At 71.5% G+C, this 55,953-nt stretch carries 55 protein-coding genes (1 of these 55 cut by a window edge); 16 read left to right on the plus strand and 39 right to left on the minus strand.

All coding sequences use genetic code 11. From position 1 onward, the window contains the following. Window positions 1–205: 205 nt before the first annotated feature. The 6 genes from folE to dacB form a co-directional block, all read right to left on the minus strand. Complete coding sequence (folE, locus tag J7E88_RS27955) at window positions 206–811, minus strand: GTP cyclohydrolase I FolE (RefSeq protein WP_215185918.1); 606 nt, start codon at window positions 809–811, stop codon at window positions 206–208. Between the two features lie 111 nt (window positions 812–922). After that, the gene (gene ftsH, locus J7E88_RS27960) at window positions 923–2,956 is read right to left on the minus strand and encodes an ATP-dependent zinc metalloprotease FtsH (RefSeq protein WP_215185920.1); all 2,034 of its coding nucleotides are present in this window, start codon (window positions 2,954–2,956) and stop codon (window positions 923–925) included. A gap of 188 nt (window positions 2,957–3,144) precedes the next feature. After that, entirely contained in the window at window positions 3,145–3,684 is a 540-nt protein-coding gene (gene hpt, locus J7E88_RS27965) for a hypoxanthine phosphoribosyltransferase (protein WP_215186042.1), read from the minus strand. A gap of 40 nt (window positions 3,685–3,724) precedes the next feature. Beyond that, window positions 3,725–4,768, minus strand: a complete 1,044-nt coding sequence (tilS, locus tag J7E88_RS27970) for a tRNA lysidine(34) synthetase TilS (RefSeq protein WP_215185922.1) — start codon at window positions 4,766–4,768, stop codon at window positions 3,725–3,727. Window positions 4,769–4,978: 210 nt separating this feature from the next. Continuing rightward, window positions 4,979–6,133, minus strand: a complete 1,155-nt coding sequence (locus tag J7E88_RS27975; protein ID WP_215185923.1) for a zinc-dependent metalloprotease — start codon at window positions 6,131–6,133, stop codon at window positions 4,979–4,981. 88 nt (window positions 6,134–6,221) lie between these two features. Beyond that, complete coding sequence (gene dacB / locus J7E88_RS27980) at window positions 6,222–7,625, minus strand: D-alanyl-D-alanine carboxypeptidase/D-alanyl-D-alanine-endopeptidase (protein ID WP_215186044.1); 1,404 nt, start codon at window positions 7,623–7,625, stop codon at window positions 6,222–6,224. 100 nt (window positions 7,626–7,725) lie between these two features. On the opposite strand from dacB, the gene J7E88_RS27985 reads away from it, so the two are divergent. Both J7E88_RS27985 and J7E88_RS27990 read left to right on the plus strand, forming a co-directional pair. Then, on the plus strand, window positions 7,726–8,220 hold the full coding sequence (locus tag J7E88_RS27985; protein ID WP_017949744.1) for an inorganic diphosphatase: 495 nt from the start codon (window positions 7,726–7,728) through the stop codon (window positions 8,218–8,220). A 141-nt stretch (window positions 8,221–8,361) separates the two neighbouring features. After that, window positions 8,362–10,029: a threonine/serine exporter ThrE family protein gene (locus tag J7E88_RS27990; RefSeq protein ID WP_215185926.1), complete on the plus strand. Its 1,668-nt coding sequence runs from the start codon at window positions 8,362–8,364 to the stop codon at window positions 10,027–10,029. 130 nt (window positions 10,030–10,159) lie between these two features. On the opposite strand, the gene J7E88_RS27995 is transcribed toward J7E88_RS27990, so the two are convergent. Next, entirely contained in the window at window positions 10,160–10,849 is a 690-nt protein-coding gene (locus tag J7E88_RS27995) for a DedA family protein (protein ID WP_215185928.1), read from the minus strand. 884 nt (window positions 10,850–11,733) lie between these two features. Next, complete coding sequence (locus J7E88_RS28000) at window positions 11,734–12,492, minus strand: MerR family transcriptional regulator (RefSeq protein WP_215185930.1); 759 nt, start codon at window positions 12,490–12,492, stop codon at window positions 11,734–11,736. A gap of 85 nt (window positions 12,493–12,577) precedes the next feature. Between J7E88_RS28000 and J7E88_RS28005 the strand changes: the two genes are divergently transcribed. After that, on the plus strand, window positions 12,578–13,996 hold the full coding sequence (locus J7E88_RS28005) for a glutamate decarboxylase (RefSeq protein ID WP_215185931.1): 1,419 nt from the start codon (window positions 12,578–12,580) through the stop codon (window positions 13,994–13,996). A 3-nt stretch (window positions 13,997–13,999) separates the two neighbouring features. Here the strand turns inward: J7E88_RS28005 and J7E88_RS28010 are convergent, their stop codons facing one another. From J7E88_RS28010 to J7E88_RS28025, 4 genes are all read right to left on the minus strand, one after another. Further along, entirely contained in the window at window positions 14,000–14,641 is a 642-nt protein-coding gene (locus J7E88_RS28010) for a PadR family transcriptional regulator (RefSeq protein WP_215185933.1), read from the minus strand. Between the two features lie 46 nt (window positions 14,642–14,687). Continuing rightward, entirely contained in the window at window positions 14,688–15,233 is a 546-nt protein-coding gene (locus J7E88_RS28015) for a DinB family protein (RefSeq protein WP_215185935.1), read from the minus strand. Between the two features lie 139 nt (window positions 15,234–15,372). Then, window positions 15,373–16,830 (minus strand): aldehyde dehydrogenase family protein, encoded by a 1,458-nt coding sequence (locus J7E88_RS28020; RefSeq protein ID WP_215185937.1) that lies wholly within the window; start codon window positions 16,828–16,830, stop codon window positions 15,373–15,375. A gap of 91 nt (window positions 16,831–16,921) precedes the next feature. Further along, on the minus strand, window positions 16,922–17,824 hold the full coding sequence (locus tag J7E88_RS28025; protein ID WP_215185939.1) for a helix-turn-helix transcriptional regulator: 903 nt from the start codon (window positions 17,822–17,824) through the stop codon (window positions 16,922–16,924). A gap of 333 nt (window positions 17,825–18,157) precedes the next feature. Between J7E88_RS28025 and J7E88_RS28030 the strand changes: the two genes are divergently transcribed. Continuing rightward, window positions 18,158–18,652: an ATP-binding protein gene (locus J7E88_RS28030; RefSeq protein ID WP_215185941.1), complete on the plus strand. Its 495-nt coding sequence runs from the start codon at window positions 18,158–18,160 to the stop codon at window positions 18,650–18,652. A 58-nt stretch (window positions 18,653–18,710) separates the two neighbouring features. Here the strand turns inward: J7E88_RS28030 and J7E88_RS28035 are convergent, their stop codons facing one another. The 5 genes from J7E88_RS28035 to rpmG all read right to left on the minus strand — a co-directional run bounded on the left by J7E88_RS28035 (window position 18,711) and on the right by rpmG (window position 20,919). Then, complete coding sequence (locus J7E88_RS28035) at window positions 18,711–18,947, minus strand: DUF397 domain-containing protein (RefSeq protein ID WP_215185943.1); 237 nt, start codon at window positions 18,945–18,947, stop codon at window positions 18,711–18,713. Between the two features lie 169 nt (window positions 18,948–19,116). Beyond that, window positions 19,117–19,359, minus strand: coding sequence for a 30S ribosomal protein S18 (rpsR, locus tag J7E88_RS28040; protein ID WP_215185945.1), 243 nt, complete (start codon window positions 19,357–19,359; stop codon window positions 19,117–19,119). Between the two features lie 2 nt (window positions 19,360–19,361). Beyond that, window positions 19,362–20,495: a GTP-binding protein gene (locus J7E88_RS28045; RefSeq protein WP_215185947.1), complete on the minus strand. Its 1,134-nt coding sequence runs from the start codon at window positions 20,493–20,495 to the stop codon at window positions 19,362–19,364. Then, window positions 20,495–20,749, minus strand: a complete 255-nt coding sequence (locus J7E88_RS28050) for a type B 50S ribosomal protein L31 (RefSeq protein ID WP_215185949.1) — start codon at window positions 20,747–20,749, stop codon at window positions 20,495–20,497. Before J7E88_RS28050 ends, J7E88_RS28045 begins: the two co-directional genes overlap by 1 nt. Window positions 20,750–20,754: 5 nt before the next feature. Further along, window positions 20,755–20,919, minus strand: coding sequence for a 50S ribosomal protein L33 (gene rpmG / locus J7E88_RS28055; protein ID WP_030361075.1), 165 nt, complete (start codon window positions 20,917–20,919; stop codon window positions 20,755–20,757). Between the two features lie 61 nt (window positions 20,920–20,980). On the opposite strand from rpmG, the gene rpmB reads away from it, so the two are divergent. The 7 genes from rpmB (at window position 20,981) to J7E88_RS28090 (ending at window position 25,640) form a co-directional block, all read left to right on the plus strand. Then, entirely contained in the window at window positions 20,981–21,217 is a 237-nt protein-coding gene (rpmB, locus tag J7E88_RS28060) for a 50S ribosomal protein L28 (RefSeq protein ID WP_215185951.1), read from the plus strand. Then, window positions 21,217–21,522, plus strand: coding sequence for a 30S ribosomal protein S14 (gene rpsN / locus J7E88_RS28065; protein ID WP_215185953.1), 306 nt, complete (start codon window positions 21,217–21,219; stop codon window positions 21,520–21,522). Before rpmB ends, rpsN begins: the two co-directional genes overlap by 1 nt. Window positions 21,523–21,590: 68 nt before the next feature. Then, complete coding sequence (locus J7E88_RS28070) at window positions 21,591–22,070, plus strand: hypothetical protein (RefSeq protein WP_215185955.1); 480 nt, start codon at window positions 21,591–21,593, stop codon at window positions 22,068–22,070. A gap of 127 nt (window positions 22,071–22,197) precedes the next feature. Then, window positions 22,198–22,383 carry a hypothetical protein gene (locus tag J7E88_RS28075; protein ID WP_215185957.1) on the plus strand — a complete coding sequence of 62 codons (186 nt, stop codon included), beginning with the start codon at window positions 22,198–22,200 and terminating at the stop codon, window positions 22,381–22,383. A 100-nt stretch (window positions 22,384–22,483) separates the two neighbouring features. Further along, window positions 22,484–23,257 carry a (Fe-S)-binding protein gene (locus tag J7E88_RS28080; RefSeq protein ID WP_215185959.1) on the plus strand — a complete coding sequence of 258 codons (774 nt, stop codon included), beginning with the start codon at window positions 22,484–22,486 and terminating at the stop codon, window positions 23,255–23,257. Beyond that, window positions 23,254–24,990, plus strand: coding sequence for a LutB/LldF family L-lactate oxidation iron-sulfur protein (locus tag J7E88_RS28085; RefSeq protein WP_251023315.1), 1,737 nt, complete (start codon window positions 23,254–23,256; stop codon window positions 24,988–24,990). The genes J7E88_RS28080 and J7E88_RS28085 overlap by 4 nt, the downstream gene beginning before the upstream one ends. Beyond that, the gene (locus J7E88_RS28090; RefSeq protein WP_215185961.1) at window positions 24,987–25,640 is read left to right on the plus strand and encodes an LUD domain-containing protein; all 654 of its coding nucleotides are present in this window, start codon (window positions 24,987–24,989) and stop codon (window positions 25,638–25,640) included. The genes J7E88_RS28085 and J7E88_RS28090 overlap by 4 nt, the downstream gene beginning before the upstream one ends. 58 nt (window positions 25,641–25,698) lie before the next feature. Here the strand turns inward: J7E88_RS28090 and J7E88_RS28095 are convergent, their stop codons facing one another. Both J7E88_RS28095 and J7E88_RS28100 read right to left on the minus strand, forming a co-directional pair. Further along, window positions 25,699–26,817, minus strand: a complete 1,119-nt coding sequence (locus tag J7E88_RS28095; protein WP_308307635.1) for a DUF2786 domain-containing protein — start codon at window positions 26,815–26,817, stop codon at window positions 25,699–25,701. A gap of 465 nt (window positions 26,818–27,282) precedes the next feature. Further along, the gene (locus J7E88_RS28100; protein WP_308307636.1) at window positions 27,283–27,984 is read right to left on the minus strand and encodes a lipoprotein; all 702 of its coding nucleotides are present in this window, start codon (window positions 27,982–27,984) and stop codon (window positions 27,283–27,285) included. 102 nt (window positions 27,985–28,086) lie between these two features. On the opposite strand from J7E88_RS28100, the gene J7E88_RS28105 reads away from it, so the two are divergent. Both J7E88_RS28105 and J7E88_RS28110 read left to right on the plus strand, forming a co-directional pair. After that, a complete protein-coding gene (locus J7E88_RS28105) occupies window positions 28,087–28,647 on the plus strand; it encodes a sugar O-acetyltransferase (protein WP_215185965.1) in 561 nt (186 codons plus the stop codon). A gap of 123 nt (window positions 28,648–28,770) precedes the next feature. After that, window positions 28,771–30,432, plus strand: a complete 1,662-nt coding sequence (locus tag J7E88_RS28110; RefSeq protein WP_215185966.1) for a bifunctional 3'-5' exonuclease/DNA polymerase — start codon at window positions 28,771–28,773, stop codon at window positions 30,430–30,432. 230 nt (window positions 30,433–30,662) lie between these two features. Here the strand turns inward: J7E88_RS28110 and J7E88_RS28115 are convergent, their stop codons facing one another. Further along, on the minus strand, window positions 30,663–31,571 hold the full coding sequence (locus tag J7E88_RS28115; protein ID WP_215185968.1) for a zinc-binding dehydrogenase: 909 nt from the start codon (window positions 31,569–31,571) through the stop codon (window positions 30,663–30,665). Between the two features lie 283 nt (window positions 31,572–31,854). On the opposite strand from J7E88_RS28115, the gene J7E88_RS28120 reads away from it, so the two are divergent. Beyond that, window positions 31,855–32,562: a ScbR family autoregulator-binding transcription factor gene (locus tag J7E88_RS28120; RefSeq protein ID WP_215185970.1), complete on the plus strand. Its 708-nt coding sequence runs from the start codon at window positions 31,855–31,857 to the stop codon at window positions 32,560–32,562. 117 nt (window positions 32,563–32,679) lie between these two features. On the opposite strand, the gene J7E88_RS28125 is transcribed toward J7E88_RS28120, so the two are convergent. Together J7E88_RS28125 and J7E88_RS28130 are read right to left on the minus strand one after the other, a co-directional pair. After that, the gene (locus J7E88_RS28125) at window positions 32,680–33,444 is read right to left on the minus strand and encodes an SDR family oxidoreductase (RefSeq protein WP_215185972.1); all 765 of its coding nucleotides are present in this window, start codon (window positions 33,442–33,444) and stop codon (window positions 32,680–32,682) included. A 102-nt stretch (window positions 33,445–33,546) separates the two neighbouring features. Further along, window positions 33,547–34,272, minus strand: a complete 726-nt coding sequence (locus J7E88_RS28130) for a ScbR family autoregulator-binding transcription factor (RefSeq protein WP_215185974.1) — start codon at window positions 34,270–34,272, stop codon at window positions 33,547–33,549. A gap of 146 nt (window positions 34,273–34,418) precedes the next feature. Between J7E88_RS28130 and J7E88_RS28135 the strand changes: the two genes are divergently transcribed. Then, window positions 34,419–35,408 (plus strand): ScbA/BarX family gamma-butyrolactone biosynthesis protein, encoded by a 990-nt coding sequence (locus tag J7E88_RS28135; protein WP_215185976.1) that lies wholly within the window; start codon window positions 34,419–34,421, stop codon window positions 35,406–35,408. Between the two features lie 151 nt (window positions 35,409–35,559). On the opposite strand, the gene J7E88_RS28140 is transcribed toward J7E88_RS28135, so the two are convergent. From J7E88_RS28140 to wrbA, 10 genes are all read right to left on the minus strand, one after another. Next, complete coding sequence (locus tag J7E88_RS28140; RefSeq protein ID WP_215185978.1) at window positions 35,560–36,948, minus strand: aldehyde dehydrogenase family protein; 1,389 nt, start codon at window positions 36,946–36,948, stop codon at window positions 35,560–35,562. Next, a complete protein-coding gene (locus J7E88_RS28145; RefSeq protein ID WP_215185980.1) occupies window positions 36,948–38,045 on the minus strand; it encodes a phenazine antibiotic biosynthesis protein in 1,098 nt (365 codons plus the stop codon). The genes J7E88_RS28140 and J7E88_RS28145 overlap by 1 nt, the downstream gene beginning before the upstream one ends. Window positions 38,046–38,182: 137 nt before the next feature. Next, window positions 38,183–38,941 carry a DsbA family protein gene (locus J7E88_RS28150; protein WP_215185982.1) on the minus strand — a complete coding sequence of 253 codons (759 nt, stop codon included), beginning with the start codon at window positions 38,939–38,941 and terminating at the stop codon, window positions 38,183–38,185. Between the two features lie 246 nt (window positions 38,942–39,187). Beyond that, the gene (locus tag J7E88_RS28155) at window positions 39,188–40,276 is read right to left on the minus strand and encodes an LLM class flavin-dependent oxidoreductase (RefSeq protein ID WP_215185984.1); all 1,089 of its coding nucleotides are present in this window, start codon (window positions 40,274–40,276) and stop codon (window positions 39,188–39,190) included. 199 nt (window positions 40,277–40,475) lie between these two features. After that, window positions 40,476–41,660: a chorismate synthase gene (aroC, locus tag J7E88_RS28160; RefSeq protein ID WP_215185986.1), complete on the minus strand. Its 1,185-nt coding sequence runs from the start codon at window positions 41,658–41,660 to the stop codon at window positions 40,476–40,478. Window positions 41,661–41,662: 2 nt separating this feature from the next. Further along, window positions 41,663–42,877: a 3-hydroxybenzoate 6-monooxygenase gene (locus J7E88_RS28165; protein WP_215185988.1), complete on the minus strand. Its 1,215-nt coding sequence runs from the start codon at window positions 42,875–42,877 to the stop codon at window positions 41,663–41,665. A 152-nt stretch (window positions 42,878–43,029) separates the two neighbouring features. Then, a complete protein-coding gene (gene aroA, locus J7E88_RS28170) occupies window positions 43,030–44,298 on the minus strand; it encodes a 3-phosphoshikimate 1-carboxyvinyltransferase (protein WP_215185990.1) in 1,269 nt (422 codons plus the stop codon). Next, complete coding sequence (locus tag J7E88_RS28175) at window positions 44,298–45,041, minus strand: SDR family NAD(P)-dependent oxidoreductase (RefSeq protein WP_215185992.1); 744 nt, start codon at window positions 45,039–45,041, stop codon at window positions 44,298–44,300. The genes aroA and J7E88_RS28175 overlap by 1 nt, the downstream gene beginning before the upstream one ends. Before the next feature lie 287 nt (window positions 45,042–45,328). Further along, window positions 45,329–46,414 carry a DUF6081 family protein gene (locus J7E88_RS28180; protein WP_215185994.1) on the minus strand — a complete coding sequence of 362 codons (1,086 nt, stop codon included), beginning with the start codon at window positions 46,412–46,414 and terminating at the stop codon, window positions 45,329–45,331. A 154-nt stretch (window positions 46,415–46,568) separates the two neighbouring features. Further along, window positions 46,569–47,186, minus strand: coding sequence for an NAD(P)H:quinone oxidoreductase (gene wrbA, locus J7E88_RS28185; RefSeq protein WP_215185996.1), 618 nt, complete (start codon window positions 47,184–47,186; stop codon window positions 46,569–46,571). A 612-nt stretch (window positions 47,187–47,798) separates the two neighbouring features. Here wrbA and J7E88_RS28190 point away from each other — a divergent pair. Beyond that, entirely contained in the window at window positions 47,799–48,680 is an 882-nt protein-coding gene (locus J7E88_RS28190; protein WP_215185998.1) for a shikimate dehydrogenase, read from the plus strand. 121 nt (window positions 48,681–48,801) lie between these two features. On the opposite strand, the gene J7E88_RS28195 is transcribed toward J7E88_RS28190, so the two are convergent. From J7E88_RS28195 to J7E88_RS28225, 7 genes are all read right to left on the minus strand, one after another. Beyond that, window positions 48,802–50,001: a transposase gene (locus tag J7E88_RS28195; RefSeq protein ID WP_308307637.1), complete on the minus strand. Its 1,200-nt coding sequence runs from the start codon at window positions 49,999–50,001 to the stop codon at window positions 48,802–48,804. A gap of 401 nt (window positions 50,002–50,402) precedes the next feature. After that, entirely contained in the window at window positions 50,403–51,521 is a 1,119-nt protein-coding gene (locus tag J7E88_RS28200) for a 3-dehydroquinate synthase (protein WP_215186003.1), read from the minus strand. Continuing rightward, a complete protein-coding gene (locus J7E88_RS28205) occupies window positions 51,518–52,081 on the minus strand; it encodes a shikimate kinase (protein ID WP_215186005.1) in 564 nt (187 codons plus the stop codon). The genes J7E88_RS28200 and J7E88_RS28205 overlap by 4 nt, the downstream gene beginning before the upstream one ends. After that, the gene (locus tag J7E88_RS28210; protein ID WP_215186007.1) at window positions 52,065–52,397 is read right to left on the minus strand and encodes a YdhR family protein; all 333 of its coding nucleotides are present in this window, start codon (window positions 52,395–52,397) and stop codon (window positions 52,065–52,067) included. Before J7E88_RS28210 ends, J7E88_RS28205 begins: the two co-directional genes overlap by 17 nt. A gap of 277 nt (window positions 52,398–52,674) precedes the next feature. After that, window positions 52,675–54,558, minus strand: a complete 1,884-nt coding sequence (locus J7E88_RS28215; RefSeq protein WP_215186009.1) for an anthranilate synthase family protein — start codon at window positions 54,556–54,558, stop codon at window positions 52,675–52,677. Beyond that, window positions 54,555–55,214 carry an isochorismatase family protein gene (locus J7E88_RS28220; RefSeq protein WP_215186011.1) on the minus strand — a complete coding sequence of 220 codons (660 nt, stop codon included), beginning with the start codon at window positions 55,212–55,214 and terminating at the stop codon, window positions 54,555–54,557. The genes J7E88_RS28215 and J7E88_RS28220 overlap by 4 nt, the downstream gene beginning before the upstream one ends. Before the next feature lie 36 nt (window positions 55,215–55,250). After that, on the minus strand, window positions 55,251–55,953 hold the 3' portion of the coding sequence (locus J7E88_RS28225; RefSeq protein WP_215186013.1) for a 2,3-dihydro-2,3-dihydroxybenzoate dehydrogenase. Its footprint extends 83 nt past the window's final position; only the last 703 of its 786 coding nucleotides appear in the window; its start codon lies off the right edge, out of view; the stop codon is at window positions 55,251–55,253.

Raw genomic sequence — 55,953 nt, forward strand, 5'->3', positions numbered from 1 at the left:
AGGATCGGCGATCCGGCGAGGGCCTCCCGGGGATCCGGCCGGATCAGTGAGTGGCGGTCCCCCACGCCGCAGGGTGCAGGGGGAGGGCCCGGGGCTGAAGGCACCTCCCGTGCCCGCAGGGCTACGGGGGTGGACCCCTCCCACGCCCGAGGACCGTGGGGGAGCGTGGCCGGAAACGAGCCCGGCGCGATCCGAACGAGAGGCCCTAGCGCGCCAGGATCAGGCTCATCGCCTCGGCACGCGTCGTGGAGTCGCGCAGCTGGCCCCGTACAGCCGAGGTCGTCGTCTTGGCCCCGGGCTTGCGGATGCCCCGGACGGACATGCACATGTGCTCGGCCTCGATCACGACGATCGCGCCCCGGGCTTCGAGAATCCGCATGAGGGAATCGGCGATCTGCGTGGTGAGCCGCTCCTGCACCTGGGGCCGGCGGGCGTAGACGTCGACCAGCCGGGCCAGCTTCGACAGTCCGGTGATCTTTCCGGTCTCCGCAGGGATGTACCCCACATGTGCCACGCCGTGGAAGGGCAGCAGGTGGTGCTCGCAGAAGCTGACCAGCTCGATGTCCTTGACCAGGATCATCTCGTCGTGGCCCAGGTCGAAGGTGGTGGTCAGGACCTCCTCCGGTTCCTGCCGCATGCCGGACAGAAGCTCCTTGTAAGCCCGCGCCACCCGCGCGGGCGTCTCGCGCAGGCCCTCGCGGTCCGGGTCCTCGCCCACCGCCAGCAGCAGCTCGCGTACGGCGTTCTCCGCCCGCTTCTCGTCGAACTCGGCGATCGAACGCTCGCCGTCCAGCGTCACCGGGTCGGTCATCTGTGCCTCGTTCCTGTTGCTCGGGCCGCGGGCATACGGAAATGCCGCGTCCCCCAGGCTAAAACCTGGGGGACGCGGCATTCATTCCGGGGCGGGAGCCGAAGGCCGAGGTCAGGCCTCGGGGCGCTCCTCGGGGACCGCCTCGACGGTCTCGCTCGGAGCCACCTTGGTGACGTCTGCCACCGTCGGCGAGCTGCCGTTCGCACCGTTGGTCAGTGCGAGCTCCTTGGGGGAGAGCACCGGCGGGCGGGTGGAGGGCGTACGGCGGGAGGAACCGGTCCACGCCGGGCGGGCCGGGCGCTTCACGATCGGGGCGAAGATCTCCGCGATCTCCTCCTTGCCGAGGGTCTCCTTCTCCAGCAGCTTCAGGACCAGGTTGTCGAGGACGTCGCGGTTCTCGACAAGGATCTCCCAGGCCTCGTTGTGCGCGGTCTCGATGAGCTTCTTGACCTCTTCGTCGACGAGCGCCGCGACCTCTTCCGAGTAGTCGCGCTGGTGCGCCATCTCCCGGCCCAGGAAGGGCTCGGTGTTGTCGCCGCCGAACTTGATCGCGCCGAGCCGCTCGGTCATGCCGTACTGCGTGACCATCGCGCGGGCCGTGGCCGTCGCCTTCTCGATGTCGTTCGCCGCGCCCGTGGTCGGGTCGTGGAAGACGAGCTCCTCGGCAGCCCGGCCGCCCAGCATGTAGGCCAGCTGGTCGAGCATCTCGTTGCGCGTGGTGGAGTACTTGTCCTCCTCCGGGAGCACCATCGTGTAACCGAGGGCCCGGCCGCGGGACAGGATCGTGATCTTGTGGACCGGGTCGGAGTTCGGTGAGGCCGCCGCGACCAGGGCGTGTCCGCCCTCGTGGTACGCGGTGATCTTCTTCTCCTTGTCGGACATGATCCGGGTCCGCTTCTGCGGGCCCGCCACGACGCGGTCGATCGCCTCGTCCAGGGAGTGGTTGTCGATCAGCTTCTTGTCGCTGCGGGCGGTCAGGAGCGCCGCCTCGTTCAGGACGTTGGAGAGATCGGCACCGGTGAAGCCGGGCGTACGCCGGGCGACGGCGCCCAGATCGACGTCCGGGGCGACCGGCTTGCCCTTCTGGTGGACCTTGAGGATCTCCAGACGGCCCTGCATGTCCGGACGGTCGACGGCGATCTGCCGGTCGAAGCGGCCGGGGCGCAGCAGCGCCGGGTCGAGGATGTCGGGCCGGTTGGTCGCGGCGATCAGGATGACGCCGCCCTTCACGTCGAAGCCGTCCATCTCGACGAGCAGCTGGTTCAGCGTCTGCTCGCGCTCGTCGTGGCCGCCGCCGAGACCCGCGCCGCGGTGCCTGCCGACGGCGTCGATCTCGTCCACGAAGACGATCGCCGGGGCGTTCGCCTTGGCCTGCTCGAACAGGTCACGGACACGGGAGGCACCGACACCGACGAACATCTCGACGAAGTCGGAACCGGAGATCGAGTAGAAGGGGACACCCGCCTCGCCCGCGACGGCACGCGCGAGCAGCGTCTTGCCGGTGCCGGGCGGGCCGTAGAGCAGCACACCCTTGGGGATCTTGGCGCCGACGGCCTGGAACTTGGCGGGCTCCTGGAGGAACTCCTTGATCTCGTGGAGCTCCTCGACCGCCTCATCGGACCCGGCCACATCGGCGAAGGTCGTCTTGGGGGTGTCCTTGGTGATGAGCTTGGCCTTGGACTTCCCGAAGTTCATGACTCGGGAGCCGCCGCCCTGCATCTGGTTCATCAGGAAGAGGAAGACCACGACGATCAGGACGAAGGGCAGGAGCGAGAGCAGGACCGAGACGAACGGGCTCTGCTTCGACGGCGAGACCGTGTAGCCCTTCTCGATCTCACCGGCCTCGAACTTCTCCTGCAGCTTGTCGGCCAGATCGGCGCCCTGGGTGCCGATGTAGCTGGCCTGCACCTTGGTGCCGCCGTCGACCTTCAGGCCCTTGTTGAGCTCGATCTTGATGATCTGCTCGTCGCCAGTGGTCAGCTTTGCCTGTTTGACCTGGTTCTTGTCGATCGCCTGGACAACCTTGCCGGTGTCCACCGTCTTGTAGCCGCCGGACGAGCCGACAACCTGCATCAGCACGACCACGGCGAGGACGGCCAGCACGATCCACATGACCGGCCCACGGAAGTATCGCTTCACGTCCATCCATACGGAGCGAACCCGCTCCGTCCCTCCTGCCCGTAGGTTAATGCTGCTGTGGGACTTGCTATGAGACTGCTATGGGAAAAGACAACTGTTCTTCGGACGGTACCTCAGCATGGCCACCGGGGACCGCCTTCCCTTGCTCCAACGGCGGAAAGGCGGTCTGGGTTCCCCCTGGGCGCACCGGTGCCTCAGCCCCCGTAGACGTGCGGCGCGAGCGTGCCGACGAAGGGGAGGTTGCGGTACTTCTCCGCGTAGTCCAGGCCGTATCCGACGACGAACTCGTTCGGGATGTCGAAGCCGATCCACTTCACGTCGATCGCGACCTTCGCGGCGTCCGGCTTCCTCAGCAGCGTGCAGACCTCCAGGGAGGCCGGCTCGCGCGAACCGAGGTTGGTCAGCAGCCACGACAGGGTCAGGCCCGAGTCGATGATGTCTTCGACGATCAGGACGTGCTTGCCCTTGATGTCGGTGTCCAGGTCCTTGAGGATCCGGACGACGCCGGACGACTGCGTGCCCGCGCCGTACGAGGACACGGCCATCCAGTCCATCGTGACGGGGGTGGCGAGCGCACGCGCCAGGTCCGCCATCACCATCACGGCGCCCTTGAGGACACCGACGATGAGCAGGTCCTTGCCCGCGTACTCCGCGTCGATCTTCGCGGCAAGCTCTTCGAGCTTGGCGTCGATCTCTTCCTTGGTGATGAGCACCGACTGAAGGTCGCTGCCCATGTCCTTCTCGTTCACCCGCGTCGCTTTCTGTCTCGGCGGTTCAGCCTTGCCGAATGACCAGTCTGCCACCCTGCCGACGCGCCTGAACCCGGCCGGGCAGATTGATGGCCCGCTGGCCGCGCCAGCCGGTGATCAGCCGGTCGACCTCTTCGACGTGCCGGGCGAACACGGATCCGGCGGGTGCGCCCGCCTCGATGACGGCCCGGCGCAGCACCCGGCGCCGTACGGCGGGCGGCAGGGCGAACAGCTTGGTGCACTCCAGGCCGCCGGTCTCGTCCCGTACGCGGGCGGCCGCGTCGGCGGCCCAGCTGTCGAGGGCGTCGGCGTCGTCGCGGGAGAGCTGGGCGGTACGGGCGAGGGCCTCGACGACTCCCTTGCCGAGCGCCTTCTCCAGGGCCGGCAGGCCCTCGTGGCGCAGCCGGGAGCGGGTGTAGGCGGGGTCCTCGTTGTGCGGGTCGTCCCAGACGGGCAGCGACTGGACCATGCACGCCTTGCGGGCGGTCTGGCGGTCGATCTGGAGGAAGGGGCGGCGGTAGCGGCCGGCCGCCCCCGAGACGGCGGCCATACCGGACAGGGAGCGGATGCCGGAGCCGCGGGCGAGACCGAGCAAAACGGTTTCGGCCTGGTCGTCGCGGGTGTGACCGAGCAGCACGGCCGCGGCACCGAGGCGCTGCGCGGCCTCGTCGAGTGCGGCGTAGCGGGCGTCGCGGGCGGCGGCCTCGGGCCCTCCCTCGCGGCCGACCCGCACGCTGACGGCCTCGACGGGGTCGAGCTCCAGGGCGGTGAGGCGGGCGGCCACTTCGGCGGCGCGCTGCGCGGAACCGTCCTGGAGGCCGTGGTCGACGGTGATGCCGCCGGCGCGGACGGAAAGTTTGGGGGCCTCGAAGGCGAGGGCGGAGGCCAGCGCCATGGAGTCGGCGCCGCCGGAGCAGGCGACGAGAACGAGCGGGCGCTCGCGCGTGGCGCGGGTGGCGGCTCGGGCGGCGCCGGTGCGCTCGTCGATTTCGGCGTGCTGGGTGATGACTTCGTGGAGTACGCGGCGGACCGCCAGGCGTATCGCCGCGACCGCAGGATGGGGACCCATGTCCGGTGCCCTTCGTGAAGTTCGGGAGGGGGTGGCTCGGTCGGATGGGAACGAGAGCGACGGGAGATCAGTCACTCAGAGTGCGTCGATGGTGACAGAACCGAGCCAATAGCCGAGCATTGCACGCCTTGCCACCGTCCACGGTCCCTCGGATGGGTGATGGAAGGGGCGCTCTTCCGCCGTCGCGGGCCTGTCGTTCACGACTCTGCTCTACGGTGCACCCTCGGCCTTGCGGTGCACCCGTGCGACCCAGTCCGCCGGTTTGGCGATCTCCGCCTTGGTCGGGAGCGTGTTGGGGGACGTCCAGACCCGGTTGAAGCCGTCCATGCCCACCTGCTCCACGACGGACCGCACGAAGCGCTCGCCGTCGCGGTACTGCCGCAGCTTGGCGTCCAGGCCGAGCAGCTTGCGCAGGGCGAGGTCGAGGCGGCTCGCCCCACGGGCCCTGCGCTGCTGGAACTTCTCGCGGATCTCGGCCACGGAGGGCACCACGTCGGGTCCGACACCGTCCATCACGTAATCCGCGTGGCCCTCCAGCAGGGACATGACGGCGGTCAGCCGGCCGAGGATCTCGCGCTGGGCGGGCGTCTGGACCAGTTCGACGATGGAGTGGCCGCCCTCGTCCTCCTCGCCCTCGGGGCGGGCCCCGACGAGGGACTGCGCGGCCTCCCGGAACCGTTCGAGAACGGTCATGGGGTCGACCTCGGTCTCCTCCAGAAATGACTGGATCTCGCCCTCGAGATGATCACGCAGCCACGGCACCCCGGTGAACTGGGTGCGGTGGGTCTCCTCGTGGAGACAGACCCACAGCCGGAAGTCGTGCGGGTCGACCTCGAGTTCGCGCTCGACGTGGACGATGTTGGGGGCGACGAGGAGGAGCCTGCCGCCGCCGTTGCCGTCGGGATCGGCCGGGTCACCGGCCGGCAGGTCGCGGGTGGCGGGGGCGAAGGTCTCGTACTGCCCGAGGACCCGCGAGGCCAGGAACGACAGCAGCATCCCGAGCTCCACGCCGGTCACCTTGCCGCCGACCGCGCCGAGCACCGCGCCGCCCGGGGTGCCGGAGCGGCGTTCCTGCATCTTCTCCAGCAGGGGGCGCAGCAGCTCGCGGAAGCCCGCGACGTTCGCCTTGATCCAGCCCGCCCGGTCCACGACGAGGACCGGGGTGTCCTGCGGCCGGGAGCCGGCCGGGATCAGCCGGGTGAAGCCGCGCACATGCTCCTCGGACGCCTTGGCGTGCCGGCGCAGCTCGGCGACGACGGCTCGCGCCTCGTCCCGGCTGACGTCGGGACCGGGCCGCACGAAGCGGGTCGCGGTCGCCACGGCGAGGTTCCAGTCGACCATCTCGGCACCACCGATGCTCGTCATGCGTCAACCGTACGTTCTCCACCGCGCGGGCGTAGAGGTGTCGGCAGGCGGGGCCCGGCCGGGAGCGCGGTCGCCGGGGCCCGGCCGTTCACTCGGCGAGCGCCGCCGCCAGGCGGTCGAGGGCGGGCTGTGCCGCGCCCGGGGAGGGGGTGCCGCCGGCGAGGAAGGCGAAGCCGAGAAGTCGGCCGCCCGGGGCGACGACGGTGCCGGCGAGCGCGTTCACGCCCGTGAGCGTGCCGGTCTTGGCGCGTACAAGGCCCGAGCCCGCCGAGGAGGGCTCGTAGCGGCTTTCCAGGGTGCCGGTGAAGCCCGCGACGGGCAGGCCGGTGAGGACGGGGCGCAGCTCGGGGTGGGCCGGGTCCGCGGAACGGGCGAGCAGGGTGGTCAGGAGGGCGGCGGAGACCTTGTCCTGCCTGCTGAGGCCGCTGCCGTCGGCGATCCGGACCCCGGTCAGCGGCACCTGCAGCCGGCGCAGCTGCGCGGTCACGGCCCGGCCGGCACCGGCGAAGTCCGCCTTGGCGCCGGTGGCGACGGCGGTCTGACGGGCGAGCGACTCGGCGATGTCGTTGTCGCTGCTGGTCAGCATCCGCTCGACGACCGCCGACAGAGGTGCGGAGAGGACCTGGGCGAGCGGGACGGCGCGGGCTGCCGCCCGGCCGGGGCGGGGGGTGTCGGTGACACGTATGCCCCGTTCCTCGAGCATCGTCGCGAAGACGCGGGCGGCCTCGCCCGCCGGGTCGGCGGTGCGGACCGCGTCGCCGGTGCTCCCGGGGTCGTTCCGTCCCTGGTCGACCATCAGGGCGCTGACCGGGGCGATGTTGTCGTTGGGGCCGATGGGGTGCAGCAGGGGCCCGGCGTAGAGCGAGGTGTCGTGGGTCAGGCGTATGGAGTCGGCGCCCCGGTCTCGCAGGGCGCGGACCGTGCGCTCGGCGAGCCGGGCCAGGCCGGCCCGGTCGAGGGTGGCGTCGCCGCCGCCCACCAGGGTGATCTCCTTCGCCTCGGCGGTCGCGACGACCGTGGTGGGGATGCGGTGCTCGGGTCCGAGGGCGGCCAGGGCAGCGGCCGCCGTGGCTATCTTCACGGTGGAGGCGGGGGTCATCGGCGTCGTCGCCCCCTTCCCGTACAGCCGCTCCCCCGTGGCGAGGTCGATGACGCACGCGGTGGGCGCCGGGCCGAGGCCGGAGTCCGCCAGCAGCGGTCCGAGCGTCTCGGCGAGGTCGGCCGGTGCGGTCGCGGGGGCGTTGACGGACGCGGTCCGCGGGCCGCCGAGAGCGGCGAGCACGGCGGGGGCGCTGGGCGCGGGGGCCGGGCGCCCCGGTACCGGGCGCTCGTGATGTACGCCACCCAAGGGGCCGTGGGCCACCGCCCACTGCCTCTCGGCCTTACGCTGGCCCGAGTCCCAGGGGCCCGCCGCGGTCACAACCCCGGCGGCGAGGGCGAGGCCGGCAACGGCGGCACCCACTGTGAGCTGCCACGTACTGACCTTCGGCACCACCCCGCACCAGCCCCTTTCGCGATCATGCAGATGCGTGAGGGACACTTAATCACCGTCAATCACGTCTTGCTATGTCTTGATCATGGAGGAGCCACCCGTGGAGTTCGACGTCACCATCGAGATCCCGAAGGGTTCGCGGAACAAGTACGAGGTGGACCACGAGACCGGTCGGATCCGCCTGGACCGTCGACTCTTCACCTCGACCAGCTACCCGGCGGACTACGGCTTCGTCGAGAACACCCTCGGCGAGGACGGCGACCCGCTGGACGCGCTGGTCATTCTTGACGAGCCGACCTTCCCGGGCTGCCTGATCAAGTGCCGCGCCATCGGCATGTTCCGCATGACGGACGAGGCGGGCGGCGACGACAAGCTGCTGTGCGTGCCGGCGTCCGACCCGCGGGTGGAGCACCTGCGCGACATCCACCACGTGTCCGAGTTCGACCGCCTGGAGATCCAGCACTTCTTCGAGGTCTACAAGGACCTGGAGCCCGGCAAGTCCGTCGAGGGCGCCAACTGGGTCGGCCGCGCCGAGGCCGAGGCGGAGATCGAGGCCTCCTTCAAGCGCCTGGAGGCGCAGGGCGGCGCGCACTGACGCCGCTTGACATACCCCTGACGCGGGCGGGACACCCTGGGTGTCCCGCCCGCGTCGCGTACGTAGCACCCCATAACCGTGCCCATACTGGGCAGAAGGGCCGGACACAGGGCCAGGGAGTGGGAGCGAGGACAGCGAGTTATGGCGGAGCCCGAGGGTCCGGAAGACCGGAAGCCTCAGTCCGACGAGGCGCACAGCGCCTTCGCTCCGCCCGCGGGCGTGGAGCAGCCGGAGGCGCCCGAAGAGGACCACCCGAGTTCGGAGTTCGCCGTTCCGGACGGGCTGGCGCCCGAGCCGCCGCCGGAGCCGGAGGGGTCGGCGTTCGCCCCGCCGAGCACCTACAGCGCCAGGAACTCCCCGCCCGCCTTCACCCCGGCGCACGGTGTCCCCGTCGTACGGGTCACCAAGGACGCTCCCTGGCAGGACCGTATGCGGGCCATGCTGCGCATGCCCGTGGGCGAGCGGCCGGTGCCGGAGACCGCGCACCGGCAGGACGAGGCCGGCCCCGCCGTGCCCCGCGTGCTCGACCTGACGCTGCGTATCGGCGAGCTGCTGCTCGCGGGCGGCGAGGGCGCCGAGGACGTCGAGGCGGCGATGTTCGCCATCTCGCGCTCGTACGGTCTGGACCGCTGCGAGCCGACCGTCACCTTCACGCTGCTGTCGATCACCTATCAGCCGTCCCTCGTCGACGACCCGGTGACGGCCAACCGCACCGTCCGGCGGCGGGGCACCGACTACACCCGGCTCGCCGCGGTCTACCGGCTGGTCCACGACATCAGCGTCGACGAGTCGGACGTGACGCTGGAGGAGGCGTACCGGCGCCTCGCGGAGATCCGCCGGAACCGGCACCCCTACCCGGGCTGGGCACTCACTCTGGCCGGCGGCCTGCTGGCCGGTTCGGCGTCGGTGCTGGTGGGCGGTGACGCCGTGGTGTTCCTCGCGGCCGCGGTCAGCGCGATGCTCGGCGACCGGCTGGCCTGGCTGGCGGCTGGGCGCGGGCTCCCGGAGTTCTACCAGTTCGTGGCGGCCGCGATGCCGCCCGCCGCGGTGGGCGTGGCGCTCACGCTGTCCCCGCTGGACGTACGGGCGTCGGCGGTGATCACCGGTGGCCTGTTCGCGCTGATCCCGGGGCGGGCGCTCGTCGCCGGGGTGCAGGACGGTCTCACCGGCTTCTACATCACGGCCGCCGCCCGTCTGCTGGAGGTCGGCTACCTGGTGGTCGGCATCGTCGTCGGCGTGCTGAGCGTGCTGTACCTCGGCTTCGCGCTGGATGCCGGGCTCCAGCCCGAGACGGCCATCCACACCGTGGAGCGGCCGGCGGTGCAGACGCTGGCCGCGATGGCGCTGTCCCTGTGCTTCGCCGTACTGCTCCAACAGGAACGCAGCACGGTGTGGCTGGTGACCCTCAACGGCGGCGTCGCCTGGGTCCTCTACGGGGCGCTTGCCGACACCGCCGACGCCTCGCCGGTCGCGGCGACGGCCGCCGCCGCGGGGCTGGTGGGCCTGTTCGGCCAGATGCTCTCCCGCTACCGGTTCGCGTCCGCCCTGCCATATGTGACGGCCGCGATCGGGCCGCTGCTGCCGGGCAGCGCCACGTACTTCGGGCTGCTGTCGATCGCCAGGGGCGACCTGAACATCGGTCTCACCTCGCTCAGCAAGGCGGCGGCGCTGGCGCTGGCCATCGCGATCGGGGTGAACCTGGGCGCCGAGATCTCCCGGCTGTTCCTGCGGGTGCCGGGAGCTGTGGGTGTGCCGGGCGCGGAGGCGCCCGGGGGGCGGCGCGCGGCCAAGCGGACGCGCGGCTTCTGACGGCCGGGACTGCGCGTACGACGCCGCGCAGGGCGCTGCGCACACAGGACGCTGGACGCTGCGTACAACCGCCTTCGACAAGGAGGGGCTGTCCGGGCCTGGCAGCCGGACAGCCCCTTCCCGCGTCGGGTCAGCGCTTGGCGTGGCGGCCGCGCGAGCCCGGCGACACCTCGGTGTCGGGGGCGGCGGCCGCCTCCTTCTTGTTCTTGGAGCGGGCGCGCAGGAACTCGACGGCGATCGGCACCACCGAGATCAGGACGATCAGGATCAGGATCGCCTCGATGTTCTTGTGGACGAACTCGACCTTGCCGAGTGCGGCGCCGAGCAGCGTGACGCCCGCGCCCCACAGCACACCGCCGATGATGTTGAAGGTGACGAACGAGCGGTAGTTCATCCGGCTCACACCGGCGATGATCGGCGTGAACGTACGCACGATGGGCACGAAGCGGGCCAGGACCAGCGACTTGGGGCCGTACTTCTCGAAGAAGTCGTGGGCCTTCTCCACGTTCTCCTGCTTGAAGAGCTTGGAGTCCGGACGCTTGAAGAGGGCCGGGCCGACCTTGCGGCCGAAGAGGTAGCCGACCTGGTCGCCGATGACGGCAGCGAGCACGATCAGCGTGCAGACCAGCCACAGCGGCATATCGATCTTGTCCGCGGTCACCAGTAGGCCCGTGGTGAACAGCAGCGAGTCGCCCGGCAGGAAGAAGCCGATCAGCAGGCCGGACTCGGCGAAGACGATGACGAGCACACCGATCAGCCCGAAGGTGGTGATCAGGTAGTCCGGGTCGAGCCAGCTCGGTCCGAGCGCAAGGGTGTTCACGAGGTCCGGGCTCCTGAGTCGGTAGTCGGGCGATGCGCCGGTACGCGGCGGCGTGCGAGGTCGGCCCAAAGCTATCAACGGACCGGCCCGCCGCCGCGTTCCACGGCCTGCTCAGGATGCACTGTGCCCGGGCCGGGACAAAGCCCGGCCGGGGACACATGGCCGACGGCTGACGGCTGCTGTGACGGCCGACACCCCGGAGCCGGCCCGCGTGACGGTCGGCGTCCCGGTGCCCGGCCGTTCCGGGCGGCCGGGAGCCGGCTGTCGGCCCGTGTGTCGCGGTCGGCGTCCCGATCTCGGCCCGCAGGACGGCCGACAACCCGTCGTCAGACCGCCGCGGGTTGGCAGTCCGCTGTCGGGCGCGCCGGGCGTCGGGCGCCGGGCTGCCTCCAGGCCCGATTTGTCGCCCCGCGGGGGCGACCCGCGGGGCGGGGTCAGGCGGAGCGGCCGGGCGGACTGCGGCCCGATATCCGCCCCGCCGCCAGGGGGGCCGGTATCCGCCCGCCGCCAGGCGTCGGGGCCGCGGGCCACGTTGGCCCGGCTGATCGTGCGGGCAGGCCGGCGGCAGGAAGCTCAGGCGTGCCGGGCGGTCGGCGGCCCAGTACCAGGCGAGCGGGGCCAGGTTGGCCGCCGCGTGCGGGCGGCCGGGAGCCGGCTGTCGCCCCGGCGTCCCGACAGCCAGGTTGCCCCGGCGTGCCGGGCTGCCCGCGCGCCCGGTGTCAGGCGGACCCCGCCGGGCGGTCGAGCCGCCCGGCGGGGTCCTGTCAGGCACGCGGGCCGGTCGAGTGAAGGGCGCGCCGGGTCCGTCCTGTCGGCCGCGGCGGGCGGCCACCCACCGGGCATCAGGCCCGCAGACAGGCCGCCGGGCGGACACCGCCCCGGTCTCAGGCCTGACGGGCCGCGTTCGCGAGGATCGCCTGGCGTTCGTACACGGCCAGGCCCGGCTTCGCCTTGTCGATGTTGTGGGTGAAGCGCTCGTCCGCGACGTACATCTCACCGAGGCACGTGTGGATCTCGTACGTGCACTCGTAGTGGTTGCGGGAGATCCACCGGCGGTGCTCCTCCGCGACGTCCATCGCCTCCTCGGAGTCCGCCGCCGCGCCCGCCTCCATCAGCGCGACGAACCGCCGCGTGATCTCGTCGGACTCGCGCTGGATCCGCAGCCAGTCCTCCTTGGTGTACGAGGCGCTGCGCCGCTGCGACTCCGCGTACGCGTCCGTGCCGCCCCAGCGCTCCTCGACCTCCTCCTGGTACTGGTCGGGGTCGAAGTCGCCGAAGACCTCGAACTTCTCCTCGGGCGTGAGATCGATACCCATCTTCCTTGCCTCCATGGCTCGCTCCACGGCGGCGGCCATCTCCTTGAGCCTGGTGATCCGGGCGGTCAGCAGCTCGTGCTGCCGCCGCAGGTGGGCCTGCGGGTCCGCATTCGGGTCGTCAAGAAGTGCCGCCACCTCGTCGAGCGGGAAGCCGAGCTCCCGGTAGAACAGGATCTGCTGCAGCCGGTCCAGGTCGGCGTCGTCGTACCGCCGGTGGCCCGCGTGGCTGCGCCCGCCCGGGCTGAGCAGCCCGATCTCGTCGTAGTGGTGCAGAGTGCGCACCGTGACGCCGGCGAAACCGGCGACCTGTCCCACGGAGTAGCTCATGGCCTTCCGCTCCTTCGTTCCGTGACGCGTCCCAGGCTGCTGCCTCACGTTGCGTGAGGTGCAAGCCCGGGTGAGCCTGAGTCCCATGGCACTTCATCAGGGCGCGACCGGTGACGGTGGAGCGGAGCGGCGCCGGCTGTCGCTCAACCCGTTCTTCGGCGAGGCGGACCCCGTCGGCGGCATGACGTCGGCACCGCCCACGCACCGCCTCCCGGACGGCCCGTTGCCGCCCTCCACCGCGTACCAGCTCGTGCACGACGAGCTGATGCTCGACGGGAACGCCCGGCTCAATCTGGCCACCTTCGTCACCACCTGGATGGAGCCACAGGCAGGGATCCTGATGGGAGAGTGCCGGGACAAGAACATGATCGACAAGGACGAGTACCCGCGCACCGCGGAGCTGGAGCGCCGCTGCGTGGCGATGCTCGCGGACCTGTGGCACGCACCGGACCCGGCCGCGGCCGTGGGGTGCTCGACGACCGGGTCGAGCGAGGCGTGCATGCTCGCGGGGATGGCGCTCAAGCGGCGCTGGGGGAAGCGGAACGCGGACCGCTATCCCGCGAGCGCCCGGCCCAATCTGGTGATGGGCGTCAATGTCCAGGTGTGCTGGGAGAAGTTCTGCACGTTCTGGGAGGTGGAAGCGCGCCTGGTGCCGATGGAGGGCGACCGGTTCCACCTCGACCCGCAGGCAGCGGCGGACCTGTGCGACGAGAACACCATCGGCGTCGTCGCCGTCCTCGGCTCGACCTTCGACGGCTCCTACGAGCCGGTGGCCGAGGTGTGCGCCGCACTGGACGCGCTCCAGGAACGCACGGGCCTCGACATCCCCGTCCATGTCGACGGCGCGTCCGGTGCGATGGTGGCGCCGTTCCTCGACGAGGATCTGGTCTGGGACTTCCGGCTGCCGCGGGTGTCGTCGGTCAACACGTCCGGGCACAAGTACGGGCTGGTCTACCCCGGGGTCGGCTGGGCGCTGTGGCGCTCGCCGGCCGAGCTGCCCGAGGAGCTGGTCTTCCGGGTCAACTATCTGGGCGGGGACATGCCGACCTTCGCGCTGAACTTCTCCCGGCCAGGAGCCCAGGTGGTGGCGCAGTACTACACGTTCCTGCGGCTGGGGCGGGAGGGCTACCGGGCCGTGCAGCAGGCGGCGCGGGACGTCGCGCGGGGGCTCGCGGGGCAGATCGGGGAGCTGGGCGACTTCAGGCTCCTCACCCAGGGCGACCAGTTGCCCGTGTTCGCGTTCACGACGGCGCCGGACGTCACGCGCTTCGACGTGTTCGACGTCTCGCGGCGACTGCGTGAGCGGGGCTGGCTGGTGCCCGCGTACACCTTCCCCGCCAACCGGGAGGACCTGTCGGTGCTGCGGGTGGTGTGCCGCAACGGCTTCTCGGCGGACCTGGCGGCGCTGCTGCTGGACGACCTGCGCCTGCTGCTGCCGGAGCTGCGGGACCAGCCGCACCCGCTGAGCAGGGACACGGCGGCGGCGACGGCCTTCCACCACTGACGGCTACCGGTCGTCCCCCGCATGGGGTTCACCGGTGGCGTACGGGTTCTCCTCGCCCTCGCCGAGGACGCCGACGAACGGGGCGCCCTCCCCCGCGAACGTGTACGCGCCGGCCTCGATCCGCTCGATCAGTCCCCGCGTCCACTGGGCGCCGGAGTCGGCCTGCGTCACCCACAGGTTCATGATCTCGCCGATGTGGCCGAGGGACTGGGGCCCCTCCTCGGGGGTGTAGTAGTCCGTGACCGACGACCGCCACGCCTCGATGCTCCGCACCCGCTGCCGGAGCAGTTCCACCGCCTCGGCGCGCGGCAGGTCCACGATGAAGCCGAGGGCCGCGGAGAGCACGTCCGGCTTCTGGTCGTAGGCGGTCAGGGACTCGCGAAGGAGGGCGAAATACTCCCGCGTGCCCTGGTCGGTGATCTCGTACTCGGTGCGCGGCGGGCCGCCCGCGGTCGACGGCGCCGTCTCGTGGGCGTGCAGCAGTTGCTGCTTCGCCATCTGCTTGAGCGCGTGGTAGATCGAGCCGGGCTTGGCGTTCGACCACTCGTGCGCGCCCCAATATTCCAGGTCGTTGCGGACCTGGTAGCCGTGCGCCCGCCCGTGCTGGCGCACGGCCCCCAGGACCAGAAGCCGGATCACGGACATCCGCGTACCTCCTACTCAACTTTGACTAGGGTACGCGGGTGGGGCTTCAGGCGCCGCCGCCCTGCTCCAGGGCCACCAGGTCGAAGGCGCCCTTCCCGTCCAGGGACTCGCGGATGATGTCGGCGTGGCCGGCGTGCCGGGCGGTCTCGCGGATCAGGTGCAGCAGCATCCAGCGCATGGAGACCTCGCCGTCCTTGGGGAACCAGGGCGCGGGCGGCAGCGGGAAGGTGTCGTCCAGGCTGGGCACGGATCGGATGAACGCCTCCGTCTCCTTCGCCACCGAGGCCCAGAACTCCAGCATGCCGGGGACCGTCTCGTCACCGGCCAGGCGGAAGCCCTCCGCCCAGGTGCCCCGGGTGCGCTGCTTCGGATTGGGCTGCTGCTGCGCCAGCCGGAGCCATTGCAGCTCCACCTCGGCGACGTGCTTGATCAGACCGGACAGCGACAGCTCGCTGACGGTCGGCCGGGAAGCGGCCTGCTCCTCGGTCAGTCCGAGCACCGCGCGGCGGATTCCGCCCCGCTGCTCCTCCACGAAGGAGAGCAGCGCGCCTCGCTCGTCGCCGGGGGCTTCCGCGGGAACGTGAGTGACCATGATGTCCGCCTTCCGGGCTCTGGGGGCGACCTGTCCGCCGCCTCCCACCACCCCGCACGCTACGGGCCCTTGCGGACGACTTCTGTCCTCAAGGGCTCGCGGCGCCGGGGTAGATGTCGGAACGGGACGCGGGGCAGCGTCAGAAGGGGAAGCGCGAGCGGCCGTGCTGCACCGAGATCCACTTCTGGGTCGTGAACGCGTCCAGCATCGAGTCGCCGTTCAGCCGCCCGACGCCCGAGTGCTTCTCACCGCCGAAGGGCACGATCGGCTCGTCGTGCACCGTGCCGTCGTTGATGTGGATCATTCCCGTGTCGACCCGCTTCGCCAGCCGCACGCCCCGCTCGATGTTCCCCGTGTGCACAGCCCCGCTCAGGCCGTACGGGGTGTCGTTGGCGATCCGTACCGCCTCGTCCTCGCCGTCGAAGGGGATGATCAGGGCGACCGGGCCGAAGATCTCCTGGGTGAGGACGGGCGAGTCGTCCGGCAGGTCGGTGAGGACCGAGGGCGCGACCAGGTTGCCGTCCGCCGTGCCGTGCAGCAGCGCGGTCGCGCCCGCCCCGACCGTCTGCTCGACGAGCGAGGTGACCGCGTCGGCCTGCGAGGAGTTGATCAGCGGGCCGATGTGGGTGGACGGGTCGGCCGGGTCGCCGACCTTCAACGTCCGCACCTTGGCGACGAACTTCTCGGTGAACTCCTTCTCCACCGAGCGGTCGACCAGGATGCGGTTGGCCGCCATGCAGACCTGGCCCTGGTGCACGTAGCGGCTGAAGACCGCCGCGTCGACCGCGTAGTCGATGTCGGCGTCGTCGAGGACGATCAGCGCGCTGTTGCCGCCCAGTTCGAGGATGGCGTGTTTGAAGTTGGCGGCGCAGACCGTGGCGACATGACGGCCCACCTTGTCGGAGCCGGTGAAGGAGATGGCCTTGGGGACGGGGTGCTCCAGCAGCGCGTCGCCGATCTCGGCGATGTCGGTGATCACCACGTTCAGCAGGCCGGCGGGCAGGCCCGCGTCCTCGAAGACCTTGGCGACCAGGGAGCCGCCGCAGATCGGTGTGTTCTGGTGCGGCTTGAGGACCACGGCGTTGCCGAGGGCGAGCGCCGGGGCGACCGACTTCAGCGAGAGCAGGAACGGGAAGTTGAACGGGCTGATGACACCGACGACACCGATCGGGAGGCGGTAGACCCTGTTCTCCTTGCCGTCGACCGGGGAGGGCAGGATGCGGCCCTCGGGGCGCAGCGCGAGCTGGATCGCCTCGCGCAGGAACTCCTTGGCGAGGTGGAGCTCGAACCCGGCCTTCAGGCGCGTGCCGCCGAGCTCGGCGATGATCGCCTCGGTGATCTCCTGCTCGCGGTCCTCGATGATCCGCAGGGCGCGCTCGAAGACCAGCCGGCGGGTGTACGGATTGGTCTCGGCCCAGGCTCCCTGCGCGCGCTCGGCGGCGCGGTACGCCTGGTCGACCTCGGCCGCGGTGGCCACCGTTACGGACGCCAGCTTCTCGCCGTCGAACGGGTTGAAGTCGATGATGTCCCAGGAGCCGCTGCCCGGCCTCCATTCGCCGTCTATGTACTGAAGTGCCAGTTCATCGAAGAAGGACATGTGATCGCTCCAGAGGCATACGCGGCGGTGGCCGACGGAAGCACAGAAGTCAGATGTGCCGAGTCTGATGTGACGTCATCGTACGTGTGTTTCAGGTGAGTTGGAGGAGACCTCGAAGAAGGTCACGGGTCTCGGCGGCATCCGGACTGTCCTCCTCCAGCCGCCGCATCACCCGCTCGTACTGGGCCACTTCCTCGCGCTTGTCCAGATAGAGCGCGCTGGTCAGCTGCTCCAGGTAGACGATGTCGGAGAGGTCCGACTCGGGGAAGCGCAGCATCGTGAACGCCCCGCTCTCGCCCGCGTGACCGCCGAAGCTGAACGGCATGACCTGCAGCGTGATGTTCGGCTGCTCACCCACTTCGATCAGATGCTTCAGCTGCGCCTGCATCACCGCCCGGTCGCCGTACGGCCGGCGCAGCGCCGCCTCGTCGAGCACCACGTGCAGCTGCGGGGCGTGCTCGGAGACGAGGGCCTTCTGCCGTTCCAGGCGCAGGGCCACGCGGCGGTCGATCTCCGCCGCGGGGGCGTCGGGCATGCCGCGGGTGACGACGGCGTGCGCGTACGACTCCGTCTGCAGCAGTCCGTGCACGAACTGCACCTCGTAGATACGGATGAGGGAGGCGGCGCCTTCCAGTCCGACGTACGTCTGGAACCAGCCGGGCAGCACATCGCCGAAGCTGTGCCACCAGCCGGCGACGTTCGCCTCCTTGGCCAGGCCGAGGAGGGACCGGCGCTCGGCGTCATCGGCGACCCCGTAGAGGGTGAGCAGGTCCTCGACGTCCCGCGCCTTGAAGCTCACCCTGCCCAACTCCATGCGGCTGATCTTGGATTCGGACGCGCGGATGGAATATCCGGCCGCCTCGCGGGTGATGCCGCGGGACTCCCTGAGCCTCCTGAGCTGTGATCCCAACAGGATGCGCCGCACCACCGAGCCTCCGCCCGGACCGTCACCGCCGGGGAAACCCCATGACCCTGCCGCCTCGCCTGCCGCCACGACCAACCCTCCCCATCTCTGCACCATTTCGCGAAGGCCGATCCTCCACGAGGGGTCCCCCCGAACCCAAGAGCCGGATTCTGCCACCAAAATGCTTCAGCCCGTACTCGTCCGGTTACGCAAACGAGAAGACCACGTTCGACCGACCGCACGAGATACGTAAAGGATGCCCGGAAGAAATGAGCAAGAACCGGCACGGGGCGGGACAGGTCCGGCGCGTGCACGTGCATTTGCCCTTGCATCTGCCCTGCGCATTGGGAACCATGGTCCTCGCGCACCTGCGTGCTCGTTCGTGTTGTAGCGTCACAGCCGCGATTCCCGGGAGTGCCTCGCATGGGGACGAATGGATCGACCATGCTCGAGCCGTTAAGGCAGGGCCTTCCGCCGATCGATCCCTCGGCCGTCTCCAGCTCCGTCTCCTGCGCTTTGCCCGCCCGCTACGAAGCGGTGCGCGGCGCACGCCAGTTCACGCGGTCGACGCTCGGCCAGTGGGAGCTGAACCACCGCTTCGACGATGTCGCCCTGGTCGTCTCCGAACTCGTCACCAATGCCCTGCGGCACGCGCTGCCCTCCGATGCGGCGCCGTGCGGGAGCGCCAAGGAGCCGCCGGTGCGGCTGCACCTGATGCGCTGGACGAGCCGGCTGGTGTGCGCGGTGCGCGACCCCAGCCATGACGGGCCCACGGCACGGGAGTCCGAGGAGGATTTCTCGGCGGAGTCCGGGCGCGGTCTGCTTCTCGTCGATTCCTTCAGCGACGGCTGGGGCTGGCACCCGCTCGCCGGATCGCTGCGCGGCAAGGTCGTCTGGGCGCTGTTCCGCCTGGGCTGACCTCACGAGGGCGGGCCGGATCGGGGGCCGGCCCGCCCCGACTCATGACCTAGGGAACTCATGCCACCAGGTGGTCGAATTCCCCGTCCTTGACCCCCAGAAGCAACGCTTCGATCTCCGCCGGCGTGTACACAAGTGCGGGGCCGTCCGGATGCCGTGAATTGCGCATCGCCACATCACCGCCGGGCAGCTTGGCGAACTCCACGCATGACCCCTGGGAGTTGCTGTGTCTGCTCTTCTGCCAGACGACTCCCTGAAGCTCCGTGGCCGCCATGCCGTTGTACACGTGGTGCACAGGTCGCTCCCGGGATGCAAGGTGCAGGTGTCAACTACCCGGGATCATAGCTGTGTTTCATGTGCCGATGCGTGGACGGATGCACTGGCAGATGCACGTGCACAAGGTGTGGTGTCGCGACTACAGGTTCCCTGCCTCGCGGCGCGACGCCTGCCCGGCACGCCGGAATTCAGCGCACGGAGGAATACGGCAGCAGGGCCATCTCCCGGGCGTTCTTGATCGCACGGGCCAGCAGACGCTGCTGTTGGGCACTCACCCGGGTCACCCGGCGGCTGCGGATCTTGCCCCGGTCGGAGATGAACTTCCGCAGCAGGTCGGTGTCCTTGTAGTCGATGTAGGTGATGCCCGCCTGGTCCAGCGGGTTCGGGCGGGGCTTCAGGGGCTTGCGCGCGTCGGAGCGGCGGGGCGACATTGTCAGACCTCCAGGAGGGAGTCGAAGGCGGGCGGCAGCCGCTTCCAGGCCTCACGGCCCGCGGCGTACTCGGCGTCGGTCAGCAGACAGGATTCGAGGAGGGTTTCCAGGCCGTCGCGGTCCAGGCCTGGTGAGGTGAAGACCAGGTGCTGGCAGCAGTCCCCGTGCTCGGGGTGCCAGTCCAGCGCCGCGGCGGCCCGGCGCACCGGTGGCACCATCTCCCAGGCGGCGTCCGGCAGCGACGCGAGCCAGGGGCCCGCGCTCTCCACGCACAGCGCGCCGCCCGCCGCATCCCAGGCCAGCAGGGTGTCGGGCCGGTCGGCCAGCCAGAAGCGGCCGCGGCTTCGGGCTGCCGCGCAGGTGAGGTCCTCCAGCGCCGCGTACAGCCGCCCGGGGTGGAAGGGGCGTGCGCGGTGCCAGACGTAGGTGCTCACCCCGCAGTCGTCCGCGTCCTGCGGCAGCAGCGCACAGGCCGGGTGCTGGGCGGCGGCGGCGGCCTCGACGTCGAAACCGGCCACGGCCGCCACGGCCAGCTGGTCGGATCCGACGGGGATGTGCCGGGCGGTCGGATGCAGTTGGCTCAGCAGCGCGCGGTCCTCCTCGTCGGCGTCCTCGCTGTCCACGACGGCGAGCACCGGCGCGTACTCCAACTGCCGCGCCCAGGTGTCGGCGATCGTGCGCCGGTCCGTCGCGGCCGCGGCGAGCCCGGCCTCGGCGAGGTCGTCGCCGTTGCCGAGGTACGGCAGGAGCAGCGCCGGGTCGACGGCACACATCACCGAGGTGACCGAGAGGCGTTCGCCGCTGTGCGCGGCGACGACCTCGGCCATCGCCTTGGGCTCCACGGAGTCCCACAGCTCGACGACCGCGAGGCTCGTCGCCCCGTCGTCGGCGAGCCGCACCAGCTCGGGCACGAGGTCCTCGCGCAGCGCGCAGCAGGCGCAGTCGTTGACCAGCGGCGTCTCGCCGGTGTCGCGAACGCGGAAGGCGTCGCGGACCGTGCGCACCACGGTGCCCCGCTCCGCGGTGGACAGGTCGTGGTGCAGCGCGACGCTGCCGGACACCGTCGAGAGCAGCCGCTCCACGGTCGCCCGGCGGGCGTCGGCGTGCAGCCCGGCGACGATCGCCACGGGCAGCATCAGCGGGCCTCGCGCAGGCCGTAGCGGCGCTCGAAGCGCTCGACGCGTCCGGCGGTGTCGAGGACGCGCGCCTGGCCCGTGTAGAAGGGGTGGCTCGCCGAGGAGATCTCGACGTCGATGACGGGGTACGTCTTGCCGTCCTCCCAGTCGATCGTCTTGTCGCTGGTGGCGGTGGAGCGCGTCAGGATCGCGAAGTTCGCGACCTTGTCACGGAAGACGACGGGCTCGTAGCGGGGGTGGATGCCGGGCTTCATCGCGCTCAGCGCTCCTCTCGGAAGTCGACGTGCCGGCCCGCGACCGGGTCGTACTTGCGCAGGGTCAGGCGGTCGGGGTCGTTACGGCGGTTCTTGCGGGTGACGTAGGTGTAGCCGGTGCCCGCGGTGGAGCGGAGCTTGATGACCGGGCGGAGTTCGTTGCGAGCCATGGCGCTAGTATATGGAAATGGTTTCCATTACCAAACTCGTCTGACGAGAGGTGCATCACCCATGTCCGCCCATTGCATGCTGACCGGGTCGAAGCCCGGCTTCGGCAACCGGATCTCCCACTCCCACCGGCGTACGTCCCGCCGCTTCGACCCCAACATCCAGCGCAAGCGCTACTGGTTGGCGAGCGAGGGCCGCCATGTGCGGCTCACGCTCAGCGCCCGCGCCGTGAAGACCGTCGACACCATCGGCATCGAGGCCGCCGTGGCCCGTATCCGGGCCCGGGGAGTGAAGGTCTGATGGCGAAGAAGAGCAAGATCGCTCGCAACGATCACCGCAGGAACGTCGTCGAGCGGTACGCCGAACGCCGCGCGGAGCTGAAGGAGATCATCCGCAGGCAGTCGACCACCGACGCCGAACGCGCCGCCGCACAAGCCGAATTGCGGCGTCAGCCCCGGGACGCCAGCGCGACCCGGCTGCGCAACCGCGACAGCGTCGACGGCCGGCCGCGGGGTCACCTGCGGAAGTTCGGGCTGTCCCGGGTCCGGGTGCGTGAGCAGGCCCACGCCGGGTTCCTCCCCGGCGTGCGCAAGTCGTCCTGGTAGCTTGGCGCGGTCTTGCAACCAACCAGGTCCGCGGACGCGTTGGTCCGTGGCCGCAGGGGGACAGATCCGTGCTCAAGCTCGTACGCATGCCGGCCGCCGTGGCGGGTGTCGTCGCCGTCCTCGCCCTGACGGGCTGCGGCAGCAACGACGGTGCCGACACCGGCGGCGACAAGGCGTCCACCGCACCCACCGAGGCCGCGGACACCGGCGGCTCCGGCGGCTCCGCCGAGGGCAGGCCCCGTGACGTCGAGGGCACCTGGACGGGCACGAGCGACGGCAAGCCCCTCGCGCTGTCCGTCAAGCAGGGCAAGGCCGCGCTGCTCGCCGACGGCCACGCGTGCACCGGCGAAGTGAAGGACACGGGCACGATGATGCTGTCGCTGAAGTGCGCGGACGGGAACACCGACCGCACGCTGGGCTCGGTCGAGTCCAACGACGGCACCACGCTGGTCATCTCCTGGGACGCGGGCAAGAAGGACACGCTGAAGAAGAGCGCCGCCGGCGAGCACCCGGGCGGGCTGCCCACGGGCCTGCCGACGTCGTCCTGACGCGCCGCGCCACCTGTCGGGCCGCGGACCTCGTGGGGTCCGCGGCCCTTCCCCGTCCGGGGCGTCGGACAACCGGGGCACGACCGGTCGGACCATTGACCTCGGGTGACATATTTCTTGGCGTCCGGTGGGCCGCGCGGCAGCCGATCTCGACGCCGCACACACCGAGCCGCTGCGGCTGGTGCGGGAGGCCGACGGCCGCGCGGCGGCCGATCTCGCCGAGCACCGCATCCGCCGATTCCACGGCACGCCGGTCGAGGGCTCGGTGTCCGGCCACTCGGCGCCCGACGGCCCGGAGTCCGACGCCGGGTAGGCCAGGTTGCCGGCCGGGGAGCAAGCCACGTCGACCGCTTCCCCGCGGGCGGCCCGGCGTTAGTATGGTCGGACCATACATGCCACGGGAGGCTCGCTCCATGCGCATCGGACTCTTCGCCACCTGCCTGGGAGACACCCTCTTCCCCGACGCGGTGAAAGCGACCGCCCTCCTGCTCGCCCGCCTCGGCCACGAAGTGGTATTCCCGCCTGAGCAGACGTGCTGCGGCCAGATGCACACCAACACCGGTTACCAGCGCGAACCGCTCCCGCTCGTACGGAACTTCGCCGACCGGTTCGGCGACTCCTCCATCGAAGCGGTCGTCATGCCCTCCGGTTCGTGCGCCGGTTCGGTGCGCCACCAGCACGAGCTCGTCGCCCAGCGGTACGGCGACCGGGCGCTCACCGCGGCGGTCGCCGGGGTGAAGGCGAAGACGTACGAACTCTCGGAACTGCTCGTCGACGTGCTCGGCGTCACGGACGTCGGGGCCCACTTCCCGCACCGCGTCACGTACCACCCCACCTGCCACTCGCTGCGGCTGCTACGGGTCGGCGACAAGCCGCTGCGGCTGCTGCGCGCCGTGGACGGCATCGACCTGGTGGAGCTGCCGGACGCCGACGCGTGCTGCGGCTTCGGTGGCACCTTCGCCCTGAAGAACGCCGGGACGTCGGCCGCGATGCTCCAGGACAAGATGCGCCACGTCCTCGCGACCGGCGCGGATGTCTGCACCGCCGGCGACTCCTCCTGCCTGATGCACATCGGCGGCGGTCTCTCCCGCATCCGCGCCGGCACCCGCACCCTGCACCTCGCCCAGATCCTCGCCGCCACCCGCACCTCGCCGTACGCTTACGCCCTGGCGGAGGCCGCCCGATGAGCAGCAGCACCTTCCTCGGCATGCCCGCGAGGCCGCCGCGCGCGCCGTACGGCAGCGGGAACCTGCGCGGCGACGTCCCGTTCCCCGAGGCCGCCGAGGGGGAGCTGCGCAACGGGCAGCTGCGCCGCAACCTGGGCAAGGCCACCCGCACCATCCGCGCCAAGCGGCTGTCGGCAACCGGTGAACTCCCGGACTGGGAGCGGCTGCGGGACGCCGGATCCGCGATCAAGACCGACACCATGAACCGGCTGCCGGAGCTGCTGGAGGAACTGGAGCGAAAGGTCACCGAACGCGGCGGCACCGTGCACTGGGCGCGCGACGGCGACGAGGCCAACGCGATCGTCACCCGACTGGTCAAGGCGGCCGGCAGCGACGAGGTCATCAAGGTCAAGTCCATGGCCACCCAGGAGATCGGGCTCAACGAGCACCTGGCGGGCGAGGGCATCACGGCCTGGGAGACGGACCTCGCCGAACTGATCGTGCAGCTCGGTCACGACCGGCCCTCGCACATCCTGGTCCCCGCGATCCACCGCAACCGCGACGAGATCCGCGACATCTTCCTCCGGGAGATCCCGGGCGTCGATGCGGAACTGGACTCCGTACCCGAGCATCTGGCCGCCGCCGCGCGCGCGTACCTGCGGCACAAGTTCATGACCACCAAGGTCGCCGTCTCCGGCGCCAACTTCGGCATCGCCGAGACGGGGACGCTGTGCGTCGTCGAGTCCGAGGGCAACGGCCGGATGTGCCTGACCCTGCCCGAGACGCTGATCACCGTCATGGGCATCGAGAAGATCCTGCCGCGGCATCAGGACCTGGAGGTCTTCCTCCAGTTGCTGCCCCGCTCCTCGACCGGTGAGCGGATGAACCCGTACACCTCGCTGTGGACGGGGGTGACCGAAGGCGACGGTCCTCAGGACGTCCACCTCGTCCTCCTCGACAACGGCCGCACCGCCGCGCTCGCCGACCGGATCGGCCGCGAGGCGCTCAACTGCATCCGCTGCTCGGCCTGCCTGAACGTCTGCCCGGTGTACGAGCGCGTCGGCGGCCATGCGTACGGATCGACGTATCCGGGCCCGATCGGAGCCGTGCTCACGCCGCAACTGGCGGGGATGCACGCCGTCGGCAACGACCCGAACGCCTCGCTGCCGTACGCCTCCACCCTCTGCGGCGCCTGTTTCGACGCCTGCCCCGTGAAGATCGACATCCCGGCGCTGCTGGTGGAGCTGCGCCACCAGCAGACCGAGCGGTCCGGGCGCGGTGCGGAGCAGCTGGCGATGAAAGCGGCCGCGGCCGTGATGCAGCGGCCGAGGCTCTACACCGCGGCGCAGCGGGCGGCCGCGTCGGTGGGCCGGGTGGCCGCAGGGCGGGACGGCACGATCGCGCATCTGCCGCCGCCGCTGCGCGGCTGGAGCGACAGCAGGGACACGCCCGCGCCGCCGCGGCAGACGTTCCGCGCCTGGCTCGCGTCCGGGGCGGGAGCCGAGGCGATGCGGGAGGCCGCCCGCGAGGGTGAGCGTGCGCGGGCGGCCGACGACCCTGACGCCGGTGCCGGCCCGGCGCGCCACACGCCCCCGCGGCCGGCTGGCGGCGGGGCGGACCGCGACGGAGCGGACCGCGACGGAGCGGACCCCGGCGGGGCGGACCGCGACGGAGCGGACCCCGACGCCGACGCGCCGGACCGCGACGGGCCTGATCGAGGCAACGGCCCCGGCGAGCACGAGGAGCAGCGGTGAGCGCGTCCGCGGACGGACCGGCGTCGGCGCGTGACATCGTGCTCGGCCGGGTCCGCGACGCCCTCGCGCTCGCGCCCCGGGCCGAGGTGACGGTGCCCCGTGCCTACCGCACCGGCCGCGTCCTGCCCGACGAGGAGCGCCTGGCCCTCTTCGTCGACCGGCTCGTCGACTACCGGGCGCAGGTCCATCCCTGCACCGCCGGCCGCACCGCCGAGGTCGTCGCCCGTGTCCTGCGCGAGCGGAGCGCCCGCCTGGTCGGAGTCCCCGCAGGGCTCGACCGCGGCTGGCTGGCCGGCCACGACGGCGAGGTGCGCGTCGATTCACCGGACGTGCCCGCGCGGGAACTGGACGCGCTGGACGGCGTGGTCACCGCGTCCGCCGTGGCCTGCGCCGAGACCGGCACGATCTTCCTCGACGGCTCGGCCGACCAGGGCCGCCGGGCGCTGTCCCTGGTACCGGACCTCCATGTGTGCGTGGTCGACCTCTCCACGGTGGAGGCGGGCGTCCCCGAGGCCGTCGCCCGGCTCGTGCCGGGGCGGCCCACCACACTGGTCAGCGGCCCGTCGGCCACCTCCGACATCGAGCTGGAGCGCGTGGAGGGCGTCCACGGCCCGCGCACGCTGGCCGTGATCATCCGCACCGACGTCTGAGCAGGACGTCTCGGGACGTCTCGGGGACGTCTACTCGGGGATGTCTACTCGGGGATGTCTAAGGGAGCGGGCGGCGGGACCGCGGCCCGCGTCGCGCCCGGTCCGCCGCCGACATGCCGTCGCGCCAGCCGTCGAGGTCACTCGCCCCGCGGACGCGTGTCGTGGTCGTTCGGGGGAACATCCGGTCCGCCTGCTCCGCGACCGCGACGTCGCGGGTGGCCAGTACCGGGAGCAGGTCGGCGCTGACCTGTTCCTCCGCCACCGCCGCGAGGTGCTCGCCCAGCCGGGACGCGTAGGCCGTCCAGAACGACTGGCGGAACGTCTTCGTACGCCTGCGCCCGCCCGCCCGCTGCGCGGACTCCGCCGTGGTCATGGCCGCGGTGCCCTGGACGAGGAGCGAGGTGTAGAGCAGTTCGACCGATTCGAGATCGCCCTCGAAGCCGACGACGGTGGAGAAGGCGAAGGGACCGTTCCAGACCGCGCGGCAGTGGTTCGCGGAGGCGACCGCGTCGAGCAGGACCGCCTTGGCCGTCTCGTACGGGGCGTCCACGCCGATACGGCAGGCGGACGGCGCGTCCTTGCTCCGGGCGCCGTGGGCGAGGACGGCCTCGTCGATGCTGTGACGGGCCATCAACTCCTGCGCCTTCGCGGACAGCGCCTCGGCTTCCTCCGGATATCCCGTCGCCTCCGCCTTGGCCAGCAGCGCGCGGATACGCGTGAGCATGCGCGGCTCGTGCGGGGAGGCGGCCGCCGTGACGGGCGTGCCGGGCGGCGGCGCGACCGGCTCGACGCGCGGGAGGCGGGCGAGCAGGCGGTACAGCTGAAGGACGGCGGTCGCGTAGGTGAACCGGTCGGCTCGGTACGGCTCGTGGTCCGCCAGGTCGGCGAGCTGGGCCCGCCAGCGCGGTGCCATCCGGTCGCCGTAGCCCCGCGACTCGCCGGTGATCAGCTCGGCGGCCAGGCGCTCATGGGCGTCGTCGAGATCACGCCGGACCAGGCGTACGACATCGGCGGGCTGCCAGCCGCGTTCCCAGGCGCGACGCAGCTGCTCCTCACCGCGCCCGCGCAGCTCCGCGTCGGCGGACGGGTCGGCCGCGAGGAGGGATGCGGCGGTGTCCAGCACCTCGTCGCCGTCCGCGTACAGCGCTGCTGCCAGCGCCTTCTCGACCGTACTCACACACCAGATGGTGTCACGGGGCAGTGCCGGCCTCCCCCGCGGACGTCCCTTGTGGGCGTGATCGACGGCCTCCCGCCCGGAAGCCCTTGAGGGCATGACACCGACAGGTCCGGCCGCCGCGCCCCCAGCGGGGTTCGGCCCGAGCCGATGCGTCCCGGCCAGGCTCCCGGCGCAGTAGTACGGGCCCCAGCCGACGCGCCCCTGCCGGTGACGGACCCCACGGCGGAGTGCCGGCCCCGGACAACGCCTTCCGCCAGGGCGCGGGTGCCCCCGGCGGGGAGTAAGGGCCCCAGCCGACGCGCCCCTGGCGGAGGGGCCGGACCCCGGCGGCGGGGCCGGTCCTCGTGGGTGGCCCGGTGGCGGGGCCGGTCCTCGTGGGTGGCCCGGTGGCGGGGCCGGTCCTCGTGGGTGGCCCGGCGGCGCGCGCCGCGCCCGTGGCGGGCCCCCGCAAGCCCGTGCCGGCCCTCAGCCGACGCGTACGGAATTCCTGGCCAACTCGTACGCGGGCAGCATCTCCTCGTGCTCCGCCGTGTCGAGACCGCCGAGGTCCACGATCACCACGCCCTTCGGCGTCGTCACGGCGAAGGCACGCTCCTTCTTCGGCTCGTCCAGGATCTCGTCGGTGTTGACATACGTGACCTCGACAGCCGCCAGGCCGCCCGCCTTCGTGTCGGTGTACGACTCCTTCTCGCGCTTCTTCGCCGCGTCGGCGACGAACGCCCGCAGCGCCTCGCGGGCGTCGTCGCCTGCCGTGCCGCCCGTCCAGACGCGTATGAAGCCGATGTTCCCGGCGGGCTTGGCGTCGATCTCGCACACGAGGGTGACCGGCCCCTGCCGCAGAAGGGCGCCGAACTCCTCGTCGGCGGCGCTCTCGACCGCTTCGGGCTTCCAGTCGGCGGCGACGTCGAAGGTGACGGGCATCGGGCACGGCGAATCGGGGGCGCCGATCGTGGCGCCCTTGCGCACGGAGTTCGCGGTGCCGCCCCGCTCGGAGCCGGGCGTCGCCTCGGCCTCCCCCCTGGGCCTCCCGCCCGCGTCGCCCGCGTCGCCCGCGGCCGCCGCCGGCTCCGGCTCCGACGAACAGCCGGTCAGCCCGCCCAGCGCCAGCACGGCCGTCGCCGCCGTGACGGCCGCGGCGTGCACCCGCCCCCGCATCACTTCTCGCACCGAAGGATCCCCACCCTGTGTATGTGCTCGCGGCCATGACCCGCCGCGTAGTGGGGATCATCGTACGGAGGCGCGGACCGGACGTGAGGGGCGGACCCGAGCATGGGCGAGAACAAGGACCGGATGCTGGCGGGCGACTGGTACCTGCCTGATGATCCCCAACTGGCCGAGGACACCGAGCGGCGCTTCGTGCTCTGCGCCGCCTACAACGCGGGCGGCGGCGCGGCGGCCGCCGACCGCGAGCCGATCCTCGCCGAACTGCTCGGCGGCCTGGGCCGGGACGTGCGCATCCGTCTCCCGTTCCAGTGCGACTACGGCTTCAACATCCGCATCGGGGACCGTACGTTCGTCAACTTCAACGCGGTCTTCCTGGACGCCGCTCCCATCACGATCGGCGCCGATGTGCAGATCGGGCCGAACGTCCAGCTCCTGACGCCCACGCATGCGCTGGACACCGCACGCCGCCGGGCCGGCTGGGAGCGGGCGGACCCGGTGAGCATCGGCGACAACGTGTGGCTGGGCGGCGGGGTGATCGTCTGCCCCGGGGTGACCATCGGCGCGAACACCGTGGTCGGCGCGGGGTCCGTCGTCACCAGGGACCTGCCCGCCGGGGTGCTCGCGGTCGGCAGTCCGGCGCGCGTCGTCCGTGCCCTCGTCGACTGATGCCGGGCCCAGGCGCCCTCCCGATCAGGGCTGGGCCCACCTCGCGGGACGAGACGTCGGCGCTCTCCCACGCGGTGGCTGCGTGACGTCGCGCTGTCCGACCCTGCTGCCACACTCGAACCCATGGGCGAACGGTGGGCTGTGGCGGCGGACGGGGACGGGGCGGCGCGGCTCGTCCCCCTCGGTGCCGACGGCCTGCCCTCGGGGCCCGTCCGCACCGAGCCCGATCTCGTCGAGGCGGTCCGCTCCCGCCCCGGCGTGGACCGGTGGGTGTGGCGGTCCACGGCCGGGATCCACCCGCGCCTGCTCGCGGCGGGCGTCAGGGTCGACCGGTGCTACGACATCGAGGTCGCGGAGCTGCTGCTGCTCGGCCACGAGGGACGGCTGGGCGAGCCGCGCTCGGCCGCGGCCGCCTGGGCTCGGCTGCGGGACGCGCCCGTACCGCCCGATCCGCCGGCGCGTGCGGCGGTGCCGGGCGCGCAGTCCTCGCTGTTCGAGCCGCAGCCTGTCCCCCTTCCGCTGGAGGCGCTGCTGGAGGTCTACGCCGACCAGCGGCGACGGCACGACGCCGCCGAGCACCCCGGGCGGATGCGACTGCTGACCGCCGCGGAGTCCGCCGGGATGCTGGTGGCCGCCGAGATGCACCGGGCGGGGCTGCCGTGGCGGGCGGACGTGCACCGCCAGGTGCTGCACGAGCTGCTCGGCGAGCGGTACGCCGGCGGTGGCGAGCCGCGCCGCCTCGCGGAACTGGCGGACGAGGTGTCGGCGGCGTTTGGGCGTCGGGTGCGGCCGGATCTGCCCGCGGACGTGGTGAAGGCGTTCGCCGGGGCGGGGATCAGGGTGGCATCGACCCGGCGCTGGGAGCTGGAGGGCATCGACCACCCGGCGGTCGAGCCGTTGATCCACTACAAGAAGCTGTACCGCATCTGGACCGCGCACGGCTGGAGTTGGCTGCAGGACTGGGTGCGCGACGGGCGTTTCCGGCCCGAGTACCAGCCGGGCGGCACCGTGTCCGGACGGTGGACGACCAACGGCGGCGGGGCGCTGCAGATCCCCAAGGTGATCCGGCGCGCGGTGGTCGCGGACGAGGGCTGGCGGCTGGTGGTGGCCGACGCGGACCAGATGGAGCCGCGAGTGCTGGCCGCGATCTCCCGTGACCGGGGGCTGATGGAGGTCGCCGGTCACGACGGCGACCTGTACACGGCGCTGTCCGACCGCGCGTTCTCCGGCGACCGCGCGCACGCGAAGCTGGCGCTGCTCGGCGCGATCTACGGACAGACGTCGGGCGACGGCCTGAAGAACCTGGCGGCCCTGCGGCGCCGGTTCCCCAAGGCCGTGGCGTACGTGGACGACGCGGCGAAGGCGGGCGAGGAGGGCCGCCTCGTACGGACCTGGCTCGGGCGCACGAGTCCGCGGGCGGAGGAGGGCGGGGACGAGGAGGCGGGCATCCCCCAGGAGGAGGACGGGGACCGCGCCCGCTCCGCGACCTCGGACGCCCGCGCGAGGGGCCGCTTCACCAGGAACTTCGTGGTGCAGGGCAGTGCCGCGGACTGGGCGCTGCTGATGCTGGCCGCGCTGCGGCGGGCGATGTCGGGGATGCGGGCGGAGCTGGTGTTCTTCCAGCACGACGAAGTGATCGTCCACTGCCCGGCGGAGGAGGCGGAGCAGGTGACGCGGGCGATCCGTGAGGCGGGCACGCTGGCGGGCCGCATCGCCTTCGGCGAGACCCCGGTGCGGTTCCCTTTCACGGTGGCGGTGGTGCGGCGGTACGCGGACGCGAAGTAGCAAGGGGCGGGGCCGACTGCGGGCCGGGCCGCGGGCCGGGGCCTTCGCCGGCGGCCACTTCCAGCCCGCCGGCGACAAAGGCACGGCCCGGGGCAGAGCCCCGGGCCCGGCCGGGGCTTCGGACCCGTCACTCCCCGGTGTCCGGCACGCCCTGCGGGCATGTCCTCGGACTCCCCCTACGGCCTGGCGGCCGTGGGAGGTGCCCCGGCCGGGCGGGAAATGCGGCCCCGTCACGGAATCAGCAGCGTCTTGCCCGTCGTTCGGCGCCCCCGCAGCGCCTCGTGGGCCGCCGGCGCCTCCCGCAGCGCGTACGCCGGTGACGTCACCGGCGTCAGGCGGCCCTCCGACACCAGACGCAGCATCTCCCGCAACGGGCCCGACACCGCCCCGGGGCGGGCCAGCGTCGGGCGGAGCCAGAAGCCGACCACCGCCGCGTTCAGGCGGGACAGGCGCGCCGGGTCCACGGGCGGCAGGCCCGCCCCGGTCGCGTCGCCGTAGGTCACGAGGCGGCCGAAATCCGCGAGCGACGACAGCGCCTGTGCGAACAACTCCCCGCCCGTCGCGTCCAGGATCACGTCGGCACGGTCCGCCAGCGGGTACTCCGCCACCTCGTCCGCCCCCAGCTTCAGCGCCAGTTCGCGCTTCTTCGGGGTGGAGGCCTGGGCGAGGACCCGTCCCGCGCCGAACACCCCGGCGAGCTGTACGGCGAGGCTGCCCACGCCCCCGCCCGCCGCGTGCACGACCACGGTTTCCCCGGTCTGGAGGCGGGCCGCCGACTTCAGCAGGTGCCAGGCGGTCAGGCCCTGCATGAGCAGGGCGAGCGCCTGGCCCGCGTCGAGCTCGTCCGGTATCCCGACGACGGCGGACTCCTTGGCGACGGCCAGCTCGGCGTAGCCGTTCGCCACCCGGGCGAGTACCCGGCGGCCGTCCTCGGTGCGGCCGACGACCTCGCTGCCCGGGATCAAGGGCAGCGATTCCGCTACGGCGTAGGAGCCGTCGACCACCAGGGTGTCCGCGTAGTTCACACCGGCCGCCTCCACGGTGATCAACACCTCGCCCGGTCCCGGTACGGGATCGGGCACTTCGACGGTCTCCAGCACCTCGGGACCGCCGAATCGACTGAACTGGATCGCACGCACGATCGATCCTCCCCCTTCTGTCCGGTATTCCCCGGCCACCCACGACCGGGGATGAAACAAACAACCGACTAAACGGTTTCTTTCCGATCCGCACCACTGCGGAGGTGACAATGTCTGGCCTGCTTCAGGGCTCCCACCTCCCGATTCGGGGTAGTTTCAGCTGCCAATGAGAGCGAAATCCAGTCGGACCGCACCCACCAAGGGACAGTAAAGAAACCGCATGGTAGGTTTCTGAGACGGGAGATGTCCCGTATTGCCGGATCGCGAGGAAGGGGTGGCGGCGGTGGCCAAGCAGGAGCGGGCGGAACAGACCCGGCGGTCCTTGATCCGCGCGGCGGCCCTGACCTTCGACGACGTCGGCTACGAGCGCTCCTCCCTCACCCGCATCAGCGACGCCGCCGGTGTGTCCAAGGGCGCGCTGTCGTTCCACTTCTCCTCCAAGGACGAACTCGCCGACGCCGTCCAGGAGTCGGCCCACCTCGCTGCCCGGGCCGTCGTCGACAGCGTGCGCCGCCGCTCCGGCCCGGCCCTGCAGTCCGTGATCGACATCACGCACGAGCTCGCGGTCCTGCTGGAGACCGACCCGGTCGCCCGGGCCGGCGCCCGGCTGGGCCGGGAGCGCGCCGCGACCGCCGACCTCCCGCGCCACTGGAACGTGGCGTGGGCGGAGCCCGTACGCCGTCTGCTGCATCACGCCCGGGCCGACGGGTCCCTGCTCGCCGGTACGAACGTCCACACGGTCGCCGTCCTTGTGGCGTACCTGATGTCAGGTCTGGAGACGACCGTGCGCGACCGCGGAGTCCTGGCCGAACTCGTACCGCAGCGGGAGCCCGACGATCTGCCGGAGCCGCCCCGCGCCTGGCTCAGCCGTATCTGGGAGCTCGTGCTGCCGGAGGTGGCCGCCGCGGGGCACCTGGCGCTGCTGGTGGCGGAGGGCTCCCGGGGGCGGGGCGTGCTCTGCCCGCTGGGGCACACGGTCACGGAGCCCTGAGACCCGCGACCGGCAGCCGGGCCGCCACCGCCCGTACAGCCGGCAGCCCGCCACCGCCCGTACGACCCTGAACACCGGCTCCGGGCACGGGCCCTGGGCCCCGCCCGCGACCCCCTGTCAGAGCCGTGAGCCGCCCGACGCGTCGATGTACTGCCCGGTGACCCAGCGGGACTCCGGGGACGCCAGGAAGCCCACCACGTCCGCGATGTCGGCCGGCTGCCCGATCCGGCCGAAGACCGAGAAGCTCTCCAGGAAGGCCGCGCCCTCCGGGGTCGAGCGCAGCGGCGCGTTCATGTCCGTCTCGACGAAGCCGGGGGCCACGGTGTTCACCGTGATCCCCCGTCCGGCCAGCTCCTTGGCCAGGGCCAGCGTGAAGGTGTCCACGGCACCCTTGGTCATCGAGTAGGCGATGGCCTCCGGAAACGCGATCCGGGTCACGCCCGAGGAGATGTTGACCACCCGCCCGCCGTCGCGCAGCAGTCCGAGCCCCTGCTGGACCAGGAAGAACGGCGCCTTGACGTTGACCGCGAGCAGCTGGTCGAAGTCGGCCTCGGACACCTCCTCGATGCGGGCCGTCGGCCCGAGTGCGGCGTTGTTGACCAGCACGTCCAGGCCCGGTTCGGCGTCCTGCGCGGCCAGGCCCTCGCCGAAGCCGCGGTAGAGCGCGGCCACGCCGCCGCGGGCGCCGAGATCCGCGCGTACGGCGAAGGCGCGTCCGCCCTCCGCCTCGATCGAGGCGACCGTCTCCTTCGCGGCGGCCTCGTTGCTCCCGTAGTGGACCGCGACGAGGAAGCCGTCCCCCGCCAGCCGCTGCGCTATGCCGCGGCCGATTCCCCTGCTCGCCCCTGTGACCAGCGCTGTCCTTGCACCCGAAGCAGTCATGCGACCGCCCTCCCCTTCGAAGTGATCGATATCGCGCATCGATGTGCCGGTTGTCCGGCGGGGCGGGCGCCCCGCCGGACAACCGGATACGGCGGATGTGCCTTACGCTCCCGCGGCCGCCGTCGTCGCGGGTGTCCCCGACGCGAGCGGTTCCTCGGCCATGTCGTCCACGTCGTCCGCCTGGTCCGGCCCGTCGTCTTCGGCGGCCTGGGCGGTCACCCGGGCGCCGCGGCCCGGCCTGGTGTCCAGCCTGCCGAGGATCCCCGGGACGGCGATCGCGGGCAGCATGTGGTCGTACATCAGGCCCACCTGGTGCTCCAGGCAGGAGATGTCGGCCGACTCCTGCGAGGTCAGTGACAGACCGGTGAAGGCGCCGACCAGGATCGCGGCCGTCTCGTCCGGCAGCACGTGCGGGAGCAGTTCGCCCTGCGCCTTGGCCTGACTGAGCAGGCTCGCGACCAGGTCGGTCCACTCGCTGTACGGAGCGCCGAAGAGCTCCCGCGAGCTCTGGTCCGCGGCGAGCCGGGAGGCCGCGCGCAGCATGGCCTCCCGGGGCAGCCGGTGGGCCAGCACCATGCTGACGTCCACGACTTCCTGCAGCTTGGACGGCTGCTCGGGGACGCCCTCGGTGGTGACCGCGTAGGCGAGGACCCCTCTGGCCAGGTCCTCCTTGGACGAGAAGTGGAAGTACAGCGCGCCCTTCGTCACATCGGCGCGGGCCAGGATGTCCGCGATCGTCGCGGCCTCGTAGCCCCGCTCCGCGAAGACGGACGCGGCCGCCTCCAGGATCGCCGCGCGAGTCCTGGTCGCGCGTTCCTGACGTGCCATCAGGCCTCCTCTCACTCCCCGTTCGCGTTCAAGTTCTTTTCGAGTTTGCCGCGGATCGATTGACAAAACAAACCGGGCAGTCCGTATCTTAGCAGGGGAACGGACGGCCGTTCTCACGTAGAAGGTCTACGAGCCTGGGGGGTTCTATGTCTCAGTTGTCCATCCATGCCCGAAAAAGGCCCGCGCGTAAGATCCGTCGGGCGGTCTCCACGCCGACGGCAGCGGTGGTCTCCACGCTCGGCAGCCGGCCGAGCGGAACGATCACCCCGAAGTTCGTGCACCGCGTCGCCGAGGACGACATCCTGATCACCTCGTGGACGCGACTGGGCGAGGACCGGTTCCACCTCTCCGCCGACTGGACGGTGGCGCACGGATTCTTCGCCCCGGCCCCCAGGGCCAGGCACAACGAAATGCTCGTGGCGCAGACAATCCGCCAGGCCGGTCTGCTGCTGGCCCACGCGGGGTTCGAGACCCCCACCTCGGACCAGTACCTCATGAACAAGCTGCAGTATTCCTCGGATCCGGACTACCCCACGGTGGACCGGACCATGGACGCCGTCGACATCGACGTCCGGTGCGTACCGTCCGGACGTCGCAGCCTGGACATGCACTTCGTGTTCTCGCACGACGGCACGATCTTCGTGACCTGCAGCGCCGCGTTCAGCTGGGTGCCTGCGAACGTGTACGGACGGCTGCGCGGAGAGCACGCGGCCGCCCGGCCGAACGGCGCCCCCGCCCCCGTCGCCCCGGCCATCGTCGGCCGGCGCGCCGAGGACGAGGTGACGCTCGCGCCCACCGACCGGCCCAGCCGGTGGGAACTGCGCGGCGACACCGGGCACCTGGCCCTGCTGGACCACCCGGTCGACCACGTGCCGGGTCTGGTCCTCGTCGAGGCCGCCCACCAGGCGGCCTTCGCCCACGCGGGGCCCGACGGCTTCGTGCCCACGTCGACCTCCATCGTGCCCACGAAGTACGTGGAGTTCGACGAGCCCTGCTGGATCGAGGCGCGCGACGTACAGGGCGCGCTCCCCGGCAGCAGCGCGATCGAAGTCACCGGCGTCCAGCATGGTGAGCTCACCTTCCGCTGCGTCCTCACATCCCGCGTCAACTGGCCGCCGGCCGTCGGCGAGTGGTAGCAGCAGCACGGCAGATCGGCCAGGGCCGCGGCTGAGGCCGACGAGCAGGAGGAGGCCCTGTCCGGGGTATGGACAGGGCCTCCCGCTCGTGGGGCGCACGCTCGGGCCGCGCGCCCTCCTTGGGCAGGGGTGACTGCGACGGCGGACCCCGTCAGCCGCGGATGACGGTCTTGGTGCGCATCAGGAACTCGCCCAGATAGCCGTCGTGCGGCACGCTGCGGTCCATCCAGTGGGTCGGGTGGTCCCCCAGGTGGACGTTGCAGATGGTCGGGTCCTCCACTAGTGCGTCGATGAGGTCCGCGTGCCCTTCCTCGTCGCCGGTGATCACGCCGAGCACCAGCGTCTCGCGCAGCGGCTCGATGCCGTCCTCGGGTCGCCACGGCACCACCCACACGCAGGGGAAGGGCAGTTCGACGCGGTGCCGGCCGCCTTCGGTGCCGGCGAGCTCGTGCACGGCGGGCCGCAGCACGGCGCTGCCGTCGGGCAGTTCGTCGACGACGCCGTCCCCGCCGAGGTGCGCCGTCGTCCCGGCGGCCTGCGCGAGCAGGTAGCGCTCGAGATTCCGCGCGGTCTCGGCCGGCTGCACGGGCAGCACGGCCTTCTCGTCCTCGGGCGGCAGCGACGGCAGCGCTGCCAGCCGCTCGGCGAGCGCCTCGGCCAGCGGCGCGGGGTCCCCCTCGACGAACACGGCGGTCGTGTTGACGCACTTGACGCCGCCGTGGTGACCGACCGAGTCGGCGATCGTGTCCAGGTGCTCGCGCCAGTCGGCGTCCGCGGTGACGAGGATCTTGGAACGCCCGGGTCCCTGGGCGAGCACCGTCGTATCGGCGGCGTACTTCCTGACCACGTCGTCGCCGCCGTAGCTGATGCTCAGGTCCGCACCGGCCATGACCTCGTCCGCGACCGAGTGGTCAGTGGGCAGCAGGACGACCTGGTCGTCGCCGAAGCCCGCGGCCCGCAGCGCCAGCACCAGACGGTGGGGGGTGAACGGCTCGCGCCGCGAAGGCCGTACGGCGACCCGGTAGCCGAGGGCGAGCGCCTCCAGCCAGAGCGCGTGCGGCGCGGGGTGGTTGCCCGCCGCGTTGACCGCGAGGACCTCGCCGCGCCGGGTCCACACGGCGCGCCCGTTGCGGGTGAGCGGGTCGCGCCAGTCGGAGACGGCGCCGGTGGGGCGCGCGTTGTACGACGGGGTCAGCACCCGCTCGGCGGAGTCGGCGATCTCGTCGGCCGCCGAGCGCACGGCCGGCAGCGGCACACCGCAGATCCGTGAGACGGTCCGCTCGTACTCCTCGTACGACAGCCCGCCGACCTCCTGCTCGCGGAAGATGCGGCCCGCGCGGGAGAGGGCGGCGAGCCGCTCCTCCTGCGGCAGGGGGCGCGCCTTGCGCAGCGCGACCATGGCGCGGCCGACGAACAGCGCGGGAACGAGGCTGAGTTCGGCGGTGGCGGCACCGGCCACGTCGGGGATGGTGAGCCGCTTGCGGGACCGATAGGGCCCGCTCGGGCCGAGCGCGTCGAGTGCGACCGGTTCGGCGGTCATCAGTAGACCCCCTCGATGACCTTCTCGTCGTCGAACTCGCGCACCGGGGAGATGTCCGCGACGGAGTCACCGACCTGGCCCTCCAGCGGGCGGATACGGGTGGCGAAGTCCCGCTCCAGGTTGTTCGGCAGGAACAGGCTCTTGCCGACGTAGTTCATGACGACCCGGCCGCGCTCGCCGAACTCGACCGGCCTGCGGGCCTCCACGTCGATGACGTTGTACGTCATGTACGGCGAGAACGGGTCGTAGACGCACGGCTCGTCGTCGCTCAGCCCGGGACGCTCGCTGACGTGCCCGAGGGTCATCGTGTTGCCGAAGCCGCTGTAGAGCGGGATGCCCGGGTACAGCTCCGTGCGGTACAGGTGGCGGGTGTCGGGGTCGAGCTGGGTGCCGACCCACATGATCGCCTTGACCTTCTTGCGGATCAGCTCGACGAGGTCGTCGCGCCGGCTCAGCCGCTCCAGCACCGGCGGCGTCAGCATCAGGACACCGATGTCCTGGCTGGCCAGCGCGTGGGAGAGCTGATCGACCAGGTGGTCGGTGTAGAGATCGGCCTCGGTCTCGGCACCCCGGGCGATGATCTTCTTCACCCAGCGCGGGTCCACGTCGATCGTGAACGACAGGCCGCCACGGGCCGCCACCAGCTGCTGGAAGGTGGCGCCGACCATGTGCGGGCCGGACGGGATCGACAGCAGCCAGTTGACGTCGCGCGGCACGCCGTGGGCGTCGAGCTGGGCGCTGCTGTGCGCGATCAGCATCTCCAGCCACTCCTGGAGCATGACGATCCGCTTCGGCGCACCGGTCGTGCCGCCACTGTCGAAGACGCCGACGACCTTGGGGCGGGGGCCGTAGCCGCGGGGGATCAGGTCCTCCGCGCGGACGTCCCGCAGGGAGTTCGCCACGTTGGGGAACAGCTTGAGGTCGTCGAACCCGCGCACGTCGGCTATGGGGTCGAAATCGAGCTTCTCCGCGTGCGCCAGCCAGAACGGCGAACCGGTCTCCGGCGAGAAATGCCAGCGGAGCGCCGCGCGGAGGAATTCGTCGGGGTCCGGAGTGACACCGTACGGCAGCTCGAGAATGGGATCGATGGCGGGCATCGACGTGCTCCCTTCGGGAAACAACAAGAGCGAGAACAGGTCATCTTGTCGTCCTCATTGAAATACCCGGCCATCGCCCCGGCAAAGTCAGCCATTTTACTCTGTCAGGTGGTGCCGACAGATGAATTGACGACCTGTCATCGCTTCTGCGGTCCGGCGACGGAGTCGAGGACTTCGTCGGCCCAGTCGGCGGAGTACGCGCGGAAGTCCGGGAAGCCGCCCTTCTGGGGGTTCGCCGTCCAGCGGAAGTCGGCACCGGGGTTGTGCACGTCGACGCCGGCCGCCGTGAACAGATGGGGGCTGCCCTGGACGCGGGGGCCCTGCGCCACGGCGAAGTGGCGGTGCACGGTGGCCCGCCCCTCGCCGCGCTCGAGGGCCTCGGCCAGCGCCTTGCCGTCCACGAGCGGGCACGCCTCGGCCACCGCGAGGATCTCGGAGGTGATGCTGACGCACCGGCTCTCGGCGTAGAACGCGTGCCGTAGCGCGGCGTCGAGCTGGTCGGAGGCGCGCAGTCCGCCCACTTCGGGGGCCTTCGCCGCCTGGACCGCCTCCATCGCGGGCAGGGTGGTGACCGGGTAGGCGTGCTCGGGTGCCGACCACAGCCGCCAGCCCAGCGCGGGCACCTTGGCGCCTATCGCCACGACCTCGGCGTCGATGATGGGCTTGGGCGTGGACTGGCTGTTGAACAGCTCCAGCGGGAAGGCCCGGTGGTCCACGACGAGTTCGGCGCCCCGCTGATTCGCGGCCGCGTGCAGGGTGTGCAGCGCCAGCGTCGCCCAGGGGCAGCCGATGTCCGACCACACGGTCACGGTCCGTGGTTCGGAGGAGAGGAGCGAGTCGTCCGCCGGGGTCGCGTGCGTCACCGACTGGGGCTGGGCGTCGGCCAAGGGGTTCATCAGGGTCCTCTTTCCTGGAGTCCGGGCCGTGCCCGAGGCCGGGGAGAACCACCGCCGGCCGTAGCGCGGCCCGGCCAGTGTGGCCACCGCCGCGCGGGTGTGTCAGCGGACGCACGGGACTTCGTCATTTTCGCGGCGGCGACGTGACGACGGGGCCGGGCGCGGATCGAACGGAGCCGTGACCCACGTACGGAGCAGGGGCCTGCCGGCTGTGGCCGGTGAGCCCCTGCTCCACTCCCCTTGCTCCTATTGCGCGGCGCGCTCCCGGTCCCGCCGGGCCACCCGCTCGGCATGGGTGGGCCCCGCGGGCGCGTCCGCCGGGCGGCCCGCGGCGAACTCCTTGCGGAGCACCGGGAGCACCTCCTCGCCGAACAGGTCGAGTTGTTCCAGTGCGGTCTTCAGCGGAATCGAGTGCGCGTCGACGATGAACAGCTGTCGCTGGTAGTCGCCGAATGTCTCCCGGAATCCAAGCGTCTTGTCGATCACTTCCTGCGGGGAGCCGACACTCAGCGGTGTCTGCTCCATAAAATCTTCCAGACGGGCGCCGCCGTACAGAGGGGCGTTGTCGAAGTAGGGGCGGAATTCCCGGACCGCGTCCTGGGAATTCTTCCGCAGGAAGAACTGGCCGCCGAGTCCGACGACCGCCTGCTCGGGCGCGCCGTGCCCGTGGTGCGCGTAACGCTCCCGGTACAGATTGACCAGCCGGACGAAATGCTCCTTGGGCCAGAAGATGTGGTTCGCGAAGAAGCCGTCGCCGTAGTACGCGGCCTGCTCGGCGATCTCCGGGGAGCGGATGGAGCCGTGCCAGACGAACGGCGGCACTCCGTCCAGCGGCCGGGGTGTCGCCGTGAAGCTCTGCAGCGGCGTACGGAACCGGCCCTCCCAGTCCACCGACTCCTCGCGCCACAGCCGGTGCAGCAGCGCGTAGTTCTCGACGGCGAGCGGGATGCCCTGGCGGATGTCCTTGCCGAACCAGGGGTACACCGGGGCGGTGTTGCCGCGGCCCATCATCAGGTCGACCCGGCCGTCCGCGAGGTGCTGGAGCATCGCGTAGTCCTCGGCGATCTTCACCGGGTCGTTGGTGGTGATCAGCGTGGTGGCGGTGGACAGGATGATCCGCTGCGTCCGCGCCGCGATGTGGCCGAGCAGCGTCGTCGGGGACGACGGTACGAACGGCGGGTTGTGGTGCTCGCCGGTGGCGAACACGTCCAGACCGATCTCCTCGGCCTTCTCGGCGAGCGCGACCATCGCCTTGATGCGCTCGTGCTCGCTGGGCGCGCGGCCGGTGTTCGGGTCCCTGCCCACGTCCCCGATGCTGAATATGCCGAACTGCATGCTGTCCATCCCATCTCCGCCCGGACTCACTCCGGTGGCCGGCTTGCCGGTACGGGTCCCGCGAGAGGCGATGCTCGCCGCGCCCCCTCCGTCGTCTGCCTCACGGCGCCCAGTGTTCCCTCGCGGCTCCCCGCACCGAACCGGTGCGCCGCTACTTGGTCAGGTCCGCGGCCGGACGGCCCGGCCGCGGACTTCCCCGTCAGCGGACGGCGAGCGTGTCCAGGTAGGAACCGATGTTGCGGCGGGTCTCGGTGACGCTGTCGCCGCCGAACTTCTCGGCGACGGCGTCCGCGAGCACCAGCGCGACCATCGCCTCGGCGACGATCCCGGCCGCGGGCACCGCGCACACGTCGGAGCGCTGGTGGTGCGCCTTGGCCGGCTCACCGGTGCGGATGTCGAAGGTCGCGAGCGCCTTGGGCACGGTCGCGATCGGCTTCATCGCCGCCCGCACCCGCAGCACGTCGCCCGTCGACATCCCGCCCTCGGTGCCACCGGAGCGGCCCGAGGTGCGGCGCACACCCTGCTCCGTGCGCACGATCTCGTCGTGCGCCGCGGAACCGGGCACCCGGGCGAGGTCGAAGCCGTCGCCGACCTCGACGCCCTTGATGGCCTGGATGCCCATGAGCGCGGCGGCCAGCCGGGCGTCGAGCCTGCGGTCCCAGTGGACGTGCGAGCCCAGACCGACGGGCACGCCGTACGCGAGGACCTCCACCACGCCGCCGAGGGTGTCGCCGTCCTTGTGGGCCTGGTCGATCTCGGCGACCATCGCCTTGCTCCCGGCCTCGTCCAGGCAGCGCACCGGGTCCGCGTCCAGGCGGTCCACGTCGCCGGGGACCGGCAGCGTCCCGGACGGTGTCCGCGCGGCCCCGAGCTCCACCACGTGGGACAGGACCTCGATCCCGGCCGTTTCCCTGAGGAACGCACGGGCCACCGCGCCCAGCGCCACGCGCGCCGCGGTCTCGCGGGCACTGGCCCGCTCCAGCACGGGGCGCGCGTCGTCGAAGCCGTACTTCTGCATACCGGCCAGGTCGGCGTGACCGGGCCGCGGCCGGGTCAGGGGAGCGTGCCGGGCCAGGTTCGACAGCACCTCCGGATCGACCGGGTCCGCCGACATCACCTGCTCCCACTTGGGCCACTCGGTGTTGCCGACCATGACGGCGACCGGACCGCCCTGGGTCAGGCCGTGCCGGACGCCGCCGAGGAAGGTCACCTCGTCCCGCTCGAACTTCATCCGTGCGCCGCGGCCGTACCCGAGACGCCGCCGCGCCAGCGCGCCGGCCACCACCTCCGTGGTGACCGGAACACCGGCCGGCAGCCCCTCCAGCGTCGCGACCAGCGCCGGACCGTGCGACTCACCCGCGGTGAGCCAGCGCAGACTGCCCATGATCAGATCAGTCCTGCGGGAACGGGCGGGGCCACGTGGCCGGGGACGCCGACCTTGCTTCCGTGCAGCCAGTCGACCTTGTCGTACATGTCGTCGGCGCTGAGGGAAGCCAGCATCGCGTTGCGCTCCTTGGCCGCCTCGCCCGCCGGGTGGTACAGCTGCCGGCCCATCTCGCGTGCCACCCGCTGGGTGGCGGCGGTGCGCTCGCGGCGTTCGGCGTTGAACTTCTGGAAGTTCACCTCGAACTCGGACGCCTCGGTGCCGATCAGCTCCCCGAGCACGACCGCGTCCTCGACCGCCTGGCAGGCGCCCTGGGCCGCGTACTGGAGCATCGGGTGGGCGGCGTCGCCGACGAGGACGACCCGGCCGTCGGCCCAGTTCGCGACCGGGTCGCGGTCGCACAGGACCCAGCTGCGCCAGTCCTCGCCGAGGTTCAGCAGGCGGCGTGCGGTCTCACCCAGCTCGGGGAACTCGCCGAGCACGCGCTCCTTGGCGACCGGTTCGCCGAGGACGGCCTTCGTGGCGCCGTCGTCGCGGGTGGCGGCGAGGTTGAGGAACTTGCCCTCGCCGATGGGGTAGTGGACGAAGTGCCACTTGGGCCCGGCCCACAGCGTGACGGTGTTCCAGCGCAGCTCCTCGGGGACCTGCTCCATCGGGATCACCGAGCGGTAGATGGTGTGCCCGGACACGCGCGGGAAGCCGTCCCCGACGAGCTGCTTGCGGACGAAGGAGTTGATGCCGTCGGCGCCTATGAGCGCGGCGCCGGTGACCTCCTCGCCCGAGGTGAGACGTACGGTGACCGAGCCGGCGTTCTGCTCGTAGCTCAGGACCGACGCGTTGGTGCGCAGTTCGATCGTGTCGACGGCGCGGCACGCCTGGAGCAGCGGCGCGTAGAGGTCGATCCGGTGGACGACCGCGTACGGGTTGCCGAAGCGGCGGCGGTACTCGCCCGTGAGCGGCATGGAGGCGACCTTCTCGCCCGTGGTGCCGTCCATGAAGCGCAGTTCGTCGATGTGCACGGCGCGGGCGCGGACCTCGTCGCCGACGCCGAGCTGGTCCAGTGCCTGGAAGGCGTTCGGGCCGAGCTGAATGCCGGCGCCGATTTCGGTGAAGGTGTCGCGTGCCTCCAGGACCGTGACCCGGTGGCCGCGGCGGGAGATGCTCAGGGCCGCCGCGAGACCGCCGATCCCACCGCCCGCAATGATGATGTCCGTCATCTCGCTCTCTTTTCTCGCTACGTGTGTCTGCTGCTCGTTGGGCGTCTGCTGTGCCGTGCATGCCGTGCGGTGCGTGCCCTGGGTGCGGTGCAGTGCCGTGCGCCCCGTCGGTGCGGTGCAGTGCCGTGCGCCCCGTGGGTGCCGCGCCGGGCTCAGCGCGCCGGCGCGGGGAAGCTCGCCTGCGGGCCGAAGAGCCTTGTGAGCTCCTCGTGGAAGCCGGGGAAGGTCTTGGCGACGCAGTCCGGGTCGTCGAGGGTGATCCCGGGGGTGCAGAGCCCGAGGACGGAGAAGGCCATGGCGATACGGTGGTCGCGGTGGCAGGCGATCTCTGTCGGCGCCATCCGTCCGGGGTGGACGGTGATCCGGTCCTCGCCCTCTTCGACCCTGATGCCGCCCGCGCGCAGGTTCGCCGCGATCGCGGTGATCCGGTCGGACTCCTTGAACCGTGCGTGGCGGATGCCGTGAACGGTGATCGGGCCGTCGGCCAGAGGAGCGACAGCGGCCAGGGTCATGAAGGTGTCGGAGATGTCTCCCATGTCGACGTCGAAGCCGCCGGACAGCCGCCCGGTGCCGGTGACCGTCGTGGCGTCCGGGCCGATCTCGACCTCGGCGCCGGTACGGGCCAGCACCCCGGCGAACCGCAGATCGCCCTGGAGGCTGTCCTTGCCCAGGTGGGGCACGGTGACGGCGGTACCGGTGACCGCGGCGGCGGCGAAGACGTACGAGGCGGTGGAGGCGTCCGGCTCGATCCGCAGCCCGGTGCCGGTGTAGCCCCCGCGCTCCACCCGCAGCCTGCCCTCGGCGTCGATGCCGACCCGGGCGCCGAACCGGCGCATCAGCGCCGTCGTCATGTCGATGTACGGGCGGCTGACCAGCCCCTGCGCGACGACGGTCAGCGGCTCGCGCATCAGCGGCGCGGACAGCAGCAGGCCGGTGAGGTACTGGCTGCTGACCGAGGAGTCGAGCGTCAGCTCGCCGCCCGCCAGTCCCCGCGCGGTGATGTGCAGCGGCAGTCCGCCGCCGTCACCCGTCTCCACGCGTGCGCCCAGTTCGACCAGGGCGCGGGTGAGAGGGCCGAGCGGCCGGGCCCTGAGCTGATCGGACCCGTCGAAGTGGAACTCGCCCTCGCCCGCCGCGGCGAGGACGGGCAGGAAGCGTGCCGCTGTGCCCGCGTCGGCGCACCAGACGGCCGCTCCGGTCCGCGGCGCCCGGCCGAGTCCCGTCACCGTCCAGCGGTCGTCGCGCACCTCGACGCCGACGCCGAGGCCGATGAGCGCCTGACGGAAGGCGACCGTGTCGTCGCTGACCAGAGGAGCGGCCAGCTCGCTCGTCCCGTCGGCCGCGGCGGCCAGCAGCAGGGCCCGGTTGGTGAGCGACTTGGACCCTGGGATACGGGCCGCTCGGGCTCGTATGCCGGACATCAGAGGGTCACCCCGCCGTCCAGTACCAGGTCGTGGCCGACGACGAACTTGGACTCGGGGCCGGCGAGCCATGTCACGGTGTCGGCGATCTCCTCGGTGCGCGCCACCCGGCCGGCCGGGGCCGACGTCTTCACGTGCTCCTCCCATTCCGCGCGGCCGTTGGTGGCCTCCACGTCACCGGGGCTGATCGAGTTGATGCGAATGCCCTCGCCGATGTGCTCCTGTGCGGCGGTCCGGGTGAGAGCGGACAGCGCCGCTTTCGTGGACGCATAGGCGCCGAATCCGAGCCGGCGGCCGTTCACGCTGACATTGGTGGAGTGATTGACGATCACACCGCCGCCGTGCTCCCGCATATGGGCGATCTCGTGCTTCATCAGCAGCCAGACGCCGGTGAGATTGGTGGAAAGGACTTCACCCCAGACGGCTTCGCAGGTTTCCGCGATCATGTGGGGGTGGGGGACCCAGCAGGCGTTGTTGAAAGCGATGTGCAGTCCGCCGTGGCGTTCCACCGTTGATTTCACGAGCCTTATGACGTCCAGTGCGTGCGTCACGTCGGCCATGACGGCGTCGGCCTTGCCGCCCTCCTTCTCGATCAGGGTGACGGTGTCCGTCAGGTCCCGGGGTTCCCGCCCGGCGACCACGACTGTGGCGCCCTCCCTGGCGAAGGCCAGCGCGGTCGCCCTGCCGGTACCGGAACCACCTCCGGTGACGAGTGCGACCTTGCCGGTGAATCGTGCTGTCATCAGGATTCTCCTGGGAGCGGGCTGAAGGGGCCGATGCTCTGCGGACGGGACAGTGGATTCACACCGCTGGACGACCGTGAGCAATTCATTCCGTTCGCAAGTAAGCGATGCGAATAACCTCTGGAGTCCCCTCAACTCTGCGCCGCGCCAGGGCCTTCGATCAATGCGTGGCCGGTTACTTCGTCAGTTGGCCGGAAATGCCCAAGCTCATGGAAAAGGCCCCGCTTTTCCTTTCCCGGTCGGACCGGGAAAGGAAAAGCGGGGCTCCTGAGCGGGGGGCTCGGGCGTCAGAACCGGGCGCCGGTTACGCTCAGTTGGCGCACGTCCAGCCGCGCGCCCTGTCCCCAGAGCCTGTTGCCGGGCCGGCTGTCCGGGTCGACGAAGGTCTGCGGCACCGGCACGCCGGCATCGGGGTCGTGGTACGAGGTGGTGTCGGTGAGCTTCACCAGGGCGCCGTCGGCCTTCGCAGCCGTGTCGCCCAGGTTGGGCGCGTCTGCGTCGAGGAGCGTGAACATGCCGAATCCCGCCGCAAGTTGGCGCGGCGCGATCAGTTCCTCGCGCCCGCCGAGGTCGATGAGGAGATGGGTGCGGTCCTTGGGCCGGAAGCCGATCCTGTCGACCTTGTAGACCTCGCGGCCGTCCACCTTCCACACCACCGTGCCCGCGGCGCGGTCGTAGGAGATGGCCAGATCGTCGACCTGGTCGGCGCTGAGGCGCCGCTTGACCGGCAGGGCATAGGAGAAGGCCACGTGGTCGGCACCGGGGGTGGGCAGCCGCTCGTAGAGGGCGTATATCCAGCCGTTGGTGACAAAGAAGTCGAAGACCATGTTCGACTCCAGGTCGATCGTGGTCATCGCGCCCGCCGCGAGCCGCAGGTCGACGCGCGGGTTCGCCACGGCGTCGCCGAACGGATGCTGCTCGGTTCCGAACGTCCGTGCGCTGAAGGTCGAGTCGAACGTCAGCACCGTGCCGGGCGTGGCGTCGAATCCCAGGACGCCGCTGCTTGCCGGGTGGTTGGCGAGGGCGAGCCACTTGATGTGGTCGAGGTTGCCGTTGCCACCGTCGGACTCCTTGCCCGTGGTGTAGGCGAAGGCAGGGGCGCCGGTCGCGGGATGCGTGCCGGTGGGCACGACATGCAGCCCCGTCCGCGAGGTGGAGGTCAGGCCGTCGCCGTGGGGGAAGGGACCCAGCGGCGTCAGCGACCACTTGGCGTCGTCGCCGGTGTGGTCGAATCCGCCCTGGAAGTCGTCCCAGGTCGTGCGGGCGCGGGTGTCGGCTCCGGACGGGGAGGCCGACCCCGCGGCTGCGGGCATGAGGGCCGCGACGAGGGCGACCGTCAGCACCACCGGCAGGTGGAATAACGCGCGTTTCACAGCACTGGCTCCCTGTGGTGTGTCGACGAACGGGGCGGACCTGGGCCGTCGGACGAGGGGAGAGGTCCCCGCCCCGCCCTGCCCCTGCGGCCGGAGGCGCGAGGGCTCGTGGGTCCGCCCGCGCCCGCGGCACGCAGCAGGAGGAGCCCTTGGATCAGGACGCGGCCTCGAGCCCGCGCTTCAGCGCGGTCCCGATCTCCACGGCACGACGGGCCTGGAACTCGGCGGCGGCCAGGTTCTCGGTGCCGGGAACCTCGTTGTTGTAGCCGACGTGGCTGGCGCCGTACGGGTTGCCGTTCTTGATGTCGAACTGGATACCGTCGGCGAAGCCGGGCGGAACGATGATCGCGCCCCAGTGGTAGAAGGTGTTGTTGAGCGCCAGGATGGTGCTCTCCTGGCCGCCGTGGGTCTGTGAGGTCGAGGTGAACGAGGAGACCACCTTGTTCACCAGCTTGCCCTGGGCCCAGATGCCGCCCGTGGTGTCGATGAACTGCTTGAGCTGGGCGGCCGGCAGGCCGTAGCGGGTGGGCGTGCCGAAGAGGATGACATCGGCCCAGACCAGGTCGTCCAGGGACGCCACGGCGATGTCCTTCGTGGCCTCGCGGTGCGCGGACCAGGCCGCATTGGAGGCGATGGCGGCCTCCGGAGCCAGCTCCGCCACCTGGCGCAGCCGGACCTCGGCGCCCGCCTTCTCCGCCGACTCGGCGGCGGCCAGGGCGAGCTTGTGGACGTTACCGGTGGACGAGTAGTAAATGACTGCGACGTTGGTCACGGTGGTGCGCTCCTTGTCGGAAATGCGGTGCATGGTCGGTTCGGAACCGCACCTGACCATCCCCCACCGGTCATTGAGCTCTCAAACGATTCGCGGCGATTTCGTCACGTGCGGCGGGAGACCTGCCTCGCCGTGCCTGCGGCCCGACGGTGCCAAGACCGCACACCGGCCCGGCACCGCCCGCTGAACTGGCACGACCGGGACGTGAACGCCGCGAAGAACCTTCTGGCCGTCGGCCGGCGGTGTCGGTCTGTGGATCCGGCGCAAGACTTCGACGCAGGACTCCGGATGGGCAGTCGGCCCCCCGAACGGAAGGCCCTGCGGCGCGCGCCGCGGGAATCTGCTCGTTCACGAGGGGGAGGCAACTGACGAAGTATCGGCCGATGCATGCACGCGTCAAGCGCCACGCGTCACGCTGTGTCAGATAACGGAAGCCGGCAATCCGTGCGGTCGTTCCCGCCCGCCGGGAGTGCTCGTACCTGCCCCCCGGACCTCGACCGCCGGGTGGTCCCCCTGCGGCCGTTGCCCTTTGTGATCGCCCAGGCCCCGGCGCCCCCCACGGCCGTACCGCCGTCGTCTTCCGCCCCGGCCGATCCGACAAGGAGCACCGACATGAGCACCGCTCGCCTCTCCCCCCGGCAACCCGCCTCGTCCAGGCCACGCAGCGGAATGCGTGCGGCAGTGCTGGGCTCGCCCGTCGCGCACTCCCTCTCCCCCGTACTGCACCGCGCCGCCTATGCCGCCCTCGGCCTTGCGTGGTCGTACTCGTCCGTCGAGTGCGACGAAAAAGGGCTGCCCGCGCTGCTGGACTCGCTCGACGAGTCGTGGGCGGGGCTGTCCCTGACCATGCCGCTGAAGCGCGCGGTGCTGCCGCACGTCGACGAGGTGACGCCGCTGGCGCTGGACGTCGGCGGCGCGAACACCGTGGTGCTGCGCGACGGCAGGCGGTACGGCGACAACACCGACGTCCACGGCATCGTCACCGCGCTGCGCGAGGAGGACCTGGGCGGCGACGGCCGGCCCGACGCCGTGATCCTGGGCGGCGGCGCGACCGCGTGCTCGGCGCTGGCGGCGCTGAGGGAGCTCGGGCAGACCGACATCCCGGTCGTCGTACGGGAGCTCAGCCGCGGTGCCCTGGTGTGCGCGGCCGCCACGCGGCTCGGTGTGGCCGTGCGCTTCCACACGTTCGACAAGCTGGGCGACGCCCTCGCCGGCGCGCGCCTGGTCGTCTCCACTCTGCCGCAGGGCGCGGCCGATCCGTACGCCGGAGCGATCGCGCGCAGCGGCGCCGACGTCTTCGACGTCGTGTACACGAGCTGGCCGACGCGGCTCGCGAGGGCCGCACGCTTCGGCGGCGCACGCTCGGTCGGCGGGCACGCGATGCTGCTGCATCAGGCGGTCCGTCAGGTCGAGTTGATGACCGGTCGCTCGGACGTGCCGGTTGAGGACATGCGCCGCGCCGTGGGCACGGAGATCGACCGAAGGGCCGCCTAGACCCTCTCTCCGGGACCTCGCCGCAGGCAAGCGCGCGCGGGAGGAACCCGGGGCGGGCACGCCGGAGCCGCAGCGCGGGGAACGCCGCGGGCCGGGTCCGGGGCTCATCGGCCCCGGCCGCTCAGGCGGAGCGGATCAGGCTGCGTGCACTGCGCTCTTCCTGGTGGCGTGCGGCGGAGAGCGTCACGATGGCGTGCGCCACGGAGCTGAGCGTGACATGACGGTGCCAGCCGCCGAACGTACGGCCCTCGAAGTCCCGTACGCCGACCCGGGTGCTGATCTCGGCGAAGTCGTGCTCGACCCGTTCGGTGAGCCTGCCGAGCCTCAGCAGCACGGCGGGCGGTGCGTCGGTCAGGTTGGTCAGCCACAGCTCCCCCGGCTGCCGCTCCCATCCCGACCAGGCACCCGCCAGTTGCAGCGGCAGCCCGCCGCCCGGAGCGGGCAGGCTGACCCGCGTACCGGTCACGAGCGCCGAACGGTTGATCGAGCTGTTCGGATCGACCCAGCCGACCTGCCGGGACGCCTTCTTCACCCACTCGATCAACTGCTGGGCCTGGAGACGTCGTTCGGCGTGTCCGGTGGACAGCGTGTCGTTGGGCACGAGCAGGGTCGTGCCGCCAATGCGCAGGACGAACGGGACACCCTTGCGCGCGAAGTTCCGCGCGAGCACGGCCGCGTCGTGGTCGCGTGCGTCCATCACCACCGGGCGGCAGCGCAGTCCCCAGGCGCGCAGCGGTTCCAGGACGGTGTGCAGGGCGACGGCGCCGGGATCGGCCTCGCCCTCGCCGTCGGGTATCTCCGCGCGCCTGCGCCGTTCCTTGTCCTGGAGCCAGTCCGTCGGGAGGATCAGCCGCCAGTTGATGGGTGCGCTCTGCTCCTCGTTGGCCAGCCAGACGCCGTAGGACTTCTGGCTGTTGACGACCCGGCCGAGCTGCGGCACGAAGGACTCCTCGACCCCCACCGTGTGCTCACCGGTCTTGACCACGTACATCGGCCGGACCACCCAGGCGTGCGGCAGCAGCGTCCGGTCCAGGTGGCCGGCCAGTGCTCTGCGGACCGCGAGCCAGTCCCACGAAGACTTGCTGATGAAGTGGTGCAGCCGCTGCTCGGCAGCTCCCCCGCCGATCACCGAGGCGATCGACCGCATGGACTTGCGCCCGGGAATCGAGAGCAGTCCGGAGATGTACCACTCGCCGCGCTCGCGCTGATCCCGGCGCGGCAGTGACGTGAGCATGCGCTTGGAGAACTCGGTCACGAAGTTGTCGTCGACATCGCCCCAGGCGATGTCCGGTCGTCCTTCCCTGTGCCTGGTCCCTTCCACAGGGCCCCCTTCCCTGGATGCGACCTGGTCAGCGGACTCGGTGCGGGCTCGCCGCGGAGTGCCTGACCTGGCCAACTCGACCACCATACCAAACCACGCAGTCGGTTTTTATTCGAAACAGGCCAGTCACAGTTCGTCAGGTCAAGGGGGTGGGCCCTTGGCATATGCAGACAGGGCGACGGGGGAAGAAGGCAACGGGCAGCTCAAAGCCCCGAGTGGGTCACCGCACAGCGGCCCTCTCGGGGCTCCAAAACAAGGATGATGGTCGGTTTTTTGTCAGTCGCTGGTCACCGAAAACTCGTCGTGCACTTCTTCCGTACCGCGCATGCTGTGAATCTCCCGGCCGGCCGTCGGAGGACGCCGGTCCGGGGGGCGCCGGCCGGGCGGCCTCCGCACGGCGCTCACGAGCTCATCCGGCGATACGCCTCGTCCTGCAGCGCCCCCTCCGGGTCGTGCAGCAGACCGGGCCTGCCGATGGCGTCGAGCACGACCAGCGGCGCCGCGTCGTCCCCGGAGCCGGCCGTCAGGACCTTCCGCAGCCCGGCCCATGCCTCGCGCGGGTACGACGTGGGCAGTCCGACGGCGGCGAGCACCTCGCGGTGGCGTTCCACGGACTCGTCGTCCAGCCGGTCCGCGAGCCGGGCCAGTTCGGCGGCGAAGACCATGCCCACGGCCAGGGCGTGCCCCGGCGGTACGCGGTAGTGCTCCACGCGCTCGATCGCTCGGCCGAGGGTGTGCCCGTAGGCGAGGCTCCACGCCGCCTCGCCGTCCTGCCGGCCGAGGGCGGCGGTCTTGACCCGTACGGCGCGCTCGATCAGTCCGGCGGCGTCGCAGCCGGCCGGACGGGTGGCCCGCACCGGATCCGCGGCGATCAGGTCCAGGATCACGGGGTCGCCCACGAAGCCCGCCTTGATCATCTCGGCGAGCCCGCCGAGATGCCCCCCTTCGGGGACCGTCGCGAGCAGCTCCGGATCGCAGACCACCCCCGCCGGCGGATGCCACACGCCCACCAACTCCCGGCCTTCGGGCACGTTGATGCCGGCGGCGCCGCCGACGGCCGCGTCGACCATGCCGAGCAGCGTCGTCGGCACCAGGACCAGCGGCACACCGCGCCGCCAGGTCGCCGCGGCGAAGCCGGCGAGGTCCAGCGTCGCGCCGCCGCCGAAGGCGACCACGACGTCCGCGCCGGTGACCCCGGCCGCGGCCAACCGGGACCAGACGCCGGCCAGGACGCCGATCTGCTTGGCCGACTCGCCCTGCGGGATCTGGAGCACGGCGACACGGCGGTCGTCGGCCTCCAGCGCCGCGCGGATCGACCGCACCTGACAGCTCAGGGACTCGTCGATGACGAGGGCGACCGTCTTCGCCCGCTCCGGAAGAAGGCTGATGACCGCGGAGGCGGCCTTCTGGCCGATCAGCACGTCGTACGGCCGCTCACCGCCCGCTCTGACGCGCAGCGGATGCCGCCCGCCGAGCGCCTCGGGAGAGGCGGGCACGAGACCTGGGAATACGGTGCTCACACGGGCTCCTTCGCTCGTGGGAAGGCCCCCGCGGACCGCCCGGAGAGCAGCGCGGCGATCCGGCCGGCCACCTCCTCGGGGCGCTCCCCGGTCCCCACCGTCACGGTGTGGCGGGCCAGTCTGCGGTAGATCGGTGTGCGTACGCCGAGAACCGTGCGCAGCCGTCCGTCCGGGTCGTCGGCGAGCAGCGGACGGCTCGACGCGTCGCCGATGCGGGCCAGCAACTGCTCCAGCGGCACGGCGAGATGGACGACCGTGTGCGAGCGCAGCGCCTGCTGCACCGAGGAGTCCAGAACCGACCCGCCGCCGAGCGCGAGGACGCCCGCGTGGGTGGCCAGCGCACGGTGCACCGCGGCCCGCTCCAGCAGCCGGAAGTGCGCCTCACCCGTGCGGTGCAGGATGTCGGGGATCGCCCTGCCCGCCGCCGCCTCCAGGTCGGCGTCCGTGTCCCGGAAGCCGACGCCGAACAGGCCGGCGAGCAGCCGCCCCACCGTGGTCTTCCCCGCACCCGGCGCGCCGATGAGCACGGCGGCGGGACGGCGGTCAGGACGCGAGGGCACGGCCGTGTCCGGCGAGCGAGTCCAGGGTGTGCACACCCTGGACGGTGGCCTCCACGTCGAAGGCGTGGCGGTGACCGGGCGGTGCTCCGATGATCTCGGCCGCGCGGGTGGGGATCGGCTGGGCGGCCGCCTCGGCGGACTCCCACAGGAAGATCGCTCCCCAGCGCTGGCCGGCCTCGTCGGAGATCCAGGTCTTGAGCACCAGTCCGGGGACGGCCGCGAACCGGTCCACGGCCTCGTCCCGGAGGAATTCGCGCAGCCCGGCTATGGTGCGGCCGGTGCCCGCGAGCTCCCACCAGACGACTACGGCATGCATGGCTGTTCCTCCTCGGCGGTGAACACCCGCCTGTGTCGGGTCTGTTGTCCGGTCCGTTGTCCGGTCTGTTCTCGGTCTGCTGTGCGGTCTGTTCTCGGTCTGCTGTGCGGTCTGTTCTCGGTCTGCTGTCCGGTCTGCTGTCGGTCTGTGGAGCAGCGGCCGCGGGCGGGGTGTCAGGGGGAGGGAACACACGCCCGCGGTCCGCCGTCCGTGCCGGTCCGGCGGCGGGGGATGACGCCGGACCGGCGGGCCGACCGGGGCAGGAACTGCCCCTGGATCAGTCGGCCGTCAGGGGGGTGAGCAGATCACCGATGATCCGCACGCCGTCCTCGGTCAGGATCGATTCCGGGTGGAACTGCACCGAGCGGAAGCCCGGTCCGCGCAGTCCGTGCACTTCGCCGGTCGCCGGGTCCCGGCTCACGCCGACGGGTGCCCCGATGAGCTCGGGCCGCACGGTCTCGGTGGCGCTGCGCGCGGCGAAGGTGTTGTAGAAGCCCACCTGTTCGGGCCTGCCGAACAGGTCGATCTTCCGCTGCACGCCCTGGTTGGGCCGGTCCCTGCGGACCAGGTCGAGGCCGAGGATCGTGCTGAGCACCTGATGGCTCAGGCACACCGAGAGGAACGGGATGCCCTTCGCCAGCAGTTCCCTGGTCGCGCCGTGCAGGTGGGCGATCTTCGGGTGGTCCACATCGCGCGGATCGCCGGGGCCGGGCCCGAGCACGACCAGGTCGCGTCCGTCGAAGGTGTACTCCTCGTCGAAGCGCCGGACCGTCACCTCCATGCCCAGCGAGCGCAGCTGGTGCGCCAGCATGCCTGTGAAGGTGTCCTCGGCGTCGACGACGAGGACCTTCCGGCCGGCGAGCGCGGGCACCGTGCGGTCCCGGGCGCCCGGCTCCTGGAGCCAGTACGCCGAGATCGACCGGTTGCGCTGGTCCAGCGCGGCCAGCACGTCCGGGTGCCGGGCGAGCCCGGTCTCGGTCGCGCCGAGCGCGGCGAGCAGCCCGGACGCCTTGGCGCGCGTCTCGGCCACCTCGGACTCCGGCTTGGAGTCCCTGACCAGCGTGGCGCCGACGCCGATGGTGACCCGGCCGGCGGCGGAGATCTCCGCGGTCCTGATCATGATGGCCGAGTCCAGGGTCGGGCCGCCCTCGGCGTCCCGGCCGATGAGGGCCAGCACCCCGCTGTAGTAACCACGGCCCTGGGGCTCGTACTTGGCGATCACCTTCGCCGCGCTCTCCAGCGGGCTGCCGGTAACCGTCGGGGCGAACATGGTGTCGCGCAGGATCTCCCGCGGGTCGCGGGTGCTGCGTCCCTCGATGAAGTACTCGGTGTGCGCGAGGCGGGCCATCTCCTTGAGGTAGGGGCCCACCACGCGACCGCCGCCGTCGCAGATCCCGGCCATCATCTTGAGCTCTTCGTCGACCACCATGTAGAGCTCGTCGGCCTCCTTCGGGTCGGCGAGGAAGGCGGTCACGCCCTCCAGCGTCGGTCCGGTGGCCGGATAGCGGTAGGTGCCGCTGATGGGATTCATCACGGCGGTGCCGCCGTGCAGGCTCACGTGCCGCTCAGGGCTGGCGCCGACGAACGTACGGTCGCCGGTGTGCACGACGAACGTCCAGTAGGCACCGCGCTCGCCCTCGAGCAGGCGGCGGAAGAAGGTCAGCGCGGCCGTCGGGGACCAGTCGCCGATATCCGCGACGAAGGACCTTCGGATGACGAAGTTGGCGCCCTCACCGGTGCCGATCTCCTCGGCGAGGATCTCCCGCACGGTCTGTGCGTAGGTGTCGTCGTCGACGTCGAAGGCGCCTTCCGACACCGAGATGGCCTGGTCCGGCAGCCGGTCCAGCACCTCCAGCAGCGGCACGGAATCCTGGTCGCGCACGGACAGGGTGATCAGCGGGGCGCCGTCGTCAGCCGCCGCGTAACCGCGCTCGGTGATCTGGCGGTAGGGCACGACCACGAGCACGTCGTGCTCGGCGCGCCCGGTGCCGGCCATCCGTACACCGCCGCTGGAGGGCACGTCCGCGAGCACGGTCGGCGTGGACAGCTCGCCGATGAGCACGTCGACCCGGTCCGCACCGGCCGCCTCGGGGCGGTGCAGCAGAGCGAAGGGAGGCGGATCCGCCGCCAGGACCAGATCCAGGATGGTGTCGTCGGTCATCGCGTCCCTCGGCTCTGCGCCGGAGCCAGCTGGTCCAGCACGGTCTTCGTGGTCACGGTCATGGCGCAGCGCTGCGCCGCGTACTCGAGTGCCATCCGGTGGTACTCGTGGCTGAAGTCCGCGATGGCGTCACCCACGAGGAAGGGCTGGATGTCGTGGGTGAAGGCGTCCGTGGTCGTCATAAGGATGCCGACGTGCGCGTACACCCCGCAGACGATGAGCTGGTCGCGTCCCGTACTGCGCATCAGGTCGAGCAGGTCGGTGCGGAAGAAGGCGCTGTAGCGCCACTTGGTGAAGACGGTGTCGCCCTCGGCCGGGGTGAGGCCGTCGACGACCTTCCGGTGCTCCGGCTCCACCGTCATGCCGGGGCCCCAGAAGTCCTTGAGCAGGCCGCGCTCCTCGTCGGTCATACCGCCCGGCTGGGCGGTGTACGTCACCGGTATGCCGAGTTCCGCGCAGCGCACCCGCAAAGCGGTGGCGTTGCGGACCAGGTCGGTCACCGGTGACTCCCCGGCCGGGAACGGCCGCAGGAAATACTTCTGCATATCGTGGATCAGCAGGACCGCGCGTTGCGGGTCCACGGTCCACTGCGCGATGTTCTCGGGCATGTCCCCCTGACCCGGCATCGGATAGGGGCTGATCGTGGGCAGAGCCATCCGGGATCTTCCTCTCGACTTCTGGGTGACGGACAGTCAGTGGCCGAGCGCCGCACCGCCATCGACCGTGAGGTCGTGCATGGTGATGTGCGCGGCACGGTCGGACAGGAGGAACAGCACGGCGTCGGCGATGTGCGAGGGTGCGGCCAGCCGTCCCATCGGGATGCCGACCCGGAAGGCGCCGGGCACGCCGTCGATCGAAGAGCGCGCCGCGCTGCCGTCGTCCCACAGGGAGGTCAGCATCGGGGTGTCGGTGGAGCCGGGCGCCACCACGTTGCAGCGGATGCCGTACCGCGCGACCTCGAGGCCGAGGACCTTGGTGAACATGGTGGACGCGGCCTTGGAGGCCGAGTACGCGGACATGTCCACACGCGCCGTGCCGGCGGCGTTGGAGGCGATCGTGACGATCGCTCCGGAGCCCCGGTCGACCATGCGGTTGACCACCGCGCGGGACATGAAGAACACGCCGCTCGTGTTGACCGCGAAGGTGGTGGCCCAGTCGTGGTCCGTGAGCGCCTTCGCCTTGCCGAGACGGAGCACGCCGGCGCCGTTCACCAGGTACTGGATGCCGCCGAGCTGCTGCTCGACCGCGTCCACCACGGCTTCGACGTCCGCGCTGTCCGTGACATCCGCGGGGTAGGCCTCGGCCACCTGCCCCACCGCGCGCAGTTCCTTGGCCAGTTCCTCCAGTGGCTCCAGATTCCGGTCGACCATGGCGACCGCGGCGCCGTCGGCCGCC

It is taken from the genome of Streptomyces sp. ISL-10 (assembly GCF_018614575.1).
Lineage (GTDB): Bacteria > Actinomycetota > Actinomycetes > Streptomycetales > Streptomycetaceae > Streptomyces.

Bases quoted from the DNA above. Each gene is read 5' to 3' on its own strand.
- folE (WP_215185918.1), bottom strand. From the start codon at position 811: ATGACCGACCCGGTGACGCTGGACGGCGAGCGTTCGATCGCCGAGTTC.
- ftsH (WP_215185920.1), bottom strand. From the start codon at position 2,956: ATGGACGTGAAGCGATACTTCCGTGGGCCGGTCATGTGGATCGTGCTG.
- hpt (WP_215186042.1), bottom strand. From the start codon at position 3,684: ATGGGCAGCGACCTTCAGTCGGTGCTCATCACCAAGGAAGAGATCGAC.
- tilS (WP_215185922.1), bottom strand. From the start codon at position 4,768: ATGGGTCCCCATCCTGCGGTCGCGGCGATACGCCTGGCGGTCCGCCGC.
- J7E88_RS27975 (WP_215185923.1), bottom strand. From the start codon at position 6,133: ATGACGAGCATCGGTGGTGCCGAGATGGTCGACTGGAACCTCGCCGTG.
- J7E88_RS27990 (WP_215185926.1), top strand. From the start codon at position 8,362: ATGGCGGAGCCCGAGGGTCCGGAAGACCGGAAGCCTCAGTCCGACGAG.
- J7E88_RS28000 (WP_215185930.1), bottom strand. From the start codon at position 12,492: ATGAGCTACTCCGTGGGACAGGTCGCCGGTTTCGCCGGCGTCACGGTG.
- J7E88_RS28005 (WP_215185931.1), top strand. From the start codon at position 12,578: ATGGCACTTCATCAGGGCGCGACCGGTGACGGTGGAGCGGAGCGGCGC.
- J7E88_RS28010 (WP_215185933.1), bottom strand. From the start codon at position 14,641: ATGTCCGTGATCCGGCTTCTGGTCCTGGGGGCCGTGCGCCAGCACGGG.
- J7E88_RS28015 (WP_215185935.1), bottom strand. From the start codon at position 15,233: ATGGTCACTCACGTTCCCGCGGAAGCCCCCGGCGACGAGCGAGGCGCG.
- J7E88_RS28020 (WP_215185937.1), bottom strand. From the start codon at position 16,830: ATGTCCTTCTTCGATGAACTGGCACTTCAGTACATAGACGGCGAATGG.
- J7E88_RS28030 (WP_215185941.1), top strand. From the start codon at position 18,158: ATGGGGACGAATGGATCGACCATGCTCGAGCCGTTAAGGCAGGGCCTT.
- rpsR (WP_215185945.1), bottom strand. From the start codon at position 19,359: ATGTCGCCCCGCCGCTCCGACGCGCGCAAGCCCCTGAAGCCCCGCCCG.
- J7E88_RS28045 (WP_215185947.1), bottom strand. From the start codon at position 20,495: ATGCTGCCCGTGGCGATCGTCGCCGGGCTGCACGCCGACGCCCGCCGG.
- J7E88_RS28050 (WP_215185949.1), bottom strand. From the start codon at position 20,749: ATGAAGCCCGGCATCCACCCCCGCTACGAGCCCGTCGTCTTCCGTGAC.
- rpmG (WP_030361075.1), bottom strand. From the start codon at position 20,919: ATGGCTCGCAACGAACTCCGCCCGGTCATCAAGCTCCGCTCCACCGCG.
- rpmB (WP_215185951.1), top strand. From the start codon at position 20,981: ATGTCCGCCCATTGCATGCTGACCGGGTCGAAGCCCGGCTTCGGCAAC.
- rpsN (WP_215185953.1), top strand. From the start codon at position 21,217: ATGGCGAAGAAGAGCAAGATCGCTCGCAACGATCACCGCAGGAACGTC.
- J7E88_RS28080 (WP_215185959.1), top strand. From the start codon at position 22,484: ATGCGCATCGGACTCTTCGCCACCTGCCTGGGAGACACCCTCTTCCCC.
- J7E88_RS28085 (WP_251023315.1), top strand. From the start codon at position 23,254: ATGAGCAGCAGCACCTTCCTCGGCATGCCCGCGAGGCCGCCGCGCGCG.
- J7E88_RS28105 (WP_215185965.1), top strand. From the start codon at position 28,087: ATGGGCGAGAACAAGGACCGGATGCTGGCGGGCGACTGGTACCTGCCT.
- J7E88_RS28110 (WP_215185966.1), top strand. From the start codon at position 28,771: ATGGGCGAACGGTGGGCTGTGGCGGCGGACGGGGACGGGGCGGCGCGG.
- J7E88_RS28125 (WP_215185972.1), bottom strand. From the start codon at position 33,444: ATGACTGCTTCGGGTGCAAGGACAGCGCTGGTCACAGGGGCGAGCAGG.
- J7E88_RS28130 (WP_215185974.1), bottom strand. From the start codon at position 34,272: ATGGCACGTCAGGAACGCGCGACCAGGACTCGCGCGGCGATCCTGGAG.
- J7E88_RS28135 (WP_215185976.1), top strand. From the start codon at position 34,419: ATGTCTCAGTTGTCCATCCATGCCCGAAAAAGGCCCGCGCGTAAGATC.
- J7E88_RS28140 (WP_215185978.1), bottom strand. From the start codon at position 36,948: ATGACCGCCGAACCGGTCGCACTCGACGCGCTCGGCCCGAGCGGGCCC.
- J7E88_RS28145 (WP_215185980.1), bottom strand. From the start codon at position 38,045: ATGCCCGCCATCGATCCCATTCTCGAGCTGCCGTACGGTGTCACTCCG.
- J7E88_RS28150 (WP_215185982.1), bottom strand. From the start codon at position 38,941: ATGAACCCCTTGGCCGACGCCCAGCCCCAGTCGGTGACGCACGCGACC.
- J7E88_RS28155 (WP_215185984.1), bottom strand. From the start codon at position 40,276: ATGCAGTTCGGCATATTCAGCATCGGGGACGTGGGCAGGGACCCGAAC.
- aroC (WP_215185986.1), bottom strand. From the start codon at position 41,660: ATGGGCAGTCTGCGCTGGCTCACCGCGGGTGAGTCGCACGGTCCGGCG.
- J7E88_RS28165 (WP_215185988.1), bottom strand. From the start codon at position 42,877: ATGACGGACATCATCATTGCGGGCGGTGGGATCGGCGGTCTCGCGGCG.
- aroA (WP_215185990.1), bottom strand. From the start codon at position 44,298: ATGTCCGGCATACGAGCCCGAGCGGCCCGTATCCCAGGGTCCAAGTCG.
- J7E88_RS28175 (WP_215185992.1), bottom strand. From the start codon at position 45,041: ATGACAGCACGATTCACCGGCAAGGTCGCACTCGTCACCGGAGGTGGT.
- J7E88_RS28190 (WP_215185998.1), top strand. From the start codon at position 47,799: ATGAGCACCGCTCGCCTCTCCCCCCGGCAACCCGCCTCGTCCAGGCCA.
- J7E88_RS28210 (WP_215186007.1), bottom strand. From the start codon at position 52,397: ATGCATGCCGTAGTCGTCTGGTGGGAGCTCGCGGGCACCGGCCGCACC.
- J7E88_RS28215 (WP_215186009.1), bottom strand. From the start codon at position 54,558: ATGACCGACGACACCATCCTGGATCTGGTCCTGGCGGCGGATCCGCCT.
- J7E88_RS28220 (WP_215186011.1), bottom strand. From the start codon at position 55,214: ATGGCTCTGCCCACGATCAGCCCCTATCCGATGCCGGGTCAGGGGGAC.